The sequence below is a fragment of the Pseudonocardia sp. OZ21 genome (assembly GCF_059359135.1).
This window is the reverse complement of the sequence record NZ_JCADBN010000005.1, coordinates 1-57,254: the sequence shown is the minus strand read 5'-3', so window position 1 is coordinate 57,254 and position 57,254 is coordinate 1. Positions and strand designations below refer to the sequence as shown.

Annotated in this window: 51 protein-coding genes, 2 tRNA genes and 1 pseudogene (1 of these 54 running past the window's edge); 37 read left to right on the top strand and 17 right to left on the bottom strand. The window is 71.4% G+C overall.

The window, feature by feature from the left end; genetic code table 11:
- Positions 1-464, top strand: the final stretch of a protein-coding gene (locus tag AC5L35_RS13270; protein WP_495059912.1) for a 3-isopropylmalate dehydrogenase. The gene continues 580 nt to the left of window position 1, outside the view; 464 of the gene's 1,044 nt are visible here — the last part of the coding sequence; its start codon lies beyond the left edge, outside the window; the stop codon is at positions 462-464.
- Between the two features lie 46 nt (positions 465-510).
- Here AC5L35_RS13270 and AC5L35_RS13265 read toward each other — a convergent pair whose 3' ends face one another.
- Positions 511-1,527 (bottom strand): hypothetical protein, encoded by a 1,017-nt coding sequence (locus AC5L35_RS13265; RefSeq protein WP_495059911.1) that lies wholly within the window; start codon positions 1,525-1,527, stop codon positions 511-513.
- 320 nt (positions 1,528-1,847) lie between these two features.
- Between AC5L35_RS13265 and cimA the strand changes: the two genes are divergently transcribed.
- Both cimA and AC5L35_RS13255 read left to right on the top strand, forming a co-directional pair.
- Complete coding sequence (gene cimA / locus AC5L35_RS13260; protein ID WP_495059910.1) at positions 1,848-3,488, top strand: citramalate synthase; 1,641 nt, start codon at positions 1,848-1,850, stop codon at positions 3,486-3,488.
- 21 nt (positions 3,489-3,509) lie between these two features.
- A complete protein-coding gene (locus AC5L35_RS13255; protein WP_495059909.1) occupies positions 3,510-4,280 on the top strand; it encodes a GNAT family N-acetyltransferase in 771 nt (256 codons plus the stop codon).
- Positions 4,281-4,284: 4 nt separating this feature from the next.
- On the opposite strand, the gene AC5L35_RS13250 is transcribed toward AC5L35_RS13255, so the two are convergent.
- A complete protein-coding gene (locus tag AC5L35_RS13250) occupies positions 4,285-4,743 on the bottom strand; it encodes an Lrp/AsnC family transcriptional regulator (protein ID WP_495059908.1) in 459 nt (152 codons plus the stop codon).
- A 90-nt stretch (positions 4,744-4,833) separates the two neighbouring features.
- Between AC5L35_RS13250 and AC5L35_RS13245 the strand changes: the two genes are divergently transcribed.
- The gene (locus tag AC5L35_RS13245; protein ID WP_495059907.1) at positions 4,834-5,577 is read left to right on the top strand and encodes an MFS transporter; all 744 of its coding nucleotides are present in this window, start codon (positions 4,834-4,836) and stop codon (positions 5,575-5,577) included.
- 80 nt (positions 5,578-5,657) lie between these two features.
- Positions 5,658-5,984 carry a hypothetical protein gene (locus AC5L35_RS13240; protein WP_495059906.1) on the top strand — a complete coding sequence of 109 codons (327 nt, stop codon included), beginning with the start codon at positions 5,658-5,660 and terminating at the stop codon, positions 5,982-5,984.
- 28 nt (positions 5,985-6,012) lie between these two features.
- On the opposite strand, the gene AC5L35_RS13235 is transcribed toward AC5L35_RS13240, so the two are convergent.
- Entirely contained in the window at positions 6,013-7,344 is a 1,332-nt protein-coding gene (locus AC5L35_RS13235) for an FAD-dependent oxidoreductase (RefSeq protein WP_495059905.1), read from the bottom strand.
- 65 nt (positions 7,345-7,409) lie between these two features.
- On the opposite strand from AC5L35_RS13235, the gene gltX reads away from it, so the two are divergent.
- The 3 genes from gltX (at position 7,410) to AC5L35_RS13220 (ending at position 9,197) form a co-directional block, all read left to right on the top strand.
- Positions 7,410-8,936, top strand: coding sequence for a glutamate--tRNA ligase (gene gltX / locus AC5L35_RS13230; RefSeq protein ID WP_495059904.1), 1,527 nt, complete (start codon positions 7,410-7,412; stop codon positions 8,934-8,936).
- Between the two features lie 69 nt (positions 8,937-9,005).
- Positions 9,006-9,077, top strand: a tRNA-Gln gene (locus tag AC5L35_RS13225).
- Positions 9,078-9,124: 47 nt separating this feature from the next.
- A tRNA-Glu gene (locus AC5L35_RS13220) sits at positions 9,125-9,197 on the top strand.
- 135 nt (positions 9,198-9,332) lie between these two features.
- Here AC5L35_RS13220 and AC5L35_RS13215 read toward each other — a convergent pair.
- Together AC5L35_RS13215 and AC5L35_RS13210 are read right to left on the bottom strand one after the other, a co-directional pair.
- Positions 9,333-11,186, bottom strand: coding sequence for an Hsp70 family protein (locus tag AC5L35_RS13215; protein WP_495059903.1), 1,854 nt, complete (start codon positions 11,184-11,186; stop codon positions 9,333-9,335).
- 133 nt (positions 11,187-11,319) lie between these two features.
- Positions 11,320-12,021, bottom strand: coding sequence for an IclR family transcriptional regulator (locus AC5L35_RS13210; protein WP_495059902.1), 702 nt, complete (start codon positions 12,019-12,021; stop codon positions 11,320-11,322).
- Between the two features lie 54 nt (positions 12,022-12,075).
- Between AC5L35_RS13210 and leuC the strand changes: the two genes are divergently transcribed.
- The 3 genes from leuC to AC5L35_RS13195 are packed head-to-tail and all read left to right on the top strand — an operon-like array spanning position 12,076 to position 14,634.
- The gene (gene leuC, locus AC5L35_RS13205) at positions 12,076-13,488 is read left to right on the top strand and encodes a 3-isopropylmalate dehydratase large subunit (protein WP_495060377.1); all 1,413 of its coding nucleotides are present in this window, start codon (positions 12,076-12,078) and stop codon (positions 13,486-13,488) included.
- A complete protein-coding gene (leuD, locus tag AC5L35_RS13200; RefSeq protein ID WP_495059901.1) occupies positions 13,488-14,081 on the top strand; it encodes a 3-isopropylmalate dehydratase small subunit in 594 nt (197 codons plus the stop codon). The genes leuC and leuD overlap by 1 nt, the downstream gene beginning before the upstream one ends.
- A 58-nt stretch (positions 14,082-14,139) precedes the next feature.
- On the top strand, positions 14,140-14,634 hold the full coding sequence (locus tag AC5L35_RS13195) for an HU family DNA-binding protein (protein ID WP_495059900.1): 495 nt from the start codon (positions 14,140-14,142) through the stop codon (positions 14,632-14,634).
- A 6-nt stretch (positions 14,635-14,640) separates the two neighbouring features.
- Here the strand turns inward: AC5L35_RS13195 and AC5L35_RS13190 are convergent, their stop codons facing one another.
- From AC5L35_RS13190 to AC5L35_RS13180, 3 genes are all read right to left on the bottom strand, one after another.
- Positions 14,641-15,570, bottom strand: coding sequence for an NUDIX hydrolase (locus AC5L35_RS13190; RefSeq protein ID WP_495059899.1), 930 nt, complete (start codon positions 15,568-15,570; stop codon positions 14,641-14,643).
- Complete coding sequence (locus AC5L35_RS13185) at positions 15,567-17,972, bottom strand: RNA degradosome polyphosphate kinase (protein ID WP_495059898.1); 2,406 nt, start codon at positions 17,970-17,972, stop codon at positions 15,567-15,569. The genes AC5L35_RS13190 and AC5L35_RS13185 overlap by 4 nt, the downstream gene beginning before the upstream one ends.
- Positions 17,973-18,095: 123 nt before the next feature.
- Positions 18,096-19,535 (bottom strand): pyridoxal phosphate-dependent decarboxylase family protein, encoded by a 1,440-nt coding sequence (locus AC5L35_RS13180; RefSeq protein WP_495059897.1) that lies wholly within the window; start codon positions 19,533-19,535, stop codon positions 18,096-18,098.
- Positions 19,536-19,591: 56 nt separating this feature from the next.
- Between AC5L35_RS13180 and AC5L35_RS13175 the strand changes: the two genes are divergently transcribed.
- Entirely contained in the window at positions 19,592-20,851 is a 1,260-nt protein-coding gene (locus AC5L35_RS13175) for a PucR family transcriptional regulator (protein ID WP_495059896.1), read from the top strand.
- Between the two features lies 1 nt (position 20,852).
- Here AC5L35_RS13175 and cofC read toward each other — a convergent pair whose 3' ends face one another.
- On the bottom strand, positions 20,853-21,521 hold the full coding sequence (gene cofC, locus AC5L35_RS13170; RefSeq protein ID WP_495059895.1) for a 2-phospho-L-lactate guanylyltransferase: 669 nt from the start codon (positions 21,519-21,521) through the stop codon (positions 20,853-20,855).
- A gap of 97 nt (positions 21,522-21,618) precedes the next feature.
- On the opposite strand from cofC, the gene AC5L35_RS13165 reads away from it, so the two are divergent.
- The 5 genes from AC5L35_RS13165 to AC5L35_RS13145 all read left to right on the top strand — a co-directional run bounded on the left by AC5L35_RS13165 (position 21,619) and on the right by AC5L35_RS13145 (position 25,876).
- A complete protein-coding gene (locus AC5L35_RS13165) occupies positions 21,619-22,326 on the top strand; it encodes a lysophospholipid acyltransferase family protein (protein WP_495059894.1) in 708 nt (235 codons plus the stop codon).
- The gene (locus AC5L35_RS13160; protein ID WP_495059893.1) at positions 22,323-23,339 is read left to right on the top strand and encodes an NAD(P)H-dependent glycerol-3-phosphate dehydrogenase; all 1,017 of its coding nucleotides are present in this window, start codon (positions 22,323-22,325) and stop codon (positions 23,337-23,339) included. The genes AC5L35_RS13165 and AC5L35_RS13160 overlap by 4 nt, the downstream gene beginning before the upstream one ends.
- On the top strand, positions 23,336-24,451 hold the full coding sequence (locus AC5L35_RS13155) for a cystathionine gamma-lyase (protein ID WP_495059892.1): 1,116 nt from the start codon (positions 23,336-23,338) through the stop codon (positions 24,449-24,451). Before AC5L35_RS13160 ends, AC5L35_RS13155 begins: the two co-directional genes overlap by 4 nt.
- A 90-nt stretch (positions 24,452-24,541) precedes the next feature.
- The gene (locus AC5L35_RS13150; RefSeq protein WP_495059891.1) at positions 24,542-25,135 is read left to right on the top strand and encodes an HNH endonuclease; all 594 of its coding nucleotides are present in this window, start codon (positions 24,542-24,544) and stop codon (positions 25,133-25,135) included.
- Positions 25,136-25,249: 114 nt separating this feature from the next.
- Positions 25,250-25,876, top strand: a complete 627-nt coding sequence (locus tag AC5L35_RS13145; RefSeq protein WP_495059890.1) for a response regulator transcription factor — start codon at positions 25,250-25,252, stop codon at positions 25,874-25,876.
- A 61-nt stretch (positions 25,877-25,937) separates the two neighbouring features.
- Here the strand turns inward: AC5L35_RS13145 and AC5L35_RS13140 are convergent, their stop codons facing one another.
- Positions 25,938-26,120: a helix-turn-helix domain-containing protein gene (locus tag AC5L35_RS13140; protein ID WP_495059889.1), complete on the bottom strand. Its 183-nt coding sequence runs from the start codon at positions 26,118-26,120 to the stop codon at positions 25,938-25,940.
- Between the two features lie 210 nt (positions 26,121-26,330).
- Positions 26,331-27,536 carry a cytochrome P450 gene (locus tag AC5L35_RS13135; RefSeq protein ID WP_495059888.1) on the bottom strand — a complete coding sequence of 402 codons (1,206 nt, stop codon included), beginning with the start codon at positions 27,534-27,536 and terminating at the stop codon, positions 26,331-26,333.
- Between the two features lie 103 nt (positions 27,537-27,639).
- Here AC5L35_RS13135 and AC5L35_RS13130 point away from each other — a divergent pair, with 103 nt between their 5' ends.
- Entirely contained in the window at positions 27,640-28,302 is a 663-nt protein-coding gene (locus AC5L35_RS13130; RefSeq protein WP_495059887.1) for a TetR/AcrR family transcriptional regulator, read from the top strand.
- 320 nt (positions 28,303-28,622) lie between these two features.
- A complete protein-coding gene (locus AC5L35_RS13125; RefSeq protein WP_495059886.1) occupies positions 28,623-29,900 on the top strand; it encodes an HNH endonuclease signature motif containing protein in 1,278 nt (425 codons plus the stop codon).
- 135 nt (positions 29,901-30,035) lie between these two features.
- Here the strand turns inward: AC5L35_RS13125 and AC5L35_RS13120 are convergent, their stop codons facing one another.
- Positions 30,036-30,767 (bottom strand): TioE family transcriptional regulator, encoded by a 732-nt coding sequence (locus AC5L35_RS13120; RefSeq protein ID WP_495059885.1) that lies wholly within the window; start codon positions 30,765-30,767, stop codon positions 30,036-30,038.
- Between the two features lie 59 nt (positions 30,768-30,826).
- On the opposite strand from AC5L35_RS13120, the gene AC5L35_RS13115 reads away from it, so the two are divergent.
- Complete coding sequence (locus AC5L35_RS13115) at positions 30,827-32,029, top strand: erythromycin esterase family protein (protein ID WP_495059884.1); 1,203 nt, start codon at positions 30,827-30,829, stop codon at positions 32,027-32,029.
- Positions 32,030-32,079: 50 nt separating this feature from the next.
- Complete coding sequence (locus tag AC5L35_RS13110) at positions 32,080-32,937, top strand: CBS domain-containing protein (protein WP_495059883.1); 858 nt, start codon at positions 32,080-32,082, stop codon at positions 32,935-32,937.
- Positions 32,938-32,962: 25 nt separating this feature from the next.
- Here the strand turns inward: AC5L35_RS13110 and AC5L35_RS13105 are convergent, their stop codons facing one another.
- From AC5L35_RS13105 to AC5L35_RS13095, 3 genes are read right to left on the bottom strand one after another with little or no spacing between them, the layout of a single operon-like run.
- The gene (locus tag AC5L35_RS13105) at positions 32,963-34,033 is read right to left on the bottom strand and encodes an ABC transporter substrate-binding protein (protein ID WP_495059882.1); all 1,071 of its coding nucleotides are present in this window, start codon (positions 34,031-34,033) and stop codon (positions 32,963-32,965) included.
- A gap of 32 nt (positions 34,034-34,065) precedes the next feature.
- Positions 34,066-34,959, bottom strand: coding sequence for an ABC transporter permease (locus AC5L35_RS13100; protein ID WP_495059881.1), 894 nt, complete (start codon positions 34,957-34,959; stop codon positions 34,066-34,068).
- The gene (locus AC5L35_RS13095; protein ID WP_495059880.1) at positions 34,949-35,749 is read right to left on the bottom strand and encodes an ABC transporter ATP-binding protein; all 801 of its coding nucleotides are present in this window, start codon (positions 35,747-35,749) and stop codon (positions 34,949-34,951) included. The genes AC5L35_RS13100 and AC5L35_RS13095 overlap by 11 nt, the downstream gene beginning before the upstream one ends.
- A gap of 163 nt (positions 35,750-35,912) precedes the next feature.
- On the opposite strand from AC5L35_RS13095, the gene AC5L35_RS13090 reads away from it, so the two are divergent.
- From AC5L35_RS13090 to AC5L35_RS13080, 3 genes are read left to right on the top strand one after another with little or no spacing between them, the layout of a single operon-like run.
- Entirely contained in the window at positions 35,913-37,541 is a 1,629-nt protein-coding gene (locus AC5L35_RS13090; RefSeq protein ID WP_495059879.1) for a sensor histidine kinase, read from the top strand.
- Positions 37,538-38,206, top strand: a complete 669-nt coding sequence (locus tag AC5L35_RS13085; RefSeq protein ID WP_495059878.1) for a response regulator — start codon at positions 37,538-37,540, stop codon at positions 38,204-38,206. The genes AC5L35_RS13090 and AC5L35_RS13085 overlap by 4 nt, the downstream gene beginning before the upstream one ends.
- Positions 38,207-38,231: 25 nt before the next feature.
- Entirely contained in the window at positions 38,232-38,789 is a 558-nt protein-coding gene (locus AC5L35_RS13080; protein WP_495059877.1) for an NAD-dependent epimerase/dehydratase family protein, read from the top strand.
- On the opposite strand, the gene AC5L35_RS13075 is transcribed toward AC5L35_RS13080, so the two are convergent.
- The gene (locus AC5L35_RS13075) at positions 38,782-39,129 is read right to left on the bottom strand and encodes a nuclear transport factor 2 family protein (protein ID WP_495059876.1); all 348 of its coding nucleotides are present in this window, start codon (positions 39,127-39,129) and stop codon (positions 38,782-38,784) included. The two genes, AC5L35_RS13080 and AC5L35_RS13075, sit on opposite strands and share 8 nt — an antisense overlap.
- 324 nt (positions 39,130-39,453) lie before the next feature.
- On the opposite strand from AC5L35_RS13075, the gene AC5L35_RS13070 reads away from it, so the two are divergent.
- The 3 genes from AC5L35_RS13070 to AC5L35_RS13060 all read left to right on the top strand — a co-directional run bounded on the left by AC5L35_RS13070 (position 39,454) and on the right by AC5L35_RS13060 (position 41,613).
- Positions 39,454-40,065 carry a 3'-5' exonuclease gene (locus tag AC5L35_RS13070; protein ID WP_495059875.1) on the top strand — a complete coding sequence of 204 codons (612 nt, stop codon included), beginning with the start codon at positions 39,454-39,456 and terminating at the stop codon, positions 40,063-40,065.
- Between the two features lie 142 nt (positions 40,066-40,207).
- Positions 40,208-40,570, top strand: a complete 363-nt coding sequence (locus AC5L35_RS13065) for an effector-associated constant component EACC1 (protein WP_495059874.1) — start codon at positions 40,208-40,210, stop codon at positions 40,568-40,570.
- Between the two features lie 83 nt (positions 40,571-40,653).
- Entirely contained in the window at positions 40,654-41,613 is a 960-nt protein-coding gene (locus AC5L35_RS13060; protein ID WP_495059873.1) for an endonuclease/exonuclease/phosphatase family protein, read from the top strand.
- Positions 41,614-41,617: 4 nt separating this feature from the next.
- Here AC5L35_RS13060 and AC5L35_RS13055 read toward each other — a convergent pair whose 3' ends face one another.
- Positions 41,618-42,952, bottom strand: coding sequence for a glutamate-1-semialdehyde 2,1-aminomutase (locus tag AC5L35_RS13055; protein WP_495059872.1), 1,335 nt, complete (start codon positions 42,950-42,952; stop codon positions 41,618-41,620).
- A 205-nt stretch (positions 42,953-43,157) separates the two neighbouring features.
- On the opposite strand from AC5L35_RS13055, the gene AC5L35_RS13050 reads away from it, so the two are divergent.
- From AC5L35_RS13050 to AC5L35_RS13005, 10 genes and pseudogenes are all read left to right on the top strand, one after another.
- Positions 43,158-44,282 carry a class I SAM-dependent methyltransferase gene (locus tag AC5L35_RS13050; RefSeq protein WP_495059871.1) on the top strand — a complete coding sequence of 375 codons (1,125 nt, stop codon included), beginning with the start codon at positions 43,158-43,160 and terminating at the stop codon, positions 44,280-44,282.
- The gene (locus AC5L35_RS13045; RefSeq protein ID WP_495059870.1) at positions 44,279-45,724 is read left to right on the top strand and encodes an amidase; all 1,446 of its coding nucleotides are present in this window, start codon (positions 44,279-44,281) and stop codon (positions 45,722-45,724) included. Before AC5L35_RS13050 ends, AC5L35_RS13045 begins: the two co-directional genes overlap by 4 nt.
- 15 nt (positions 45,725-45,739) lie before the next feature.
- Positions 45,740-46,012: an aa3-type cytochrome oxidase subunit CtaJ gene (gene ctaJ / locus AC5L35_RS13040; RefSeq protein WP_495059869.1), complete on the top strand. Its 273-nt coding sequence runs from the start codon at positions 45,740-45,742 to the stop codon at positions 46,010-46,012.
- Positions 45,999-46,529, top strand: coding sequence for a DUF5130 family protein (locus AC5L35_RS13035; protein ID WP_495059868.1), 531 nt, complete (start codon positions 45,999-46,001; stop codon positions 46,527-46,529). Before ctaJ ends, AC5L35_RS13035 begins: the two co-directional genes overlap by 14 nt.
- A gap of 267 nt (positions 46,530-46,796) precedes the next feature.
- On the top strand, positions 46,797-47,066 hold the full coding sequence (locus AC5L35_RS13030) for a hypothetical protein (protein WP_495059867.1): 270 nt from the start codon (positions 46,797-46,799) through the stop codon (positions 47,064-47,066).
- A gap of 559 nt (positions 47,067-47,625) precedes the next feature.
- Positions 47,626-47,790: a hypothetical protein gene (locus tag AC5L35_RS13025; RefSeq protein WP_495059866.1), complete on the top strand. Its 165-nt coding sequence runs from the start codon at positions 47,626-47,628 to the stop codon at positions 47,788-47,790.
- Complete coding sequence (locus AC5L35_RS13020; RefSeq protein WP_495059865.1) at positions 47,790-49,010, top strand: aspartate kinase; 1,221 nt, start codon at positions 47,790-47,792, stop codon at positions 49,008-49,010. Before AC5L35_RS13025 ends, AC5L35_RS13020 begins: the two co-directional genes overlap by 1 nt.
- Positions 48,988-53,574 carry a Pls/PosA family non-ribosomal peptide synthetase gene (locus tag AC5L35_RS13015; protein WP_495059864.1) on the top strand — a complete coding sequence of 1,529 codons (4,587 nt, stop codon included), beginning with the start codon at positions 48,988-48,990 and terminating at the stop codon, positions 53,572-53,574. Before AC5L35_RS13020 ends, AC5L35_RS13015 begins: the two co-directional genes overlap by 23 nt.
- Before the next feature lie 572 nt (positions 53,575-54,146).
- The gene (locus tag AC5L35_RS13010; RefSeq protein ID WP_495059863.1) at positions 54,147-56,729 is read left to right on the top strand and encodes a Pls/PosA family non-ribosomal peptide synthetase; all 2,583 of its coding nucleotides are present in this window, start codon (positions 54,147-54,149) and stop codon (positions 56,727-56,729) included.
- A gap of 49 nt (positions 56,730-56,778) precedes the next feature.
- A pseudogene (locus AC5L35_RS13005) lies at positions 56,779-57,254 on the top strand (non-ribosomal peptide synthetase); the annotation flags it as partial.

Genomic DNA, 57,254 nt, shown 5'->3' with positions numbered 1-57,254 from the left:
TGGAGGAGGTGTCGCTCGAGCACCCCGAGGTGAGCGTGGCGTACCAGCACATCGACGCCACCACGATCCACCTGGTGACCGACCCCGGCCGGTTCGACGTGATCGTCACCGACAACCTCTTCGGCGACATCCTCACCGATCTCGCCGCCGCCGTCACCGGTGGCATCGGCCTCGCGGCCAGCGGCAACCTCGACGTGAGCCGGCGCAACCCGAGCATGTTCGAGCCGGTGCACGGCAGCGCACCCGACATCGCGGGGCAGGGCATCGCCGACCCCACGGCCGCGGTGCTCTCGGTGGCCCTGCTGCTCGACCACCTCGGCAACCGCGACGCGGCCCGCCGCATCGAGGCCGCCGTGGCGTTCGACCTCGCCACGAGGGACCACAGCGCCACGGGCCACACCCAGAGCATCGGCGACCGCCTCGCCGCCCTGGTGAGCGCGCACGCCACAACCCCCGCCCCGTAAGAGCCCCCCGGGGCGGAACCCCACCCCAGCTGCAGCAAAGCCACTTTCATGCAATCTCGTTGCGTGAACGTGGCTTTGCTGCAAGGTCGGACGGGAGTGCCGCCCGCAGCTTCGGTCGCGGTCGGGCAGCCGCCTGGGCGTACGTGGCTCGGAGCATCCGGATCACGCCGGCGCGATCGTTCGTGATCTTCTTCGGCTTGGAAGCCGTGTAGACCGCCCCGGCTGCGACGAACTCGCCCGACCTCTCGATGGTGCGGTCGTGGTCCTCCGGGCTGAGGTGCCATTCCGTCGACTCGATCTCCCAGACCATCGCGACGTCGTCGAGCCAACAGTCGGCGATGCCCAGGAACGTGCCGTGCTCGGTGCGTACCTCCACGTTCCACATCGGTTCGGGCAGCCCGGTGGCGGACCAGAGCTTCTTCGCAGCGAGTTCGGCCGCCGAGCGCACACCGTCCGCCACCTCACGAAGCACCCGGCGTGGAAGGGCGGTGCCGCGCCGTGAGCCGGCATCGAGCTCGTGGCAGAGCGCGGCAGGTGTGCAGAGCTTTCGCTGAACGGCATCGGAGAGAAGCTCCGCGATCTCACCGGCCGTGCGCAGCCGGCGTGCCGCGTCGGTGGCCGCCCGGGTCGGGGGCGCGAGCGGCACCCCGTCCCGTAGCACCGGAGCGGGAAGGCGTCCCGTGCGTTCCACGTGCACGTACCCGACGGAGCGCACCTGGCGCCGCTCAGGCACGAGCAGGTGGACCTCCTCGAGGGCGGCGCGTTCCCCGGGCCGGCCGGCAGGACCGCGGCGGATGCCATGACGCCGGCACGCTTCGACCCCCGTGACCAGGGCGTCCGGACCGCCGAGCAGGACGGCGGCGAGCACCGACTGGCGGCGGTCGGGCCTGCCGGTGAAGAGGAACACCACCCCCGGCAGCGGGCTCTGCCACGGTCCGCCCTCCAGGCAGCGGTGATAGACCGTCCGCACGGGCACTCCGGCCGCCACCAGCTGCTTCGCTGTTGCGACGCCCTCGGGAAACGCGGCCCGCAGGTCGCGCAGGGACGGGGATCCGGAGCTCACGAACTCATGGTCGGTGCAGAGAACCCCATCCCGTGGGCGTTCGCGAGGACCCGTTGCAGCAAAGCCACTTTCATGCAACGACGTTGCATGAAAGTGGCTTTGCTGCAATCCCCCGGGGTGCCCTGCGGGGGGTGGGTGGCGGGGGCGGGGTGGCGCGTGGCATGCTCGGACGCGTGCAGCACCTCTTCGTGATCATTATCGACAGGCGCGTCGGCTAACCAGCACCACAGCCGACGCGCAGACCTCTCGCATTCGCGGGGGGTCTTTTTTGTTGCCCGAGAACCCCCGATCACGTCCGACCCACCTCCAGGAGCCCCCGGATGTCCCGCACAGAACCGGCCGGAACCCCGCTCGGAGACGCGTTCCACGTCTACGACACGACGCTGCGCGACGGCGCGCAGCGCGAGGGCATCAGCTACTCCGTCGCCGACAAGCTCGCTGTGGCCCGGCACCTGGACGCGCTGGGGGTCGGGTTCATCGAGGGCGGGTGGCCGGGGGCGATGCCGAAGGACACCGAGTTCTTCGCCCGTGCCGCGAGCGGGGAGTTGGAGTTGCGGCACGCGGTGCTGGTGGCGTTCGGGGCGACCCGCCGGGCGGGGACGACGGCGGCGGCCGATCCGCAGGTGCGGGCGTTGCTGGAGAGCCGGGCGCCTGCGGTCACGCTCGTCGCGAAGTCCGACCGTCGTCACATCGAGCGGGCCCTGCGCACCGACGTGGCGGAGAACTGCGCGATGGTGGCCGACACGGTGGCGTTCCTGCGGGGGGAGGGCCGGCGGGTGTTCCTCGACGCCGAGCACTTCTTCGACGGCTACCGGTTCGACCCGGACACGGCGCTGCGGGTGCTGGACGCCGCGGTGTCGGCGGGGGCGGACGTCGCGGTGCTGTGCGACACGAACGGCGGCATGCTCCCGCTGGGCATCGCCGAGGTGGTGGCCGAGGTGGCCGGGCGTACCGGTTTCCGGCTCGGCATCCACTGCCAGGACGACACGGGCGCTGCGGTGGCCAACTCGGTCACCGCGGTGCAGGCCGGCGCGACGCACGTGCAGTGCACCGCGAACGGCTACGGCGAACGGACCGGCAACGCCGACCTGTTCGCCGTCGTCGGGAACCTGGTGACCAAGCTGGACATGCCCGTCCTACCGGACGGCGCGTTCGGCGAGCTGACCCGCACCTCGCACGCGTTGGCGGAGATCGCCAACATCGCTCCCGACACCCACCAGGCTTATGTCGGGACGTCAGCGTTCGCCCACAAGGCGGGCCTGCACGCGAGTGCGATCAAGGTGGACCCTGAGCTGTACAACCACATGGACCCTGTGGTCGTCGGCAACGGGCAGCGGGTGCTGGTCACCGAGATGGCCGGCCGGGCGAGTGTCGAGCTGAAGGGGACGGAGCTCGGCCTGGACCTGGCCGGCCAATCCGACGCGGTGTCGTCGCTGGTCGCCACGGTGAAGGAGCGCGAGGCGGAGGGCTGGTCGTTCGAGGCGGCAGACGCGTCGCTGGAGCTGCTGATGCGCTCGGCCATGGGTGAGGCGGACCGGGTGCCGTTCGCCCTCGAGTCCTACCGCGTGATCGTCGAGCACAGCGCCGACGCGGACGTGCTCGCCGAAGCGACCGTCCGGGTCGTACTCGGCGACGGGGAGCGGCGGATCGCCACGGCGGAGGGGAACGGCCCGGTCAACGCGCTGGACGCGGCGTTGCGGGCGGCGCTGACGCCGTCGTGCCCGTGGTTGTCGGACGTGGAGCTGTCGGACTACAAGGTCCGCATCCTCACCACCGGTCGCTCGCAGACCTACGGCACGGACGCCGTCACGCGGGTGCTGCTGGAGTCCACCGGCAGTTCGGGGTCGTGGACCACTGTGGGCGTGCACAGCAACGTCGTGGAGGCGTCCTGGCTGGCACTGGTCGACGCGCTGGCGTTCGCGGCGCTGCGTGCGCCCGTCCCGGTGCAGGCGGCGAGCTGACGCAGGGCAGGATCTGCGCCCGTGGACGACGTGCTGCGGCAAATCGATCTGTTCTGCGACGCGGTCCCGCGGCAGTGGGCGAGCGCGACGGACGACGGCCCGCTGCGGCTGTTCGTCCGCGACCGGCCCGGCTATCCGTTCTACGCACGCCCGATCCCGGACGGTCCGCCGGTCACCGCGCAGGACGTCGAGCGGGTTCGGGTCCGCCAGCGGGCGCTGGGGGTGCCGGAGGCGTTCGAGTGGGTCGTGAGCGAGAGCCCGTCGATGGCGGACGCCGTCGGCGCGACGGGGTTGCCGGTCAAGGTGTGCCCGCTGCTCGTGCTCGACGGCGAGCCGGCGACCATCGAGTTCCCGCCCGGCTTCTCGGCGCGCCTGCTCGGGCCGGCCGACGGGGATCTGCAGGCCGCGGTGCACTCGGTGTTGTCCGTGGCCGCCGGGGCTTTCGGCGCGCCGCCTCCCCGCCCGCCCGTGGGTGCGGCGCTCGCCGAGCTGCGGGCCGACCTCGCGGCGGGCGCGATCGCGCGAGCGCTGGTCACGGGACCGGACGGGCCGGTGGCGGCGGGGTCGGCGCAGCGCTCGGGTGACGTGGTCGAGCTGGTCGGGATCGGCACGGCCGCCGCGGCGCGCGGGCGCGGGCTGGGTGCGGCGCTGACGGCGCTGCTGGCCGGGGCGGCCCGGGCCGCGGGCGCCGAGGTGGTGTTCCTCGCCGCGGGCGACGACACCGCCACCCGCGTCTACGAGCGGGTGGGCTTCCGCCGGGTCGGTGAGTGCGGCATCGCCGAGGCCCACTGACCGGTCAGCCGGCCGGAGGTGGCGCGCCCACACCGACGCCCCGCTCGAAGCCCCGCCGCAGCACCATGATCGTCCGGCTGCGCTGCACGCCCTCGATCCGGTAGAGGCCGTGCAGGACGTCCTCCAGCTCGTTGGGGTCGCCGACGCGCACCTTGAGCAGGAAGTTGCTGTTCCCGGCCACCGAGTGCGCCTCCTCGATCCGCGGGTCCTGCCGCGCTGCGGTGAAGAGCTCGTCCTTGACCCACCCCTCGGTGTCGACGAGGACGAACGCCAGTACCGGCCGGCCGATCGCGTCGGGGTCGACCTCCACCGTGGTGCGACGGACGTGCCCAGACGCCCGCAGCCGCCGCACCCGCTCGTGGACGGCGGCGGGGGACAGGGACACCTCCCGACCCAGCTGCGCGTAGGTGCGACCCGCGTCCTCGATGAGCAGGCCGATGATTTTCCGGTCGACGACGTCCACGGACCCATACTGACATTCCTCCGGCTGAACGCGGTACGGAGTTGACGGTCGACGGTGGACCGGCCGGATTCGCTGACACATCTTCGGTGCATGACCGATATTCAGCATCGCTTCCGCCTACTCGTCCCCGCCGTGCTCACCGCTGGGATCGTGGTGATCGGGGCACAGGCCTTCGTCCTCGCCCCGTTGCTGTCCGACATCGCGACCGGACTGGCCACAGGTACGACCGAGGTCGGCCTCGCGCTCTCGGCCTACGGCATCGGGGTCGTCGCGTCGGCGCTACTGCTCGGCCACCGGCTCGACGCCGTGGCGCGCCGCACCGTCCTGTTCGCCGGTATGGGGGCCCTCGCCATCGCCGCGGCGGGGTCCGCCGTCGCTCCGCACTGGACTGTGCTCGCGCTGGCGCAGCTCGTCGGCGGGGCCGGAGTCGGTGTGCTCCTGCCGGCGACCTACTCGCTGGCTGCGGAGCTCGCGCCCCCGGGCGCTGCCGCCCGGGCGACGGGACGCGTGCTGACGGGCTGGTCGATCGCGCTCGTGGCAGGGGTGCCGCTGGCCACCGTGCTCGGCGACACAGTGGGCTGGCGGGCGGCGTTCGGCGCGCTGGCGGGGCTGTGCGCGCTGCAGATGGCGCTCTATGCGCTGCTCCCTGCGGTCCCACCTGCCGGAACGGGCCGGGCCGCCCTCGGCGCCGCCTTCCGCGCGCCCGGCGTGGCGCCCCTGCTTGCCGGCGTGCTCGCGTCCATGGCGGCGTTCTACGGGGTGTTCGCGTTCGCGGGCGTCGGGTCCGGGCCCTGCACGGCGGTGGCGCCACGACGGCCGGCCTCGTCGCCCTGAGCCACGGGCTCGGCTTCGGGCTCGCCGCGTGCGCCGACCGCCTGCTGGACCGGTGGGGCTCCGCCCGCCTCGTCGCGCCGGTGCTCGCGCTGCTCGCCGTGGTCTACGTGGCGCTGGCCGTGACGGTCGGCGAGCTGCCGGCGTTCCTCGCCGCGGCGGCGGCGTGGGGGCTGATCAACCACATCGGGCTGACGCTGCTGGTGAGCAGGCTTGCCGGCGCCGACGCACACCTCCGTAGCGCGGTGCTCGCCCTCAATACCGCGGCGACGTACGGCGGCGCGGCAGTCGCCGGGCTGCTGGCAGGCCCCCTCTACGAGGTGGCCGGCTTCGGGTGGCTCGCCGTGGCCGCAGCCGGGCTACTCGCGGCGGTGGTCCCCGTGACCGCCCGAAGCGGGCTCGGGCGATGACGTACGCCGCCCGCGTCGGGACGGGCGCTCAGGCCCGGGTCACCGGCTGCTCCGCCCGCCGAGCCCACTCCGGCGCGTGCTCGGGCAGCGGACCGATCGCGATGAGCCGTGCCGGGATGCCCTGCAGAACCGGGAACCTTGACAGCAAGCTCAACGGGAACGGCACCGTGCCGGTGGCGGCCGTGTCGGCACTCGGGGTGTCGAACATGCCGGGCGCGGCCGTGTCCGGGGGCCCGGCGGGCACGTCCACCGGGCCGGGGTCGGCGGCCTTGTCACCGAGGATCCTGCGGTGGGCGAGGCGCTGTCCACCCTGGATCAGTGCGGTGGGCCACCAGCGTCGCAGCTGGACGCGGCGCAGCAGGCCGAGCGGCACGATCCCACCGGACCGCAACGCCGGGGTGAGCAGCCGCGCGGTGGCCACGGCGTCGGCCACGGCGAGGTTGATGCCGACCCCGCCGACCGGTGACATCGCGTGCGCCGCGTCGCCGATGAGCAGGAGGCCGTCGCGGTACCAGCGGCGCAGCCGTTCCAGCCGGACGTCGAGCAGCTTCACGTCGTCGAAGGACGTCAGCGCGTCCATCCGGTCTCCCAGCCAGGGCAACAGCCGGGTGATCCGCTGGCGGAACCGGGTGATGCCCGCGGCACGCATCTCCGCGTCGGAGCCCTTGCTGATGAGGTAGGCGCACTGCCAGTAGTCCCCGCGGTCGATCATCACGAGGAACCCGCCGCTGCCGACGCGGCCCACACCGCCCACGGGGTCCCCCGCGTGGCGGGGCAGGCGGAACCACCACACGTCCATCGGCACGCCGAAGGAGCGCGTCTTCAGTCCGGCCGCTTTGCGCACCGCGGACTCGCGCCCGTCGCAGGCCACGGTGAGACCGGCGCGCAGCTCGTGCTCGGTGCCGTCGGTGCGGTCGCGGTAGCGCACGCCTGCCACCCGGCCGCCGTCGTGCAGCAGGGCCACGGCCTCGGCGCTGCGGCGCAGCGTGAAGGTGGGCTCGGCCTCGGCCGCGTCGGCGACGAGGTCGAGGAAGTCCCACTGGGGGACCATCGCGATGTGCTGGTGAGCGCCGGGGAGCCTGCGCAGGTCGGCCATCTGGAAGGTGCCGGTGTCCAGCTGTACCTGGGCGCGGTCGAGCCGCCGCTGGGGCAGCGCGGCGAACCGCTCGCCCAACCCCAGCTCGTCGAGCAGGGTGAGGGTGGATGCGTGCACGGTGTCGCCGCGGAAGTCACGCAGGAAGTCAGGGTGCTTCTCCAGCACCGTCACATCGACCCCGCCGCGGGCCATGAGCAGCCCGAGTACCAGTCCGGCAGGGCCACCGCCGACGACGAGGCAGGTTGTGCGCTCGTTAATCAACATATGTTGAATTCTAGGCGCCTCGGGGACGGAGGGCCACCCCACAGGCTCGATAGGCTGGCGGCATCATGAGCGAGCTTGCGAGCGAATCCCGGCCTACGGCCGGCGTCCGGGTGCGCTTCTGCCCGTCCCCGACGGGCACGCCCCACGTCGGTCTCATCCGCACCGCGCTGTTCAACTGGGCCCATGCCCGCCACCACGGCGGCACCTTCGTGTTCCGGATCGAGGACACCGACGCGAGCCGCGACTCCGCCGAGTCGTACGCCGCGTTGCTCGATGCGCTGCGCTGGCTCGGCCTGGACTGGGACGAAGGCCCCGAGGTCGGCGGCCCGAACGGCCCGTACCGGCAGAGCGAGCGCGGGGCGGTGTACGCCGACGCGCTGCAGCGGCTGATCGACGCGGACGAGGTCTACGAGTCGTACTCGCGGGCCGACGAGATCGAGGCCCGTCACCGCGCCGCCGGCCGTGACCCGAAGCTCGGATACGACAACGCCGACCGCCACCTCACCGAGGAGCAGCGCGCCGCGTTCCGGGCGGAGGGTCGCGCGCCGGTGTACCGGCTGCGGATGCCGGACCGGGACATCTCCTTCACCGACCTCGTGCGGGGCGAGGTGACGTTCCGGGTCGGCACCGTGCCCGACTTCGTGCTCGCCCGTGGCGACGGCACCCCGCTCTACCCCCTCACCAACCCGGTCGACGACGCGCTCATGGGCATCACCGACGTACTGCGCGGCGAGGATCTGCTCTCCTCCACCCCGCGCCAGATCGCGCTGCTCGAGGCGCTCGCGCGGGTGGGAATCGGCACCGGGCCGTTCCGCTACGGGCATCTCCCGCTCGTCACCGGGGAGGGCAGCCGCAAGCTCTCCAAGCGCGATCCCGAGTCCAACCTCTTCCTGTACCGCGAGCGCGGTTTCCTTCCGGAAGGCCTGCTCAATTACCTGGCGTTGCTCGGCTGGGCGATCGCCGAGGACCGGGACGTCTTCACGATGGACGAGATGGTCGCGGCCTTCGACATATCCCGGGTATCGCGCAACGCGGCGCGGTTCGACCTGAAAAAGGCCGAGGCCATCAATGCCGCCCATCTGCGTGCGCTGCCCGTCGAGGAGTTCGCGCGGCGGGTCGAGCCCTACCTCGTGGCCGAAGGTGTGATCACCGGCACTGGCGGCGGTTCGATCACCGAGGAGCAGCGCGCGCTGCTGGCCGCGGCGGCTCCGCTCGTGCAGGAGCGCAGTGTCGTGCTGTCGGATGCTGCGCGGATGCTGCGCTTCCTGTTCGTGTCCGAGGAGGGCTTCGCTCCCGAGGCCGACGCCGCCGAGAAGAATCTCGGCGCCGACGCCGCCCCGGTGCTGGAAGCCGCTCTGACCGGCCTGGATGGGCTTCCGGAGTGGTCGACGGAGCGCATCGAGAACGCGCTCAAGGCGGCGCTGATCGACGGGCTCGGGCTCAAGCCGCGCAAGGCGTTCGCGCCCGTGCGGGTGGCCGTGAGCGGCCGTACGGTGTCCCCGCCGCTGTACGAATCGATGGAGCTGCTGGGTCGCGAACGGTCGCTCGCGCGACTCAGGGCCGGTTTGGAGCGCGCCGGAGGGCTCGGCTAGAGTGTTCGACGCAGGGCAGGGGACACCGGGCTCCACCACCACATGGAGCCCCGGATGATCCTGAACCCTTGGGGTATGGTGTAATTGGCAGCACGACTGATTCTGGTTCAGTTAGTCTAGGTTCGAGTCCTGGTACCCCAGCGGAAACGCACCAGAAGCGGTCTGATAACCTCATACAGCGTTTCCACGGCCCCGTCGTCTAGCGGCCTAGGACGCCGCCCTCTCAAGGCGGTAGCGCGGGTTCAAATCCCGTCGGGGCTACACCGAATAGGGCCCGTTCCGGTTATCCGGAACGGGCCCTATTCGTATTTGCCTGAGATCGCCGGGCACAACGAACACCGCCGGCCGGGAACGGGCTCGCCCGGAGGCGAACGGTTCCCGGCCGGCGGCGTTGGATCAGACCCGAGGCGCCGACTGCCCGGACGGCACTCCCGTCCCGCTGGCATTCGGCGGCCCTCCTGAGGGAGGCGGCTGGGTCGTCGGCGGCGGCTCAGTCGTGGGGGGGTTGGTCGTCGGCCGCGGGGTCGTGGTGGGCGGATTCTGCGTCGGTGTGGGGTTCGTGGTGGGCTCGGGACGAGTGGACCGGGTCGGGTCCTCCGAGGTGACCGGCGGCGGCTGAGTGGGTCTCCCCGGCGGGGGAGGCGGGACGGGACGCCCGTGCGTCGGTTCCTCCTCGACAGGCGGGCTCTCGGTGTCAGGCGCAGCGGTGGGGCCGGGATCCGTGACCGCCGAGGCGGGCGGGACGGCGCCCGTGGAGTTGGAGTCGACCGGAACCGGTTGCCCGGTGGGCCACAGGAACATGGCCGCGACCACGGCGACGGCGGCGACGGCGCCGCCGATGCTCACCAGGCGTACCGGGCTCGGCCCCCGGCTGTGCTCGGCGTACTCGAACTCGGGCGGGTCGTCCTGGTCGACCCGTGGGCGTTCCGGGTAGGGGGCAGGCATGTGCGCGGCCGGCGGAGCCACCGGGCCACTGCCGGAGCCGGACATCCACTGGGTGGGCGCAGCTGCCGTGCCCGCTGCCGCGGCGGCCGCGCCGTAGCCGGGACGAGGCGGGTACTGCCCCCCGACGGGCGGGGTGGCCCCGGTGCCGGCGGGGGGTGCTGCCGCGGAGCCGATGGGCTGCCGGGCGTGCGAGCCGGTGCGGGACGCGGGCACCTGCGACATCGCTCCGGTGCCCGACGCGGGCACCATCGACAGCACGGCGCCCATGGCGATGGCGTTCTTCGGGTCGGCGTCGACCGCGACCGGGCGCCCGAGCTGCTCGGACACGAGCTGGCCCACGAGCGGGATGCGGGAGGACCCGCCGACCAGCAGCACGGCCGAGAGCTGGGCAGGCGCCAACCCGGCCGAGCTCACGGCGCGGCGCAGCGCGTCGACGCTCTCCTCGACGCGGGGCCGGATCATGGCCTCGAACTCGCTGCGGTGCAGCCGCACCGAGCCCTGCCCGGCCGGCGTCATCACCGGGATCGCGACCTCGGTGTCGCTGCTGAGCGCTTCCTTGGCCTCGGTGCACTCCCGGCGGACGGCCGCGACGGCCGACAGCACCGCCGGGTCGTTGTCGTCGAGCCCCTCGAACGCCTCGGGCAGCCCCTGGCGGACGTGCTCGAAGACGACCTCGTCGAAGTCGATGCCGCCGAGGCGCTCGAGGCCTTCCGGGCGCCCGAGGAGGGTGAAGCCGTGGCCGTCCTTGTGCACGACGGCGGCGTCGAACGTGCCACCGCCGAGGTCGTACACCGCGATGGTGGAGCCGGGTTCGACCCGCTCGCCCGCCGCATAGTGCAGGGCCGCGGCCTGTGGCTCGGCGATGAACGTGACGGGCAGGCCCTGGCCGGCGAGCGCGCCGCCCAGCCGATCCTTCTTGTGGGCGCCCCACGACGCGGGGTGGGTGACGGCGACGCGAACGGCCGGCCCGCCCTCGCGCTGTGCCGCCCGGTCGACGACCCAGCGCACCAGCCGGGCCGACAGCTCCTCCGGGGCCCACGGCCTGCCCGCGACGAGGATCGGGGTGGGGTCGCCGATGCGGCGCTTGAACTCGCGCACCACGTGGTCGGGATGGCTGACCGCCCGCCGTTCGGCGGCCTCGCCGACGACGACGGTGCCGTCGTCGCCGATGTAGAGGACGGAGGGCACGGCGCTGGAGCGGTCGCCGAGGTTGACGATCTCGGTATCACCGTGGCGGCCACCCGAGCGGCCGATTGCGGCTGCGGTGCGGGTGGTGCCCACATCGATGCCGAGCAGATAACTCATCGTCACCCGTCTTCGTGTCCGTACGACTCTGTGTGTCCATCGAGCAGAGTGCAGGTCACGTTAGCGGCCCGGTCCGACACCCGACCGGCGGGTATCGACGCGTATGCGACATCCAGCCGTTACACGCCGATTGCTACAAGCGGTGTTGCAGCGCCTCGGCCGCCGCGAGCAGATCCGCCGCCCAGCGCACGCCGGGGCGCCTCCCGATCCGGTCGACGGGTCCGGATACCGAGACCGCCGCGACAACCTGGCCGGAGCCGTCGCGGACGGGGGCCGAGACGCTCGCCACTCCCGACTCGCGCTCGGCCACGCTCTGGGCCCAGCCCCGCCTGCGGACGTCGACGAGCACCCGCTCGCCGAACGTGGCGTCGGCCAGTACCGCGCGTTGCACGGTGGGCTCCGCCCATGCGGCGAGCACCTTGGCCCCGGAGCCTGCGGTCATCGGCAGCCTGGTGCCGACGGGGACGGTGTCGCGCAGCCCGCTGGCCGGCTCCGCGGTGGCCACGCAGACGCGCTGCGTGCCGTCGCGGCGGTAGAGCTGCACGCTCTCACCGGTGATGTCGCGCAGCCGGGGCAGGATGGCGGCGGCCGCCTCGAGCAGCGGGTCGACCCCACCCGCCGAGAGCTCGGCGAGCGTGGGGCCGGGCCGCCAGCGCCCGTCGGCACCGCGGTGCAGCAGTCCGTGCACCTCGAGCCCGACGGCGAGGCGGTGGGCGGTGGCGCGGGGCAGACCGGTCCGTTCGCAGAGTTCTGCCAGCCCACACGGCTCGGCCGCCGCGGCCCGAAGTACACCCACGGCCTTGTCCAGAACGCCGACGCCGCTAAGCTGTCTCACGGGACGATATTAGCGTCCCGATATATGGGACGTCCAGCGAGGATTGGGATGGATATGGGACGCACGCTGGCGGAGAAGGTCTGGGACCAACATCTGGTTCGGCGCGGCGAGGGCAACGAGCCCGACCTGCTCTACATCGACCTGCACCTGGTGCACGAGGTCACGAGCCCCCAGGCGTTCGACGGTCTCCGGCTCGCCAGCCGCGGGGTGCGGCGTCCTGACCTCACCGTGGCCACCGAGGACCACAACGTGCCCACCATCGGCGTCGATCTGCCGATCGCCGACCCGGTGTCGCGCACCCAGGTGGAGACCCTCCGCAAGAACTGCGCGGAGTTCGGCGTGCCGCTCTACCCGATGAACCATGCCGAGCAGGGCATCGTGCACGTCGTGGGCCCGCAGCTCGGCCTCACCCAGCCGGGCACCACCGTCGTGTGCGGCGACAGCCACACCTCCACCCACGGCGCGTTCGGGGCGCTGGCCTTCGGGATCGGCACGTCCGAGGTGGAGCACGTCCTGGCCACCCAGACCCTGCCGCTCAAGCGGTTCCGGACCATGGCGATCAACGTCAACTCGGCCGACGGGCGGCTGGGCGAGGGCGTCACCAGCAAGGACGTGGTGCTGGCGATGATCGCGCAGATCGGCACCGGCGGCGGCCAGGGCTACGTGCTCGAGTACCGGGGCAACGTCATCGAGAACCTCTCGATGGAGGCCCGGATGACGATCTGCAACATGTCGATCGAGGCGGGCGCGCGGGCCGGCATGATCGCCCCGGACGAGACCACGTTCGCCTACCTGGAGGGTCGCGACCGCGCCCCGCAGGGTGAGCAGTGGGACGAGGCCGTGGCGGCGTGGCGCGAGCTGCGCACCGACGACGACGCCACGTTCGACGCCGAGGTGGACATCGATGCCGACGCGCTCACGCCCTTCGTCACGTGGGGGACCAACCCGGGCCAGGGGTTGCCGCTGTCCGAGAGCGTGCCCGACCCGTCCCGCATCGTGGACGAGAACGAGCGCATCTCCGCGGAGAAGGCGCTCACGTACATGGGCCTGGAGGCAGGCACCCCGCTACGCGAGGTGGCCGTCGACACCGTGTTCGTCGGGTCCTGCACCAACGGCCGCATCGAGGACCTGCGCGCCGCCGCGGCGGTGATGCGGGGCCGGAAGGTGGCCGACGGCGTCCGGATGCTGGTCGTGCCGGGGTCGATGCGGGTGCGGTTCCAGGCCGAGGACGAAGGTCTCAACGAGATCTTCACCACCGCGGGCGCCGAGTGGCGCTCCGCGGGCTGCTCGATGTGCCTCGGGATGAACCCCGACCAGCTCGCGCCGGGTGAGCGCAGCGCGTCCACGTCGAACCGCAACTTCGAGGGCCGCCAGGGCAAGGGCGGCCGTACCCACCTGGTGTCCCCGCTCGTGGCCGCGGCCACCGCAGTGCGCGGCACCCTGAGCTCTCCGGAGGACCTGGACTGATGGAACCGTTCAGCACCCACACGGGCATCGGCGTCCCGCTGCGCCGGGCCAACATCGACACCGACCAGATCATCCCCGCGGTGCACCTCAAGAGCGTCAAGCGCACGGGGTTCGAGAACGGCCTGTTCGAGGCGTGGCGCCAGCAGCCGGACTTCATCCTGAACATCGAGCCGTTCTCGCGCGGGACCGTGCTCGTCGCCGGGCAGGACTTCGGCACCGGTTCGTCGCGGGAGCACGCCGTCTGGGCGCTCATGGACTACGGCTTCCGCGTGGTCATCTCCTCCCGGTTCGGCGACATCTTCCGCGGAAACTCGGCCAAGGCGGGTCTCGTGGCCGCGCAGGTGGCGCAGCCGGACGTCGAGCTGCTGTGGAAGCTGCTGGAGAACGCCCCTGGCACCGAGGTCACGGTCGACCTGACGGACAACACGGTTCGGGCGGCCGAGCTCGTCGTGCCGTTCGAGATCGACGACTACATCCGCTGGCGGCTGCTCGAAGGGCTCGACGACATCGGTCTGACGCTCCGCCACGCCGACGACATCACCGCTTTCGAGGCGGCCCGGCCGGCGCGGCTGCCCACCACGGCCTTCGTGTAGGGGGTCGGTCCGGCCACGTCACGCGCGTATGGCGGGCCGGGCGTTCTACGGTTGGACCATGAACAAGACGCAGCTCGTGGACGCGCTGGCGGCGCGGCTCGGCGACCGGCGAAACGCGGCCACCGCGGTGGACGGCCTGCTGGAGACCATCGTGGAGACCGTCGGGTCGGGCGACTCCGTGTCACTTCCCGGCTTCGGCGTGTTCGAGGCCCGAGCCCGCGCTGCCCGCCTGGCCCGTAATCCCCGCACGGGGGAGACGATCGACGTCCCGGCCACCACGGTGCCGACGTTCCGGCCGGGGTTGGCGTTCCGTTCGGCGGTCAGCGGTGCCGCCGTAGCGGCGCCTGCCCGTGCGGTGGCGGTCTCCGCCCGGACCGCCACGGCCACCGCCGTCGCGGAGCCCGAGGCGCCCGTACAGGTCGAGGAGGCCGCCGGGAAGCCCGCCCGCAAGCAGGCGAAGGTGAAGGCCGCGAAGTCGGCGGGCCGGTCGAAGCCGACGGCCAAGCCGGCGAAGGCGAAGGACGACAAGCCCAAGAAGGGCAAGAAGAAGTAGCTCCGCTCAGCCCTTCGGGCGCGGATAGTAGTCCGCTGTGCAGAGCCGGCCATCGGTGCCGAAGGTCAGCGTCCAGGTGCTCGCCTTGTTCGCCTGCACCTGGTCGGGAGCCACCCCTGGCAGGCCCGAGCCGGTGGCGATCGTGCCGACGAGGTGCGGGATCACGCCGCCCTGGCTGCACGCCACGGTGACGCCCGGCTCGGCGGCCAGCTCCCGGAACCGGGCGAGCCCTGCCTCGGGCTCCTTCTCGTAGTCGTCCTCGCCGAGCAGCCGCACGTCGAGGATCGGGATGCCGAGCGCCTCGGCCAGCGGGGCCACCGTGTCGCGGCAGCGCACCGGAGAGGCGCTGGCGATGCGATCCGGGCCGAAGAGCGCCAGCAGGCGGGCCAGGCGCCGGGCCTGCTCGTGGCCGGTGCCCGAGAGCGGCCGCAGCGCGTCGTCGGCGTCCCACTGGTTGCGGTTGCCCGCCTTGGCGTGCCGCACGAGCAGCACCGTGGACGCCGGTGTCCCGACCGCGGCGAACCGTCGCAGGACGTCGATGTCGTGCCGGTAGGACAACATCTCGGCGGCGTGGGGCACGTCGACCCAGCGCAGCTCGTCGGTCTCGTCGTTGGTCACGAAGTCGCCGCCGCACGCCTCGGCGGCCCAGTACCGCACCAGCTTGTCGCCCTCGGGCACCCGGTAGTGCACGTCGCCGAGCACCGGGCCGAGACGGACGCGCTGGCCGGTCTCCTCGGTGACCTCGCGGGCCGCGGCGAAGGGCAGCGTCTCGTCCCGATCGAGCTTGCCCTTCGGGAACGACCAGTCGTCGTAGCTCGGCCGGTGCACGAGCCCCAGTTCGACGCCGTGGGTGCCGTGCCGCCAGAGCACGGCACCGGCGGCCAGCACGTCGAACCTGGCCTTGTCGGTGGTGCTGGTGCGGTCTGCCGCGCTCATTCGTGGTCGGCGACGGCCACGGCGCCTGCCGCGTGCCGCAGCATCATCTCGGCCTGGTGGTCCCGCACCGGGGACACGCCGGACCCCGGCGGCGGCGACGGCTCCCACGACCCGTCGGCGTGCAGCGTCCAGCACCGGGTGGCGGGGTCGAGGCAGGAGTCGAGCATCTCGCCGAGCTTGTCCGCGAGGCTCTGGTCGGCCACGCGCAACAGCACCTCGACCCGCCGGTCCAGGTTGCGGTGCATCATGTCGGCGCTGCCGATCCAGTACTCGTCGGCCGCGCCGAAGTGGAACACCCGGGAGTGCTCGAGGAACCGGCCGAGGATCGAGCGGACGTGGATGTTCTCCGACAGCCCCGCCCGGCCGGGGCGGATCGCGCAGATGCCCCGCACCACCACGTCCACCGGCACGCCGGCCTGTGACGCGCGGTAGAGCGCGTCGATCACCTGTTCGTCGACCAGCGAGTTGGCCTTGAACCGGATGCGCGCGGCCGGGTTTCCCGCGCGGTGGGCCTCGATCTCGTCCTCGATCCGCCGGACGATGCCGCGGCGGACGCCGTAGGGCGCCACGAGCAGGCTGCGGTAGGAGGTCTGGCGGGAGTAGCCGGTGAGGGAGTTGAACAGGTCGGTGAGGTCGGCGCCGATCGTCGGGTCGGCGGTGAGCACCCCGAGGTCCTCGTAGAGGCGCGCGGTCTTCGGGTTGTAGTTGCCGGTGCCGATGTGGCAGTAGCGCCGGATCGTCGAGCCCTCCTGGCGCACCACGAGCGACGTCTTGCAGTGCGTCTTCAGGCCGACCAGCCCGTACACGACGTGCACGCCCGCCTTCTCCAGCTCACGGGCCCAGCGGATGTTCGCCTGCTCGTCGAACCGCGCCTTGATCTCCACCAGCGCCACGACCTGCTTGCCCGCCGCGGCGGCGTCGATGAGGGCGTCGACGATGGGCGAGTCGCCGGACGTGCGGTAGAGCGTCTGCTTGATGGCGAGCACGTTCGGGTCGGACGCGGCCTGCTCGATGAACCGCTGCACGCTGGTGGAGAACGAGTCGTAGGGGTGGTGCACGAGCACGTCCCCCTCCCGCAGGGTGGCGAACACGCTGCGGGGGGTCTCCCGGTCGGCGAACGCCGGGTGCGTGGCCGGGACGAACGGCTCGTCCTTCAGGTCGGGCCGGTCGACGCCGTGCACGGCCCACAGCGAGGTGAGATCGAGCAGGCCCGGCACGGTGACCACGTCGCCGGGGTGGACGTCGAGCTCGCGCAGCAGCAGTTCCAGCACGTGCTCGCTCATCGTGTCGGTGACCTCGAGGCGCACCGGGGGGCCGAACCGGCGGCGGGCCAGCTCGCGCTCCAGCGACTGCAGCAGGTCCTCGTCGCGGTCCTCCTCGACCTCCACGTCGGCGTTGCGGGTGACCCGGAAGGCGTGCACCTCCGCGAGCTCCATGCCGGTGAACAGCTCACCGAGGTGCGCGGAGATGAGGTCCTCGATGGGCAGGAACGTGATCGTGTCGTCGTCGGTGTTGACCCGCACCAGCCGGGGCACGTTGTTGGGCACCTTGACCCGCGCGAACCGTTCCGTGCGGCCCTCGGGGTCGCGCACCGTGACGGCGAGGTTCAGCGAGAGCCCGGAGATGTAGGGGAACGGGTGGGCCGGGTCCACCGCCAGCGGGGTGAGCACCGGGAACACCTGGGCGGAGAAGTAGGCCGACAGCCGCGCCCGCTGGTCGTCGGAGAGGTCGCCCCAGCGCAGGATGCAGATTCCCTCCGCCTCGAGCTCAGGGCGTACGTGGTCGAGGAACACCCGCGCGTGGGCCTCGGAGATCGCCTGGGTGCGCGTCGCGATCCTCGCCAGCTGTTCGCGGGGGGACAGGCCGTCGGCGCTGCGGACGGCGAGCCCCGTCTCGTCGCGGCGCTTCAGCCCGGCCACCCGCACCATGTAGAACTCGTCGAGGTTGGACGCGAAGATCGCCAGGAACTTGGCGCGTTCCAGCAACGGCTGGCTGGGGTCCTCGGCGAGCGCCAGCACCCTGGCGTTGAAGTCCAGCCACGACAGCTCGCGGTTGAGGTAGCGGTCGTCGGGAAGCTCGGAGACCGGAGCCAGCGTGCGTGCCGGCGGGCTGACGGGCACCGCTGCGGCCGAGATAGACGGGGCGGGCGGGTTTGCAGCGTTTGCGGCGTTGGCCCCGGTGGGGGCGGCGGTGGGTCCGGGCTGCCGTCCCCGGTGGCTGCGCTGGTCGGTGGTCGGCTCCTCGTCGCGCACCGGTACCGCGGCGCTGCTCACCGGGCGGCTCGCGGCGTGTACCCGCCGGGTGGACGGCCGCGGGGACCGCCGCCCGCGCGTGCCCCGCGCGGGCGTCTGGTCCTCGGGGCCGGGCTCCGGGACTGCAGAACTGCTCACGTCGTCACCCACGCTGGTGATTCTGTCCCACCTGAGGCCTGCCTGCCCTGCCCGCGGACGGTCGACTGGGTGAACTCTGCGACAGGCCGGACAGTTTCCCAGCTCAGCGCCATGTGCCGGTCGTAAGCGAGCTGGTCACATGGAGGAACGGGACTGCGCCGGGTGACCCCCCGCCACCCGGCTGCGGCCCGTTCGGTGCCCGGGCGCCGCTCGCCCGGTCGCCGCGATCCGGTCGAGAAGCGCCCTCAGCGTCCGGTCGTCCGTGGCGGGCGCCATGACCGTGACCCTGAGATGGCGCACCTCATCGATCTCGGTGGAGCTGAGGTGGAAGCTGCCCTCGGCCATCAGCTGCTCGCGGAGCGCGGCCTGATCCGCCGTGCCGTACCGGAAGCAGACGATGTTGCTCTCCGGCTCGTAGGGACACTCGAACCCGGGACGGTCGACGGCCAGCTCCCAGAAACGGTGGGCCGTGGCGTACTGCGCGGCGACGTAGTCGCCCATGCCGCGTTCCCCACGCCAGGCCAGGTTGAGGAACGCCTTGAGGCCCAGCTCGGCCTTGGTGCCCTCGACGGTCCTGCTGAGCTGGTCGAAGCCCTGGTCGCCGTAGAAGAGGTACGCCGCCTCCTGCTGGAACGCCGCGTCCAGGTCGGCCTCGTGCCGGGTGAGCACCGCGGCCACGACCCCGGAGGTCCGCAGCATCTTGTGCGCGTCCCAGACCACCGAGTCGGCCAGCTCGATCCCGTCCAGCAGGCTCCGGTGGTCCTCCGACAGCAGGGCCGACGCCCCGTGCGTGCCGTCGACGTGGAACCAGATCCGGTGCGCGGCGCAGAACTCCCCGATCCCGCGCAGGTCGTCGTACAGCCCCGTGCCCGTGGCGCAAGCGTCGGCCACCAGCGCGATCGGACGCCGTCCCGGGTCGAGGACCTCGGGAAGCCGTGCCACGTCGATCCGCCCGAGCCCGTCGACCGGGAGCGGGACCACCTTGCTCGCGCCCAGACCGAGGATGCCGGCGGCGCGGGTGAGGGAGTAGTGCGCCGACGGTGGGGCGAGCAGGACGAGGTCCGGCGGCACCCCGTCGGTCCACGCCTCCGGCGCCGTCCGGGCCCGCGCCGCCAGCAGCGCGGTGAGGTTGGCCAGCGACCCACCGTGCGTGAGCACCCCGCCGCCGCCCGCGCCGAAGCCCACCTCGCCGAGCATCCAGCGGATCACCTCGAACTCGACCGTCGCCGCGGAAGCGCCCATCTCGTAGATCGACATCACGTTGTTGGTGGCCCCGTGGACGAAGTCGGCCAGTGCCGAGGGGAAGTCGGGCGGAGCGACCTGATGCGCCAGGTAGGCCGGGTGGTGCAGCCGCGTCCCCTCGGAGAGGTAGTCATAGAGGAAATCGCGGTAGCTGTCCGGCGTCATGCCCCCCGTGCGGATCCAGTCGCGGAGCCCCAGCCGTTCCGCCAGCTCAGCAGGCGGAGTGCGGCGCAGAACCGGCGCCAGCGCCCGCTGGGACTCGTCGACGTAGCCCGCCAGCTCGTCGATGGTCACCGCGCCGGCCTTGACGAATTCATCGATATCCCAGGTCATGCTCACGACGGTCCCCCTTCGCTGATGTTGGCGAGTTTGGCAAGGAACAGTCGGAGATGCTTCCCGCGTATCACCAATTCTCGGGGAATCATCCTGTGGAAACCACAGGTACCGTGGCTGGGGTGGGGAGCAGAGATCCTTCCGAAAACGACATCTCGGACGGCGACTGGCAGTTCGTCAGAGCACTCTGCGAGAGCGCCGAAAAGGATATTTCGGCGGTCGTGCGGGGTGTCGTCAGAAATATCCGGGAGGATCTTCCCACGTATGCGGTCGTGCCCTGGCCGGATCACGAGGCGATGGTGCGCGAACACGTCCGCAGACTGCTCGCCGGGCTCGCCGCGCGGCGGTTGCCTGCCGAGGCCGATGCCGACCACGGGCGTGCGATGGGACGCAGGCGCGCCCAGCAGGGCGTCGCCGTGGAGGAGGTGCTCTCCGCCTACCACCTCGGGTACCGCGACGTGTGGAACACGCTGCTGTGCCGTGCCCACTCCGAGGACCCGCAGCAGGCGGCCCGCCTGCTGGGGCTGGTGAACCTGGTGTGGGCGTGGCTCCGCGTGATCACGATCGCGGTGGCCGACGGGCACGCCGAGACCACCCGCGCCCGGGAGGAGAACCGGATCGGCGTGGGCCACGAGTTCCTGGACGCCCTCTACGCGGGCCGCATCACCGCCGAGTCCACGGAACTGCTGGCGCACGCGCTCGGATTCGATCCGCAGGGAGACTTCCAGGTGGTCTGCTGCTCGGCCGAGCCCTGGCCGACGTCGAACCTCGACCTGCTGCGCAGGCGGCTGCGGGCCGAGCCGGGCACGTCGAGCGCGATCATCCGCGGGTCCGTCCTGGTGATCGTCTTTCAGCGGACCTCCGCGGAACGGATCCTCGACCTGCTGAGCTGCGACAGCTCGCCGGTGGCCGGGGTCGGCCTGGTGCGGCCCGGCCTCGCAGGCGCCGCGGCGGCCGTTGTCGACGCCGAGCGCTCGCTCGCGGTGGCCCAGCGCAACGGCGGCGGCATCGTCGACTTCGGCTCCGAGTGGCTGGCCGCCACGCTGCTGCCGCACATGGACCGGCTCCGGCCGTTGACGGACACGACGGCCGCGGTCGAGCAACCCCACCTGTGTGACGCCGTCCGGGCCTATGCCGACAACGGGTTCTCGGTCACCGCGAGCGCCAGGGCGCTCCACGTGCACCCCAATACCGTGAAGTACCGGCTCGACCGGTGGAAGGAGCACACCGGTTGGGACCCCCGCACCCTGGACGGCCTGCAGCGCTCCCTGCTGGGCATCGCCTTCTCCTCCGTGCCAGATGCCGGGAGGCAGTAGGTCAGCAGCCCGCGCTGGGCATGAGGACGCACCTCGTGTGGACGCCGAGACCGAGGTCGGCGGCGTCGCGCAGGTCGTCGGCGGTGTCGACGTCGCGGCGCAGGCCGGGCCAGTCGCCGCGCAGCGGGCCGGCGCCCGAGTCCTCGTGCCGCCGCGCCGAGCCCTCGCCGAACCGCGGATCGAGCGCGGCGCCCGCCGCGGCGAGCAGGAGTGTGGTGCCGGTGCCCTCGGCGTCGGAGGAGAAGGCGCGGCCGATCCGGCCCCCACCGAACAGGGAGAGAGCCGCGGCGATCGCGTCGTCGAGCTCGGCGGGGCGCAGGGCCGGCAGGTCGGCCTGCAGTGCGCCGATCGCGGCAGCCGGGTCGCCGTCGCGCAGCAGTGCCGCCCCGCGCTCGTAGGCGGGGTTGAGCCCGGAGATCGGGCCGTCCGGGACCACCTCGACGCCCACGGCTCCGAACTCGGCGGCCACCACCGGATCCGAGCTGATCACGAGCAGCCGGCGTACGCGGGTGGCAGCCCGCACCGCTGCCACCGTGTCGTGCGCCAGCGCGAGCGCCAGCCGCGCATGGGCGCCGGCATCGCCGATTCCCCGGTCGGCGGCGCCGCGCAGCCGGGACTTGGCTGCGCCCAGGTGCTTGACCGGTACCACCAGGTCCACGGTCGACATCATCGAGCCCACCCCTCCATGGTGCACCGGACCCGGAGGTGGACCCCGAGCGCCCGGCCAGGAAGACTCTCGCCAGTCAGCCAGGATCGGAGGTTCGTGCGTGAGGCGTGAGAAGGGCGGCTTCTGGATCGCGTTCTGCGCGGTGTTCTTCTATCCGATCGGCTGGCTGGTGGCCCGTTCCCGTTTCGAGGGCAAGGACCACATCCCGGCCGCCGGCGGCGCGCTCATGGTGGCCAACCACATCTCGCACCTCGACCCGATATTCAGCGGGCTGGTGGTGCACCGGGCGCGGCGGGTGCCGCGGTTCCTCGCGAAGAACAGCCTCTGGAGCGCGCCGGTGCTGGGGCGGGCCATGAAGGGCAGCGGCCAGATCCCGGTGTACCGCGAGTCGGCCGACGCGCAGCACAGCCTGCGTGAGGGCACCAGGGCGTTGCAGGAGGGCAAGGTCGTGGTGATATATCCGGAAGGAACGATCACCCGCGACCCGGAAGGCTGGCCGATGCTCGCCCGCACGGGGGTTGCCAGGCTGGCGCTCTCGGCCGACGTCCCCGTCGTGCCCTTCGTGCACTGGGGCACGCGCGACGTGTTCGACGGCTACAACAAGAAGTTTCGGCCGCTTCCCCGCAAGCCGATCACCGTGCGGTGCGGCGAACCTGTCGATCTCTCGGCGTACCGCGGGCAACCGCTCGACGCCACGGTCCTCCGCGAGGTCACCGATCTCATCATGACAAGGGTGAGTGAGCTGCTGGCCGAGGTGCGCCAGGAGAAGGCGCCGGCGCAGTTCTTCCGTCCCGGAGGCGGGTCGTGAGCGGTGCCCGTGAGGTCCGCCGGGTCGCCGTCCTGGGTGCGGGCTCGTGGGGCACGGCGTTCGCGAAGGTCATGGCCGACGCCGGACGCGAGGTGCGGCTGTGGGCGCGCCGCGACGAGGTGGCCGCCGCCGTCAACGAGCGGCACAGCAATCCGGACTACCTCGCCGGGATCGTGCTGCCCTCGTTGCTCACGGCCACCACCGAACCCGGCGCGGCGCTCGAGGGCGCCGACACCGTGGTTTTCGCCGTGCCGTCGCAGACGCTGCGCGCGAACCTCGCGGTGTGGCGCGACCTGCTGCCTCCGGCCAGCACGCTGGTGAGCCTCGCGAAGGGTGTGGAGCTCGGCACGCTGCTGCGGATGAGCGAGGTGATCTGCGAGATGGCGCGCGTTCCGCCCCACCGGGTGGCCGTCGTCTCCGGGCCCAACCTGGCGCGCGAGATCGCGGCGGAGGAACCCACCGCCACCGTGATCGCGTGCTCCGACCACGACCGCGCGGTGGCACTGCAGCACGCGTGCACCACCGGCTACTTCCGCGCCTACACCAACACCGACGTCGTCGGTTGCGAGCTGGGCGGCGCGGGCAAGAACGTCATCGCACTCGCCTGTGGAATCGCGGCGGGGATGGGGTTCGGCGACAACACGAGGGCGTCGCTGATCACCCGCGGTCTCGCGGAGACCGCGCGGCTGGGCGTCGCGCTGGGTGCCGACCCCCTGACGTTCGCCGGCCTGGCCGGGCTCGGAGACCTCGTCGCCACGTGCTCGTCCCCGCTGTCCCGGAACCGGACGTTCGGCGAGCACCTGGGGCGCGGCGAGTCGCTCGCGCTGGCGGAGGCGGCCAACCACGGGCAGGTGGCCGAGGGCGTGAAGTCGTGTCTGTCGATCTGCGAGCTGGCCGGCCGGCACGGGGTGGAGGTCCCGATCGCCGACGCCGTCCGGCGCGTCTGTCATGAAGGGTTGTCCGCCGCGGAGATGGGCAAGGAACTGATCAGCAGAACCCCACGTCCGGAATGACCGTTATCGGAGACGGAACGCGCTGTGTGCACGGTGGCGTGCACGACCACGGCCTGGGGGAGCCCCTGCACCCCGGGCCGGTACTGGCCTCGACGTTCCACCTCGGCCTGCCCGACGACCCACTGCCCAGGGATTTCTACGGCCGCGCGGGCAACCCCACCTGGCGGTCGCTCGAGACCGCCATCGGGGATCTCGACGGCGGCGAGTGCGTGCTGTTCGCGTCGGGGATGGCCGCGATCGCGGCGGTGCTGCGGCTGGCGGGTCGCGACGGCGCGCTGGTCGTGCCGTCGGACGGGTACTACCTGGCGCGCTCGCTCGCCCACGAGGAGCTCGGCCCGCTCGGGGTGCAGGTGCGCGAGGTGCCGACGGTGGGCGAGTGGCCTGCCGGAGTGCTCGACGGGGCCGCGCTCGTGCTGCTGGAGACGCCCTCCAACCCGGGTCTCGACGTGGCCGACATCGCGGCAGCCGCAGCCGCCGCCCACGCCGCCGGGGCGCTGCTCGCCGTCGACAACACCACGGCGACACCGCTCGGGCAGCAGCCGCTCGCCCTCGGTGCGGACATCACGATCGCGAGCGACACGAAGGGGCTCGCCGGGCACGGTGACGTCCTGCTGGGCCACGTGAGCGTCCGGGATCCCACGCTCGCGGTGCGGCTGCGGGAGGCGCGCACGCGCGGTGGCGCCGTGCCAGGGCCGATGGAGGTGTGGCTCGCCCACCGCGGGCTGGGCACCCTCGACCTCCGGCTCGCCCGGCAGGCGTCCAACGCTGCCGCGGTGGCCGCCGCGGTCGCGGAGCACCCGCTGGTGTCCGACGTCCGGTGGCCGGGGCTGCCGCACGATCCCGCCCACGCCGTGGCGGTGCGGCAGATGCGGCGCTGGAACGGTGTACTGAGGTTCACATTGCCCGGCGAGGCCGCGGTGGGGCAGTTCCTGGCCGCGTCGAAGCTCGTGGCGTCGGCCACCAGCTTCGGTGGGCTGCGCAGCACCGCCGACCGCCGGCAGCGCTGGGGCGATGACGTGGCCGCGGGGCTGGTGCGCTTCTCCGCCGGGTGCGAGGACGAGCGCGATCTGGTGGCAGACGTGCGCCGGGCGCTGGACGCGGTTACAGGCTGACACTTCTACTCATCCAAACGGGATGGGGACCCATATCACACGTGCGAAACCACCTCCCGCTATGGTCTGATCTGCCTCGGAGGTGGTCGCGTGAAGCATCGACAACCCGACCCCAACGGTGCCGACCCCGATCCAGGGGAGGTGCCGGGGATCACGCCGCACCCGAGCGTGGTCCCGACGGGGTCCCGGGTCCTGCTTCTCAACGCGACTTTCGAGCCGCTCGCAGTGGTCACTGCGAAACGTGCCGTCGTCCTGATGCTCACCGGCAAGGCCGAGTGTGTGGAGGCCGCCCTCGACGGGGTCTTCCACTCCGAGAACCTCAGCGTGCCCGCTCCGGTGGTGATGCGCCTGTCCCGCTACGTCCGCGTGCCCTACCGTCGCGCCGTCCCCATGACGAGGGCGGGCGTCCTGCGTCGAGACGGCCGCCGCTGCGGCTACTGCGGCAAGCGCGCCGACACGATCGACCACGTCGTTCCCCGCAGCCGCGGTGGCACCCACACCTGGGACAACTGCGTCGCGGCGTGCCGCCTCTGCAACTCCCGCAAGGCCGACAGGCTGCTCGTCGAGCTCGGCTGGAGCCTCGAGTTCGTGCCACGGGCACCCGACCGGGCCGCCGGGGGGATCCTCGTGCTCGCGGTGGAGCCGCTCCCCGCATGGGAGCCGTGGCTGGGTGTCGCCGCCTGATCACCAAAACGTGATGTACGGGCGATAACGATCTCCGTCGCTCCGACGACCCTTCTCTCGACATTGGCATTGCGAACGTTCGGGGGGCTCGGATCGATGTCGACCGTTGTTCCCGTGCTCGTTGTCGGCCCACCCGACCTGGTCACCACCTCCGTCGTCAGCGCGCTGCAGGCCAACGGGCTCGCCGCGGAGAGGCGCGAGGTCAACGGGAGCGGCTCGGGTTTCCCCCGGCCGTCCCGGGGTGGCGGGGTCGTCGTGGTGAACCTGGACTTCCCGGAGAGCGTCGGGTTGGTCGCGGAGGCGGTGACGTCGGGCTGGCCGACTCTGGTGGTGGGCCGCCAGACCGACCGGGAGCGCACGGCCGCCGCCGTCGCCGCCGGGGCCGCGGCCTACGTCCCCGGCAGCTGCCCGCTGGAGGTGCTGGTCCACACCGTGCTGCAGGTGTCGGCGGGGCGCGCGGTGATGATGACCAAGGAACGCCTGGCCTGGCTGGAGCTGCACCGGGTGGCGCGGGCCGAGGTCGACACGCGCAGGCGGCGGCTGGACCTGCTGACCGACCGCGAGTTCGAGGTGCTCCGACGGCTGGAGCGCGGGCAGAAGGCCGCCGACATCGCCGTCGACGCCGTACTGGCGATGAGCACGGTGCGCACGCACATCCGGTCGATCCTCGTGAAGCTCGAGGTCAACTCGCAGCAGCACGCGATCGCGATCTACCGCGAGACCCGCCGCCACGGCGAGTAGCCGGGGGCGCCGCCACCCGGTGACGGGCGGGCCGTGCTCGGCTCGACGCGCGGGTGGAAGGTCACTCGAAGCGCTTGCGTAGCTCCCGGCGAACCTTGTCCACGTCGAACCGGTAGTGGCCGCCCGGGGTCCGATGCTCAGGGGTGATCGTCCCGTCCCGGATGTACCGCTGCACCGACCGCAGAGAGACCCCGAGAGCCTTGGCCAGCTCCGAGGTCGTCACCAGCTCCGGATAGTCGGGCACCACCTCACGCTAGGTAGACATGCCCAGCCCGCGACGCGATCGGCGCTGTATGTCGTAGTTTGTCGTATTCGCAGCGTGTCGCTGTTTGTCGTAGGAGGACGCGTGGCCCTGTGGATGGCGGAGACCCCGGGTGGTCGGACCGTGATCGGTGAGGCACCCGGCGAGGCGGAGGCACTGACCTTGATCGCGGCGGTGATCCCCGTGCTCCACCTACCAGGTGACGGGCAGCTCGTGCAGGCCGAAGAGCAACCCCCCGTGCTTGTAGGGCAGCTCGTCCACCGGCACGGCGACCCGCAGGGTGGGGATGCGCGCAAACAGGGTGGAGAACACGATCTCCAGCTCCAGCCGGGCGAGGTGCTGCCCGAGGCACTGGTGCACGCCGTAGCCGAAGGCGACGTGGTGCCGGTTGCCGCGGTGGACGTCGAGCCGTTCGGGCTCGGGGAACACCCCGGGGTCCCAGTCGGCCGCGGCCAGCAGGGCGATCACCCCCTCGCCCGCGCGGATCGCCGTGCCGCTGAGCTCGGTGTCCTCGGCGGCGATCCGGGTGGTGATGAGGTCGGCGATGCTGAGGTGACGCAGCAGCTCCTCGACGGTGTCAGGAAGCAGCGTGGGGTCCGACCGCAGCGCGGCGAGCTGGTCGGGGTGCTCCAGCAGCGCCAAGGCGCCGAGCGAGATCATGTTCGCCGTGGTCTCGTGCCCCGCGCTGAGCAGCATCAGGCACATCATCAGCAGCTCATCCCGGCGCAGCTCGCCGGCCGGCTCCAGCTGTTCGGTGGTCAGCTTGCTCAGCAGGTCGTCCCCAGGCTCCTGCTGCTTGCGGGTGATCAGCCCGTCCATGTAGGCGCGTAGCCCACCCAACGCGGCCGCGGACTGCTCCGCGCTCGCCCCTGACAAGACGACCTGGCTCCTGCTCTGGAAGAACTCGTGGTCGGCGTAGGGCACGCCGAGGAGCTGGCAGATCACCAGCGACGGCACGGGCAGCGCGAACGCCTCGACCAGGTCCACCGGCGGGGTCCGGGCGAGCAGGTCGTCCAACAGCCGGTCCACGGTGGCCTGGATGCCGGGCCGCATCGTCTTGATGCGTTTGACGGTGAAGTCCTGGATGAGCATGCGCCGGTAGAAGCTGTGCTGCGGCGGGTCCATCCGGATGAACGGCGGGCGCTGAAGAATCTGCTCGAACCCCGGGAGAGGCGCGGGGAAGCCGGGGCGGGTGCCGTCGGCGCTGAACGCCGGGCTGCTCAGCACGGTCCGGACGTCGTCGTACCGGGTCACCAGCCAGGCGGTGCCGCCGGTGAGCAGTTGCACCCTGGAAACGGGTTCCTCGGCGCGCAGCCGGTCGTACTCGGGCGGCGGCGCGAACGGGCATTGCCGTCGGAGCGGAAAGCTCCGGCTGTCAGGGGTCGTGGTCCGGGACATCAACCTCTCCCTAGTAAGTGAAGGACAACCCTGCGTTTACTGCTGAGGGTAAGCTAGCACAAACGAAGGGGTCCCCTTCACATCTTGAGGAGATGGGTGCCGGTTGGCCGAGAGCACGACCCGGCTGCGCGCGGACGCCCGCCGCAACCGCGAGCAGATCATCATCGCGGCCCGCGAGGTCTTCCTCGAGCAGGGCATCCAGGCGTCGCTGGAGGAGATCGCGCGCCGCGCCGGCGTCAACATCGCCACTCTCTACCGCCGGTTTCCCGAACGTCACACGCTCGTCCAGCACGTCGCCCTGGAGAACATGGCACTGGTCGGTGAAGAGCTGGACCGCGCCACCGTCGAGCAACCGGGCGCCTGGGGCGCGCTGGCGCAGCTCATACGCCGCATGGTGGATCTTCGGGTCGGCGTCTTCATGCCGGTGCTGGCCTCCGGTCTGGAGGAGGACATGCGCGGCGAGGGTGGAGTGCTGAAGGTGAGGCGCAACCAGCTCTTCGAGCGGATGGAGCAGCTCGTCCGCGCCGCCCAGCAGGAGGGGCAGCTCCGCCAGGGCGTCACCCCTATCGACATCATGCTCGGCGTCATCAAGCTGTCCCGCCCACTGCCCGTCATCGGCGCCGAGCTGAACGAGCTGATGATCAACCAGCAACTGGAGCTGTTCCTCGGCGGTCTCCACGCGGTGGCGCTGGACGCCTCCGAGCCGCTCCGTCGGCAGCGGCTGACTCTCGACGAGCTGGACCGCTACCTCAAGAAGGCGGAGTAGCCGGCGCCGTTCTCCTCCGCTCTGCCGGCCATTCACGGACCGGGCGCGGATCGGGGACCGGCGCCGCTCGGCGACCCTGAGCGCACCGACCGCCTGGTATCGCGAACCGCGGCCGGGTGGGTCTGCCGTCGTGGTCCGAGGTCGACGATGCTGCTCAACGGCAACCGCCTACGACCCCGCACGGCGCCGGCGCCGGCGCCGCACCCGAACCTCGTGCCGCTGGCACGGCTGCGGTTCGACGCAGCCATGAGGTCGCCGAACGGCCGTTGACCTGCGGCGAAGCGCATCTGTTCGAACATTTGTTCGAGTATGATGGTGGGGTGTCGGACAGCCCGCTCACCACCGCGCATCGCCTCCTGGTCGAGGCGATCGACGCGCTGTCCGCGGCCACAGACGCTGGCGCTACCGATGACGACCTGCTGTCGGTGCTCACCCTGTGCGAGGGCACGAGTAGGCGGCTGGACCGGGTCGTCGTGGCCACCGTGTCGGCTCTGGAGCGCCGCGGGACGTTCGCGGAGCGGGGCTACAAGTCCACTCCGGCCGCGTTGGGGGATCTGCTCGGGTGGGAGCGGTTCGAGGCCCGTCACCGGGTGGTCGCCGCCGAGCAGGTGTGTCCGCGGGTGAGCCTCGACGGCACCGTGCTGCCCGCGAAGCTGCCCGCCACCGCGCAGGTCTTCGCCGCCGGCGCCGCCGGCCTACGGCACGTCGCGGTGATCGCCCGGGTGCTCGCCACCCCGGCCGCGGCGCGGCTCCCACCGCAGGTGTGGGCCGGTGCCGAAGCCCAACTCGCCGAGAAAGCGGCCGTCTACACCCCCTCGGAGCTGCAGACCTCGGGTACTGCGCTCGTGAAGGCGCTCGACGAGGACGGCGCCGAACCCGATGACCGCCCACCCGCCGCGGTCAACGAACTGCACCTGTTCCGCCACCGCGGCAAGCCCGGCGGCACTCTCAAGGGCCGGTTCGACGACGCGGCCATGTTCGACGCCATCGCCACCGTCATCGACGCCCACGCCCGACCCGTCAGCGCCGACGAGCAGCGCAGCGCCGCTCAACGCCAGGCCGAAGCACTCGCCGACATGTGCGGGTACGTGCTCGACCACGGCGACGTCCCCGAGTGCGGCGGGCGCCGCCCACACCTGAGCGTGCTGATCCGGCTCGAAGACCTGGAAAACCGGGCCCGCGCCGCCTGCCTCGACTTCGGCGGCACGCTGTCGCCGGAGTCGCTGCGGATGCTGGCCTGTGATGCCGCCGTCGTCCCTGTCGTGCTCAACGGGACGGGTCAGCCCCTCGACGTCGGGCGGGTCACCCGGACCATTCCCGACGGGCTGCGCCGGGCGATCGCCGCCCGCGACCGTGGCTGCGCCGGCTGCGGGCGGCCACCGTCGTGGTGCGAGGTCCACCACATCAAGGCCTGGCAGGACGGCGGTGACACGGCCCTGCACAACTGCGTGATGCTCTGCCGGGCGTGTCACCGCCTGCAGCATCACTCCGAGTGGGAAGTACGCATCCGCGACGGGCTCCCCGAGCTGATCCCACCGGCCTGGATCGACCCGCAGCGAAGACCACGCCGACAACCACTCCTCCACCTCGCCGCATGAATGCGCACCGCACTCCGCCCCTGCGCGACCTACTGGGCGGGGCCTGGCGGCCGAAGAACACGGCGCACCACTCCAGTGCCGTGGCCCGGTCGCTCACGCACATGACGCTGTACAGGTCCACCCGGCCTACCCCTCTCACCGCGACCGAGAGTCATCGGACCCGGTCGCGGCGAAGTAGGCGTCCAGTGCGGCAGCGCCGCTGAGCATCGCGCGGCTCCTCGCCGAGAGGCGAGCATGCCAGTCGCCCAGCATGGACTCGAGCGGCGCGACGCCGCCGGCGGAACGGACCTGGGCGATCAGTGGGGCGATCTGCTCCAGCAGGTAGCCACCCCGCCTGAGCTGGTGAGCCAGGAGGGCGTCACGCACGTCGGCGGCGCTGTAGACCCGATAGCCCGTCTGCCGGTCACGGCGCGGCGCCACCACGCCGGCGCGTTCCCACTTGCGCAGGGTGGCCGGGCGGATGCCGAGCCTTCTCGCCAGCGGACCGACGAACATCTCGCCGCGTTCCTGCGGGAGGGGTTCGAGGTCACCGACAGCGGCTTCGACGGCCTGGAGGGTCCGGCGGTCGTCGAGAAGCTGGGCGTGACTCTCGTCGATGAGCCGGAACGCGTCCTCGGTGGCGTTCCGGTTGACCGCATCCATGATCGACGTAGCCGTCTGGTGGCCGTGGCCGGGCACGAGAGCGAGAAACGCGCGCAGCGCCTGCGCGTGCAGCGGCGTGTAGGTGCGGTAGCCGTGCGAGGTGCGTTCGGCGGCCGGAAGGATGCCGGCCGCCTCGTAGTTCCGGACCGCCTGTGTGGACAGACCGTGCGTTCGCGCCAGGTCAACCGGCCTGAGGTGCCTGCTGCTTTGAAGGTTCTGCGCCATCGCTCTGCGGGAATCGTTGGGAAGTTTCAACCGGTGGTTCAACGATACCGTTTACCGGTATGACTGCTGGTATCACCGACGCCGCCTATGCCGTCGACCCTGCTACGGCGATGGGGTTGCTCCCGGCCCGGCCGCGGCTGCTCGCGCTGGGCGAGCCCACCCACGGCGAGGACGATCTGCTCGACGTGCGAAACGATCTCTTCCGCCAACTCGTCGAGCAGGAGCGCTACCGCACGATCGCGATCGAGAGCGACTGCATGATGGGCCTGGTCGTGGACGACTACGTCACCTCGGGCACCGGAACCCTCGACGACGTCATGGGGCGCGGCTTCAGCCACGGGTTCGGCGCGTCAGCGGCCAACCGCGAACTGGTGCGCTGGATGCGCGCGTACAACGACGGCCGGCCCGCGTCGGAGCACGTGCGCTTCGCCGGTTTCGACGGCCCACTGGAGATCACCGGCGCCGCGAGCCCGCGGCAGGCCCTCACCGCACTCCACGCCTACCTCGCCACCAGGCTCGACGCCGACCTGCTGCCCTGCACCGCGGGAACGCTCGACCGCCTGCTCGGCGCCGACGGCAGGTGGACCGAGCCCGCCGCGATGATGGACCCGTCCCGGTCCGGGGGGCAGACGACCGACGCCGAACAGCTGCGCCTGCTCGCCGATGATCTGGTTGTCCTGCTCGACGCGCAGACGCCGCACCTGATCGCGGCGTCCTCACGGGAGGACTGGCACCGGGCACGCCTGTACGGCCGCACCGCAACCGGGCTGCTGAGCTACCACTTCTGGATGGCCGACACGTCACCGGGCCGCATGGCGAGGCTGCTGGGCCTGCGGGCCTCGATGATGGCCGCCAACCTGCTCGCCATCACCGGACGGGGGCCTGCGCTGGTGTACGCCCACAACGCGCATCTGCAGCGGGAGAAGAGCTCGATGCGGCTGGGCGGCCTGCCGGTCGAATGGTGGAGTGCAGGCGCGATCGTCAGCGCCCACCTCGGCGAGGGATACGCCTTCCTCGCCACAGCCCTCGGCACCATTCGTCACCACGGGGTGGACGCGCCGCCTCCGGACACCATCGAGGGGCTGCTGTACGCGCTCCCGGAGGAGCGGTACCTCGTCGACGCCCGCCGGCTGGCCTTCGCCCTCGCCGACGTGACGCCTGCTGCCCGGGTGTCGCCCTGGTTCGGGTACGCCCCGCTCGATCCGGCCCACGTGGCCGGCACCGACGCGATCGTGTTCGTCAAGGACTCCCGGCGGAGCTAGGCCACTGATTCGTCGCGCTACGGCGGGTTCGGAGCCGCTACCGTTGATCAATGGCGCCGCTCGTTCGAGACCTCATGACATCCCGCGTCGTCACGGTGCGTTCCGACGAACCCCTGTCGGCGGTGGTCGAACGCATGACGCGGTTCGGTTTCAGCGCGTTGCCGGTGGTCAGCGCGGGCTTCCGGCTGGTCGGCATGGTGAGCCTGCTCGACGTCCTGCGCTTTCGCGAGGAGCACGATGCCGAGGGGGCGGAGGCCGACGGGCGGGTGCGCGTCGAGGAGATCATGAGCCCCGACGTGCTGGCGATGTCGCCCACCGCCAACGTGTCGGTGGTGGCGCAGCGCCTGCGCAGCCACGGCGAGCTGCGGGTGATGCCGGTCGTGCAGGGCGGCAAGCTGGTCGGTGTGGTCACCCGCGGCGACCTGCTGCGACACCTCGACCTGGGCAGCTTGCGCACCGGCCAGCGCCGCCTCTTCGGTGGCCGCGACAAGCCGGAGGACGCCCTGTTCGCCCTGGAGCAGCGGCGTCGCACCGGACCGCCGCCGGTTGCCGCCACGCCGGTGCAGGAGGTGATGACGCGCGAGGTGATCACCGTCCGCTCGGCGGAACGTGTCGCGGTGGCCGCGGAGGTGATGCTGCACCACCGACACTCCGCGCTGCCGGTGGTCGACGGTGAGAACCGGCTGGTCGGCATCATCAGCGAGGCGGACATCCTGGCCGACCCGATGGCCGGCCGGTCCGCGCACACCACGGTGAACGCCGTCATGACGAGGGCGCCGATCACCGTCGACGTCGGCGCCACCGTCGGTGAGGCGAGGGCGCTGGTCGCCGACCGGGGTATGCGCACGGTGCCCGTTGTCGACGGCGACCGGCTGGCGGGGGTGCTCAGCCGCAGCGATCTGCTGTGACCGGGCGGACCCCGTCGGACTCAGGTCAGCTGCGCGCCACCTTCGTGGTGAAGTCGGTGGTGTAGGTCTTCGTCAGGTCGACGCTGTCGGCCTTGCCCTTGACGTTCGGGTTGAACTGGCTGAGCACCTGCAGCACGTTCTTCGCGCCATCGGCGTCCATCACGCCCGTGGAGTTGAACATGCCCTTGCTGGCGTCGATGGCGGCGGCGTAGCTGGGCACGCCCCCGCTGCCCGCGGCGTAGTCGGCGGGCATCTGCGCGGCGATCTCCGCTCCGGAGTGGGAGTTGATGTAGCCGAGCGTCTTGACGAAGGCGTTGGCCAGCTTCTGCACGGTGCCCGGGTGGGCGTCGACGTAGCTGCAGTCCATGTACATCGAGCTCGCGGGGTAGAGGCCGCCCAGCGCCGCCCGCGTGCCGTCCTCGGTCCGCATGTCGAGCAGGATCTTCCCGGTGCCCTTCTCCTTGATCTGCTGGGCCGTCGGGTCGGTCGTCATGCCGGCGTCGATGCCGCCGTTCTCGAGGGCGGCGATGAACGTGGCCCCCGCTCCCGCCGTGACGGTCGTGTAGGCGTCGGTGGTGGCGCCGGCCTTGCCCGCGAGGTACTGGGTGAGGAAGTCGGTCGACGACCCGGGGCTGGTGATGCCGAGCTTTTTGCCCGTGAGGTCGGCGGTGCTGCCGATCCCCGCGTTGTTGCCCACGATCTCGACCTCGCCGGGCACGTTGGCGAACTGGACGACGGAGCGGATGCACTTGCCCTTCGTCTGCAAATCGATGGCGTGGTCGTAGAAGCCGACCACCCCGTCGACCTGACCGGCGACCAGCGCGGTCTCGGCGTTGGCCCCGGACGGCTGCGACTGGAGGTCGACGGTGAGGCCCTGCTCCGTGAAGTACCCGAGCCGCTCGGTGAGCTCGGCGGGCAGGTAGATCACCTTGTCCAGGCCGCCGACCATGATCGAGACGCTGGTGGGGTCGGCCCCGCCGGACGACGAGCTCGGCAGGGTCTGGCAGCCGGTCAGTACAGACACCGCGACGGCGGCGACGGCGGCCGCAGCGGCAGCGCTTCTCGAAGTGCGGGGCATGCGGAAAGTACGGGACATGATCTCGTGCTCCTTCGGAGGCGGTGGGGGAGTCAGACGCCGGCGGTGGTGGTCGCCTGGGACGGCGGGCGCCAGCGCAGGAGCCGCTTCTCGGCGCCGCCGAGGATCACCTCGGCGAGCAGGGCCAGCACGGTCGACAAGATCATTCCGGCGTAGATGCCTGCGGAGTCGAAGGTGCCCTGGGCGGTGGAGATGAGCAGGCCGATGCCCTTGGAGGCGCCGGCGTACTCGCCGACGATGGCGCCGATGAGAGCGAAGCCGAACGCGGTGTGCAGCGACGCGAGGATCCACGACGTGGCGCTGGGCACCACGATCGACCACAGGATCTGCACGCGGCTCGCCCCGAGGATGCGGGCGTTGTCCACGAAGTTGCGGTCGACCTCGCGCGCGCCCTGGAAGGCGTTGAAGAAGACCGGGAAGAAGACGAGCACCAGTGCCGTGGCGACCTTCGACTCCATGCCGAGGCCGAACCAGATGATGAACAGCGCGGCGAGCACGATGCGCGGCACGGCGTTGAGGGCCTGGATGAACGGCTGGAGGACCTCGGCGAGCAGGCGGGCCCGGCCGAGCAGGATGCCCAGGACCACCCCGAGGATGGCGCCCAGCACGAAGCCGTAGACCGCCTCCTGCAGGGTGACGCTGATGTTCGACCAGATCGACCCCTTCGAGGTGCCGACGGTGAACCACTCGAACAGCCGGGCGACGATCAGGCTGGGCTTGGAGTAGTAGAAGGGGTCGAGGACGTAGGTCGCCAGCACCTCCCACGCCCCGAAGACGGCCACGAGCACGACGAGCCGCAGGGACCAGACCACGCCTGTGTGCCTGCGGCGCGCTCGGTGCACGGCACTCAGGTCGTCGCCGGGGTCCTGGTCGGAGCGGGGCCCGTCGGGTCCGCTGTGGAGGACGGCGGAGGTGTCAAGCGACACGGGAGGGCACCTTCCTGGCGATGTCGACCTCGGCCGAGAGCGAGGACCAGATGCTGCGGTAGACGTCGATGAACTCGGTGGTGATCCGGAGCTCCTCGACGTCACGCGGGCGGGGCAGGCCGACGTCGTAGACGGCCTTGATGCGGGCGGGCGACGCGGTCATGACGACGACCCGGTCGGCGAGCACGATCGCCTCTTCGAGGTCGTGGGTCACGAAGACCACCGCCGCGTTCGTGCCGGCCCACAGGCGCAGCAGCTCCTGCTGCATCAGCGCCCGGGTCTGGACGTCGAGCGCGGAGAAGGGCTCGTCCATCAGCAGGATCGACGGCTCGTTGACCAGCGTCTGCGCCAGCGCCACGCGCTTGCGCATGCCGCCGGACAGCTGGTGCATGTAGTAGCCCTCGAAGCCCTCCAGGCCGACGCGGGCGATCCAGTCGCGGGCGCGGTCCCTGGCCTCGGACTTCTCGACGCCCCGCCAGATCGGGCCGGCGGCCACGTTGGCCAGCACGCTGCGCCACGGCAGCATCGCGTCGGCCTGGAACATGTAGCCGACGCCGTCGGGCACGCCGTCGACGTCCTTGCCGTTGACCTTCACCGTGCCCACCGACGGCGGCTGCAGGCCGGAGATCAGGGACAGGGTGGTGGACTTGCCGCAGCCGGTGGGTCCGACGACCGCCACGAACTGCCCCGGTTCGACGGTGAGGGTCACGTCGCGGATGGCGGTGTGGATGCCACCCTTCCCGTTCGGGAACCTCTTGGTGGCGTTCGCCAGTTCTATGAGATGTTCCATGCGCGTCTCGCCTTCGAGATGTCCGGCCCTGCTCGTCGGCGCCGGTGCGTGCCAGGAACGTAGGAAGCGCCGTGGGGCACGTCACGCTTGTGACGGTTACCCGCGCTCTGCGCATAGCCGCGGTTTTGCGCGTTTCGCTCACCAGGGGTCGTAGGCTCGTCCGGTGGTCGCAGCGCAGCAACCGTCCCGGACGCCCCGTCGTCGTCGCGTGCTGCCCTTCACCCGGCAGATGCTGCTGCTCCAGGTGGGAGTGCTGCTCGCCGTGGTCGGCCTCGGGTTCGGCCTCGAGGCCTGGCAGCTCGACCAGAGCCTGGAGCAACGCTTCGAGCAGCGCGCCCTCGACGTGGCCCACACCCTCGCCGTCCAACCCGGGCTGGCCGACGCCGTCGTCCGCCGCGACCAGCAGGCCGTCCAGGAGCGGGCCCTCGCCGCGCAAGCGGCAACGGGTGCGCTGTTCGTGGTGATCACCGACGACAACGGGATCCGCCTCGCACACCCGGCCCCGGACCAGATCGGCAAGACCGTGAGCACCAGCCCCGCCGAGGTGTTGCAGGGGCGCGAGGTGGCCAACATCGAGCAGGGCACCCTCGGCCTGTCGGCGCGGGGGAAGGTGCCGCTGCGCACCGCCGACCACGTGATCGTCGGTGAGATCAGCGTCGGCTTCGACGCCAGCGACATCGCCACCGCCCTGGGCAGCCTGCTGTCGCGGACGGCGCTGTTCCTGGGGGCGGCCCTGTTGACGGGCGTCGGCGCCACCCTGCTCCTGACCCGCCTGCTGAAACGCCGCACCTTCGGCCTGGAGCCGTCCGACCTGGCCGAGCTCGTCCGGGAGCGGGAGGCCGTCCTGTTCGGGGTGTCCGACGGCGTCGTCGCCCTCGACCCGGACGGGGTGGTGACGATGGCCAACTCCGAGGCGCTCCGGCTGGTCGACCCGCGGCTGGAGCGCGGCAGGCGACTCCTCGACCTGGAGCTGCCCGGTCCGCTGCGCCGGGTCCTCGACGACCGCACCGGCGAGACCGCGGTGGCCACCGTCGGCGATCGCGTCCTGGTGGTCACCCACCGGCCGGTGCAGCACGGCGAACGACCTCTCGGCTCGGTGATCACGGTCTTCGACCGCACCGAGGTGGAGAGCCTCACCGGCGAGCTGACCGCCGTCCGGCTGATGACCCAGGCCCTGCGCGCGCAGCGGCACGAGTTCGCCAACCGCCTCCACACGGTGCACGGTCTGCTGCACACCGCCGAGCCCGCCGACGCCGTCGAGTACGTGGACGCGCTCCTGGGAGCGCCGGACGTCCGCATCGCCGACGACAGCGACGCCATCGCCCCCGCGACGATCCGTGCGTTCCTCGCCGGGAAGATGTCCGAGGCCGCCGAGCTCGGCGTGGACCTGGTGCTGGCCGAGGACAGCTGGGTCCCGCGGAAGCTGACAGCACCTGTGGAGGTCGTCACCGTGCTCGGCAACCTCGTGAACAACGCGCTGGAAGCGGCGCACGAGGCAGGCGAGCGACCGGCCAAGGTGGTGATCGACCTGCTCTCCCACGACGACGACCTCGTGATCTCCGTCGCCAACACCGGCGACGGGATCCCCCCGGACCGCCGCGCCGGGATCTTCACCGACGGCGTGACGAGCCGTGGCCCTGGCCGCGGCCTCGGGTTGGCGATCGTCCGCAGCACCGCTGCCGGCCTCGGTGGCAGCGTCGAGATCACCCATCCCGGCGGGGACGGTGCGATGACCGTGTTCGTCGCGCAGCTACCGCACGTGCTCCAGCCGCGGGAGGTGGTCGCGCCGTGACGTTCGGGGTGGTCGTGGTCGACGACGACTTCCGGGTGGCGGACCTGCATGCGCGCTTCGTCGCGACGGTCCCGGGGTTCGCCGTGCTGGGAACGGCGCACACGGCCGCGCAGGCGCTCGCGCTGGTGGCCGGATCGGCGCCGGACCTGGTGCTGCTCGACAACCATCTCCCGGACCGGCCGGGACTGTCCGTCGCCTCGGAGCTCTCGTGCGACGTCATGATCGTCAGCGCCGACGCCTCCCCGGCGACGGTCCGGGGAGCGTTCGCCGCCGGGGCCGTCAACTTCATCGTCAAGCCGTTCACCGCCGGCCTGCTCGCGGCGCGACTGGGCGCCTACGCGAAGTACCGGCAGGTGCTGTCCCCCGGTGCGGGCGACCTCGGCCAGCACGGGGTCGACCGCGCGCTCGCCGCCCTCCGGCAGGGCGACCGGCCGCCCACCCCCAAGGGGCAGTCACCAGTCACCGCCCGCCTCGTCGCCGATCGGCTCCGCACCGCCGACCAACCGGCCACCGCGGCCGAGGTCGCCACCGATCTCGGCATCTCCCGTGCCACCGCTCAGCGGTACCTCGCCACGCTCGCCGAGGAGGGCCGCGCCGACGTGGCCATGAGGTACGGAAGCACCGGGCGGCCCGAGCACCGGTACAGCTGGAAGGCCACTCCGTAGTACGGCTCGCGGGTATGGTCCCGCGATGCCTCGTGCGTTGATCATCGGTGGGACCGGTCTCATCGGGCAGGCCGCCGCCCGTCGCCTGCTGGCCGCCGGCTGGGAGGTCGATCTCACCGGGCGCGACCCGGCCCACCTCCCGGCCGGGGTCGCCGCCGACGGCGCCCGGTTCGTCGCGGCGGAACGCGACGACCCCGCCCAGCTGGCCGCCGCTCTCGGCACCGGCGCCGACCTGCTCAGCGGACATCCCGTCACCGTGGTCCGGCCCTCAAAGATCCACGGTGCCGGCGCGTTGCGGGCGCTGCTCGACGACGACGCCGACGAGGCACTGGGCCGGCATCCCTGGGAGGCCCGCCATCCGATCGTGCTCGACATGACCGCGGCCGCCGACCTCGGGTACACGCCGGCCGGTGACTACGAGGCCACCGTGGCCGAGGAGGTCGAGTGGCTCGTGGCCGTGGCGAGCGGTGCGCAGCCGGGCGTCCTCCCCGGGGCCGACGACGACTTCTTCGGGCCGTTGCTCGACTACACGGCCGAGGATCGGTACCTGGCTGCGAGCGCCGTCGGCGGTGGCGTCAGGTAGTGCTCTCGAGGGTGTACCGCACCGTCTGCACGCGGATCAGCTCGCCGTCGAAGACGAAGGTGTCGGCGCCGTCCCGGGCCCGCCGGGAACCGGACACCGCGCTCCAGGCGAGGAACAGGACGTCCTTCTCGAAGAACGCGGCCTGAATGTCCCACTCCGCGTCCGGGAGATCGGTGAGGAGCTCGGTGATGCCCTCGCGGACGCCGTCCTTCCCGTGCCGGACGGCGCGGGGGGTGATGAAGACGGCGTCGTCGGTGTAGTCGGCGACGAGCCGGTCGATGTCGCCCGCGCCCAGAGCGGCGCCGTGCTGCTCGAAGATCTCCTGCGGAGTCCTTGCCATGTCTGCCCCCTGGCTCGTGAAGTACGAGTCAGCGTGCCATCCGGATCTTGGGCGGAGCGGCGATGGTGAGGGGGCTGACAGACAGACCTGACGTGCCGACCATAGCGACGCGAAGGTGACCCGAAAGTGAAAGGGGTACATCGAAGCGTGGTCAGGCGGTCACGCAATGATCCAGGAGCACCGAACGCGCCGTCGTCGCCGCGGGCCTCGACGAGCCGCCGAGCCAGCCGGGCACCCACCGGGGCCGCGAGGTGCACGAACGTCAGCGACCACCGGCGCCCTCATGGTTCCGGCCACGGTCGGACCCCATCGGAGATCTTTCGCGTGTACCTGAGCACTCCCACCGCTCTGGCTGATCAGCAGCTCGCCGTCGTCGATGTGCAGGGCAACGGGCAGCAACCGCCGGAGATCGTGGACATCGCCGTACTGCCCATCGAGCCCGCCGCCACCGTGCGGCACGGAAGCATGCGGGTCTGGCTGGTCCGCCCGACCCGACCGATCACGCCGCGCGTCACCGACGACGTCCACGGCATCCGCAACAGCGACGTCCTCGCCTGCCCGAGCTGGGCACGGGTCGCCGACGACGTCCACGCGTCGATCAGGGGACGCGTACTCGTGGCGCACAACGCGGCGGTCGAACTGCGGCTCATCGCCGCCCATCTGCCCGCATGGCGCCCGTCGCTCGTCCTGGACACCGCGCGGCTCGCCAGGCTGGTCTGGCCGGGGCTGCCCGGCGGCTACGGCCTGAGCCGGCTCGCCACGCACGCGGGACTCCATCCGCCCCACATCCAGCCGGGTGAGCGACGACACCGTGCCGGATATGAGACCTGGATGACCGGTCAGCTCCTGTTCGCACTGGCCCTGAGCAGCGGCTTGACATGGGAGCAGCTCGTCGACGCCGCCCGCGTGCCGGATCACGACCTGGAGAGCCACTAACTCCGGTAACAGATCGTCGCGGCCGGAGGACTATCTAGTGATCACCTTCGAGCATCGAGGAGCGCAGTGCGGACTCACCACATCCATCACCGGGCCGTGCGCCCGGTGCACCGGCAGGTTCTCGTCGAGCCGATGTGCGCACATGCGTGACGCGCCGCTGGCGGCGATCCGGCTGGCCGACGAGCCGGATGCCTGTGCGCTCAGCGCCTGGCTCAACCGGGCAGGCCACTTCCGCGGCCTCGTCGACGTCACACCGAACCCCGACGGGGCGAGCGCGGTTGCCGACACGGTGGTCGTCGCGGTCGGCAGCGACACCCTCGCCCTGCTGGTCAGCAAGATCCACGACTGGATGGAGCTGGTCGGCCGCGGGGGAACCCTGACGGCGATCTACACCCGACCCGACGCCGCTCCGCTGGAGATCGAGGTGGCCCGTTCGTCCGACCGGGCACAGCTGATCGACCGCGTCCGCCGGATGGTCGAGCCGGACACGCGCGAGAGCGCCTGACCGGCACCACCCGGGGTTCTCCAGGAACCAGCGCATCGGCCCGTCCGTTCCCCCGATGCCGACATCGGGAAGGATCGCCAGACATGCTCGTAGGACACGGACTCCGCACCGGCACCGCGGTGGCACTGGCCGGTGCGGCGGCGAGCGTGATCCTCCCCGACCGGCTCCGGCTCGACCACCGGTTTCCCTTCGTCGACTTCGCCGCGTTCCGTCCGCACGTCTCCGCCTCGGCGCTGGCCGTTGCCGGCCTGCTGGCCACGCGCCGGCGTTCGCGTCCGGCGGCGGCGCTGCTCGGTGCGGTGGCACTGGCCGGTGCCGGTTCCGTCGCCGGACGTGCGGTGCGCCGACCGGCACCGCCGACCGGACCGGACGACCTCACGATCCTGTCCTTCAACGTGCTCAGGGGTCAGGCCGACACCGGCCAACTGGCCACTCTCATCGCGCAGCGGGCCCCGGATTTCGTCGTGCTCCCGGAGGCGGGCGCGGACTTCCGCGACAAGCTGATGCCGCAGGTGGAGATGCTGGGCTACCGCTCATGGGTGTCCACCGCGGTGGGCACGAAGGACGCACAGGGCGTCACGGTGCTGGCCGCTCCGACGGCCGGTGACGTGCAGGTCCGGTCCGGGTCGGGGATGCGGTTGCGGCACCTCGAGGCCACAGGTGGCGTCCTGGGCCGGCGCAGCCTCTTCGCGGTCCACACCACCGCGCCGATGGGCCGGCGGCGCGCCGCCCGGTGGCAGCGGGACCTCGCGCTGGTCGAGCAGTGGTGCCACGGCCCTGTGGAGCCGATCGTGGTGGGCGACTTCAACGCCACACTCGACCACGCACCGCTCCGGGCCGCGGTGGGAGGGTGCCGCAGCGCCGCGGCCGGCACCGGGAAGGGCCTGGTCGGCACCTACCCCGCTTCGGGCGCACGGTGGCGCGGCATCCAGATCGACCACGTCTTCGTCCCCGCCGCCGCGGTCACCACCGGCTTCGAGGTGATCGACATCGAGGGCAGCGACCACCGCGCCGTCCTCGCGCGCGTACGTCTGCCCACCTGATCGGTCAGACGAGGCGGCGGAACACCGGCTTCACCGGACGGCCGCCCATCCACGGCGAGGGATCACCGGCGTCGAGCGCCTTGCGATACACCGCGCACGCCTGCGACACCACGTCGACGGTGCGGTCGATGTCGTCGTCGGTGAGGGCACTGCTCACCACGAACGACGGCCCGACGACGCCGCCGGCGATCAGTTGGCGCAGGAACAGGGTGCGGTAGGGTTGCGACGGCCTCAGATCCTCGTCGAGGGTGGCGAAGACGAGGTTGCTCGCCCGGCCGCGGACGACCAGGTGGTCGGCCACGCCCATCCCGGCCGCCGCCGCCCGCACGCCGGCGGCGAGCCGCTCGCCGAGCGCGTGCAGCCGCGCCGCCGTGCCCTCGCGGGTGTAGGTGTCCATCACGGCCATGGCTGCCGCGAGCGAGTGCGTCTCCGCCCCGTGGGTGGTGGAGAGGAGGAACACGCGGTCGCGGTCGTGGCGCAGCCCGCCCCACTCCATGACGTCCCGCCTGCCGGCGAGCGCCGAGACGGCGAACCCGTTGCCCAGCGCCTTGCCGAACGTCGACAGGTCGGGCACCACGCCGTACACGCCCTGGGCGCCCGCCTCCGACCAGCGGAAGCCCGTGATGATCTCGTCGAAGACGAGAAGGGCGCCGTGCCGGTCGGCGAGAGCGCGCATGCCCTCCAGGTAGCCGGGTGGCGGCTCCTGCTGGGTGGCCGCCTCGAGGATCAGGCACGCCACCTGGCCGTCGTGCTGCTCGAGCAGTGCTGCGGTGGCGTCGAGGTCGCCGTACGGGAACGACAGGGTGCGCTGCTCGGGGATGCCCGCCGACATCGCGGTGGTGCCGATGAACCAGTCGTCGGTGGAGAAGAACGGCTGGTCACGGCAGATGGCCACCAGCGAGCGGCCGGTGACGGCACGCGCCAGCCGGACGGCGGCGGTGGTGGCGTCGGACCCGTTCTTGGCGAACTTCACCATCTCCGCGGTCGGGACGGTGGCGAGGAACCGCTCCGCCGCTTCCAGCTCGACGACGCTCGGCCGCACGAAGTTGGTGCCGCGGTCGAGCTCCCGGCGCACGGCCTCCACCACGCGGGGGTGGGCGTGCCCGAGGCTGACCGAACGCAGCCCGGAGCCGTACTCGATGTACTCGTTGCCGTCGACGTCCCAGACGTGGGCGCCGCGGCCGTGGGACATGATCGGGGCCAGGTCCTCGGGGAACTGGTCGTCGCCCTTGGCGTAGGTGTGCGCCCCGCCGGGGACCAGGGCGTGCAACTGCATGTTGAGGTGGTTGGAGACCGGAAGTGCCAGGTCGGTGAGCGCGGGAACCGGGACTGCTCGCAACGGATCCTCCTCCGGGCAGGACGAACCACAGGACGGGCCGGCCGTATCGCGGCATCGGGGGGGCAACCGGACGAACCGAACGAATCGACGGGGCGGCCACGCTACCGGGCCACGCCGGCGGCGTGCCCCCCGACCCGCGCCGATGGGTGCGGAGGTCCACCGGTAGCGTCGGAGCCCGGGCCGACGTCGAGGTGGTTCACAGGCCATGAAGGTCGTGCAGGACGAGCACAGCTGCCGGTTCTGCCGCTCCCACCGCGGGACCGTCGTCATGGACCTCGGGCCTCAACCACCCAGTGAGCTCTTCCCGCCGTTCGACGCCCCGGGGCCCGATCCCGTCTTCCCGTTGCGGCTGTGGCTGTGTGCCGGGTGCGGCCTCGCCCAGCTGGCCGACGACATGGACGTGCCGGAGGACCCGCAGGGCGTCCAGCCCGACGCGCTCACCCGCCAGGCCGCCGACGCCGTTGCGCAGCTCGCCGTGGCCGAGGTCCTGCCCCACGCCGGGACGGTCGCCGAGTTCCCCAGCCCGCACGGGGGCAGCTGGCTGCCGCTGCTGCACGAGCAGGGACTTCGGCCGGCGCCGGCAGGCGAGCCCGCCGACGTGGTGGTCGACTGCTGTTTCGGGCTCATGCACGCCGCCGACCAGGCGGCCGCGATGCGGGCACGTGCCGCGGCAGTGGCTCCCGGCGGCCTGTTGCTCGTCCAGTTCCAGTCGCTGGCGGGGATCCTGGAGCACGGCCAGTGGAACGCCGTCCGGCACGGCCACTTCGCCTACTACTCGGTGCCGGTGATGCGCAGGATGCTGGCGGAGGTGGGGCTCCCGGCCTGTGCGGCGTTCCGGTTCCCGCTCTACGGCGGCACCGTGCTCATGGCGGGTCGCGCCGGTTCGGGGCCACCGGTGCAGCTCGAGACCGTGACGGACCACGAGGTCGCCACCGGGGTGCTCGACCCGGCCGCGGTCGCCGCGCTCGGGGAGGCGGTACGGGTCGGCGGCGCGCGGCTCCGCGACTGGCTCGTGGCCGAGCGGCGCCGTGGCCGCCGGGTCTACGGGTACAGCGCCGCGTCGCGGTCGGTGCCGCTGCTGCACAGCGCGGGCGTCCGCCGGGAACTGCTCGCCGGTGTCGCCGACGCGTCGCAGGCCAAGCAGGGCAGCCGCATCCCGGGCTCGGACATCCCGGTGATCGGCCCGAGCGACCTGGTGGCCGCCGAGCCCGACTCCGTGGTCGTGTTCGTGCCGGACCTCCTCGACGAGGTCAGGGCGGCGCTGCCTGCCATCGAGTCGGCAGGCGGCCGCTGGGTCAGTGCCGACGAGATCGTGGTGCCCGCGCTGTGACTCCCGCATCCCAGCCGCCCGCATCCCAGCCGCACGATCTGACGGCGCTGGAGCAGGCCGCGGCGCTGCGGCGCGGCGAGCTGTCCGCCGTCGAACTGGTGGAGCACCACCTGCGCCGCATCGAGGCGCTCGACGACGTTCTCGGCGCCTTCGTCACCGTCACCCCGGACGTGGCGCTCGCGCAGGCCGAGGAGGCGGACCGCGCGCTGCGCGACGGCGACGAGCGCCCGCTCCTCGGCGTCCCCACGGCGATCAAGGACCTGGTGGTGACGGCAGGGGTCCGCACGACGTTCGGTTCGGTCGTGTACGCCGACTACGTCCCCGAGGTCGACGACGACTCGGCCCGGCTGCTGCGGGCGGCGGGCACGATCAGCCTGGGCAAGACCGCCACTCCGGAGTTCGGGCTGCCGCCCTACACGGAGCCTGCGGGACGACCGCCTGCCGTCACGCCGTGGGACACCTCCCGGCTGGCGGGCGGGTCGTCGGGTGGGGCGGCCGCGGCCACGGCCGGGGGGCTCGTCCCGTTCGCCCACGGCACGGACGGCGGTGGCTCGATCCGGATCCCGGCCGCCGCGTGCGGCCTCGTCGGGCTCAAGACCACGCGCGGGCTGGTGTCCCGGGGCCCGGTGGGTGGCGACCCGCTCGGCATGTCGGTGTCCGGACCGCTGGCGCGCACGGTGGCGGACGCCGCTGCCATGCTCGACGTGCTCGCCGAACCCGTCCCCGGCGAGACCTACCTGTTGGGGACCCCGGTCGGCAGCCATCTCACCGCGGTGGGACGGCCGCCGTCACGGCTGCGGGTCGGCCGCTACGCCAGCCCGCCGGTGGCGGGCGTCGCGGTCGACGCGGCCTGCCTGGCCGCCTACGAGCAGGCGTCGGCACTGCTGGCCGAGCTGGGTCACGAGGTCGTGGAGCTCGACCCGGGCATCCCCGGCGACCTCCTGCCCGTCTTCGAGGTGCTGTGGGCGGTGCTGGCGCACGGACAGCCCGTGCCGCCGGCGGCCGAGCCGCTCCTGGCCCCGTTGACCCGGTGGTGGCGTGATCGTGGCAACACGATCAGCGGCCCGCAGTACCTGGCCGCCACGCAGAGAGTGATCGACGTGACCCGCCGGGTAGTGGCCGCGCAGGCGTCCGTCGACGTCGTGCTCACGCCGATGCTCGCGCAGCTGCCCCGCCCGGTCGGTTGGTTCACCGCAGGTGGCGACCCCGCGGAGGACTTCGCGCGGCAGACGCACTTCACGCCGTTCACCGCGATCTACAACCTCACCGGGCAACCCGCGCTGAGCCTGCCCGTGGCGTGGGGGCGGGACGGCGCAGGGCCGGAGCTGCCGGTCTCCGTGCAACTCGTCGGGGGCCGGGGTGACGACGCGCTCCTGCTGGCGCTCGGCGCGCAGGTGCACCTGGCGGCCGGGTGGGGGAGTCGCCGCCCCTCCCTGTGGTGAGCTAGGTTTTCCCTCGTGAGCGTGCTGCAGACGATTCTGTACCTCGTGGTGCCGCCGGTCGGGTTGTACCTGATCATCGTCCTGCTGGTCGTCGGTCCGCGGATGGCTCGCCGCCCCCGGTACCGGTCGGGCCAGCCCTGGCCGCACGAGCCGATGTGGTGGACGGCCAACCCGGAGGGTGCGCAGCTGCCGCCGGTGGACGACGACCACCAGGCGGCACCCCAAGCGCACGGCGTCGGTCCAGCGCGTAGCAGTCTCGAACGAGGAGGTGCCCGTGGCAGCTGGTGAGAACACCCATCCGGGCGGCACGACCGACCACGGTGGCACGGGTACGGCCGTGGCCGTCCCCCAGAGCGAGGAACTGCCCCTCGGCGCCGTCGTCACGGCGTCGGGCCGGGTGTCGGCCGCCGAGGTCCATCGTGAGCCGTCCCGCTCCGACCAGCCGTTCAACCCCGTCCAGCTCACCCGTCTCGACGAGGCGCTGACCCTGGCCAGCCGCGAGACCGGGCTGCGGTTCAGCGTCTATCTCGGCGACCTCGGTGCGAACCCGACGGCGCGGGTCGCGGAGCTGCACGACCATCTCGAGGGCTCCAACGACGCCGTGCTGGTGGCCGTCAGCCCGGGACAGCGCGTCGTCGAGGTGCTGAGCGGCGCCGGAGCGCGCATGCGGCTCCCCGACCGCGGTGCCAAGCTCGCGGTGATGAGCATGCTGGCCTCCTTCCGGGAGAGCGACCTGCTGGGCGGTCTGCTGAGTGGGCTGCGCATGCTCGCCGACCAGGCGGGCGGCCGACCTCGGGTCCACTGAGCGGGGGTCCGACCGCTGTACTCCGTTCACCGCACTGACTAACCGGTCACCGACGGCTCCGTAACCTTCCCTCGTTCACTAGAGTTGGTAGTGCCCGGGCGGGCGCCCTCGTCGCATACAGTGCGAGGCCAGCCCCTCGGGGTCATCTATTGACGAAGGGCAGGCACCCTCATGGGGGATTCGGCAACGGGCCGTCCGACCAGCGGCAGCGCGCGGCGCGACCGGCGACACTCTGCCGGCTCGTCCGTGTTGACCCCTCCCACGGGCATGCCGACGGTCCCGGACCTCGGCACGGCGATCCCGGCACAGCGCCACGAGTCGCCGACGGCACCGGACGCGCCTCCGGTCACGCCGCCTGCCCCGCCGGTGCAGCGCACCGTCGTGGAGCCGTGCGCGTGTGGTCACGCGAAGGCGACACACGACCACTACCGGGTGGGCACCGACTGCGGCGCATGTGGCGCAACCGGGTGCTCCTCCTACCGCCCACTCGGCGGCCCGGTCCGCCGCGCGCTGCGGAGGCTCGGCCTCATCGGCTGAGTCCACACCTCCCGGTCCACTCACCTGCGCCCGGTCGTCCCGTTGGGACGACCGGGCGTTCTCGTGTGCCGAGTGACGCTTTCCCGGTGTTTATTCGGGTGAACGAAGCAATCCTTATGGGGCATTACCGGTGCCTGTTCCGCTCGATCTCCCGGCCGCCGGCTCCGCGTTCGCTACTGCGTGAGTGCGCGGCGTACACCCGTTTGTCCTAGCGCGCCGGTCCGCTCTCGTCCGATCGTCCGGCGTTTCCTCCCTCCGTTGGGCCATCCGTACCCCGTGCGCCCATCCGGGCTTTCAAACGTCCCCGCTCGGGGGACGGGGGGCGAAAAGCTGAATCGGGTCGAAACGTTGCGTCTCCGGTGCACGATGAATCGGGCACCTGGTCCAGTTGTCCGGATGGTTCGGAGATGCCATTCGACGCAACTGGAGATGGCATATGCCGCGTTGATCTCGGGGGTCGGGCCACGACGCGGTTCGCACTGTCCGCCGGCCCACGCTAGGAGGATTGATCAGCTTGCTCGAGCATGGTGGGTTTGCGCGGCCCTGCGTGAGAGGGGACGTGCCGGGCCCGCGATCCGTGGAGCGGTTGTTGCCGCCGTTGAGCGTGACCGCCGAGGTCGTCGACATGGCGTGCACGATCCTGCTCGACGCCATCGAGGAATGCACCCCGGCATCGGGACGGGTGCTGAATCTCGTCACCGCCCCGGTCAGGGCGCGGGGCTGATGATGCAGTCGACCCTGGTGTGGAAGTTCGGTGGAAGCTCGGTGGCCGATCCGCCGCGTCTGCGCGCGGCCGCCGAACGGATGGTCGCCGCGGCGCGAGCCGGCCATCGAGTGGTGGCGGTGCTGTCCGCCATGGGCAGTTCGACCGACAAGCTGACTGCGATGGCCTACGCGATGTCGGCCCGGCCACAGCGTCGCGAGCTCGACGCATTGTTGTCGATCGGCGAATCCGTCTCCTGCACACTCGCCGCCTTGGCCGTGCATGACCTGGGATTCCGCGCGGTGTCGCTCAACGGTGCGCAGGCCGGAATCCACACCGACGACCAGTACGGCAATGCACGCCTGCACGACATCCGGCCACAACGGATCATCGACGCCCTCGACAGCGGCGCCATCGTGCTGGTCACCGGGTACCAGGGAGTCTCCCCGGGCGGAGACGTCACCACGCTGGGGCGAGGCGGATCGGACGCCTCGGCGGTGGCGGTCGCCGCCGCTCTCGGGGTGAGCGAGTGCGAGATCTTCACCGACGTCGAGGGCGTGTTCTCGGCGGACCCGCGGGTCGTGCCCGACGCGCGGCTGCTCCCCGCGATCAGCCGCGAGGAGATGGTGCAGCTGGCCGCGGCTGGTGCGGCGGTACTGCAGCCACGCGCGGTGGAGCTGGCCGTGGCCCATCACATCGACATTCACGTCCGGTCGAGCTTCACGACGGCTCCCGGCACCCGCCTGCAGGAGGAAACCGTGTTCGAGGTTGCCGAGATCACCGGCGTCGCCCATCGAGAGCGGGAGAGCCTCTACACCGTGCGCGGAGCGTCCCCGGCGAGGATCACCGCGGCACTCGCGGGGCGGGGGGTGGCGATCGGCTCGATCGTCCGCCTCGGCGCCGAGGTGTACCTCACCGCGCCCGGTGTGGAGGAGCCGGAGGTCACCGCTGCCCTGTCCACGGCGGGCGCTCGCATCATGCTCCGGGAGGAGCTCGGAACGGTGAGCGTGGTCGGCACGGGCATCGGCAGGCGTCCCGACGTGACCGCACGTGCGTTGCTCTCCCTCGAAGCCGAGGGGATCGAGCCCCAGCTGGTCACCAGCACCCCGAGCCGGATCTGTTTCCACCTCCCGGAGCGGGCCGTCCACGACGCGGTCCGGCTGCTCCACGCCGCATTCGGGCTTCACCAGGACATCGGATCCGATCGGAGGTTCGACCATGTTGCGCGATCGGCATCCTGACGCCGGGCTCTACCGGGGACTGTCCGACCTGGTCCTCGTCGACGACAGGTACTCCCAGGACGTCCGGTGGCACCCCGGTCAACGCCTGGAGCATCTGTTCGAGGAGCGCTGCGACGACCTCCACGACGTCGGCCGCTTCGGCCACCTGGCGGTGGACGTGGCGGACGCGGCACTGACTTACTCAGAGCTGGACGCACGTGCCAACCGGCTGGCCCGCTACCTGCGTGACCTCGGTGTCGGTGCCGGCGAGCGGGTGGCGTTGCTGCTCGACGAGGCGGTGCACGGGTACGTGGGAATGCTGGCGGTACTCAAGTCCGGTGCGGCCTACGTGCCGCTGGACGTTGGGTCCCCGGCGGACCGGACCGCGTACATCGTGTCCGACGCGACTGTGCGCGTGGTGCTCTCGCTGGAGCACCTGCGCTCGCGACTCGACGGCGTGAACGTCGAGGTGGTGTGCGTCGACGCCGTTGCGGCGGAGATCGACGCGCAGGACGGGAGCCGCCTGCCCGTCGACACAGGTTTCGTGGACGGCCCGGCGTACATCAGTTACCCGTCGGGGTCGACCGGTGACCCCACGGGCGTCGCCGTGTCACATTCCAGCATCTGCAACTTCGTGCGAGTGGCGGGGGCGGTATACGGCTACCGGCCGGATGATCGGGTGTACCAGGGCTCGACCATGGCGGTCGACTTCTCGGTCCAGGAGATCTGGGTGCCGTGGATGGTCGGTGCCACGCTGGTTCCGGCGCCGACGGGCTCGGGACCGACGGGTGCGGACCTGCGCGGGTTCCTCATCCGGCGGCGGGTCACGGCGATGTGCTGCATGCCCACGCTGCTGGCCACGATCGACGACGCCCTGCCGGCGCTGCGGTTCCTGCTGGTGTCGGGGGAGGCGTGTCCGCCTGCCCTGATCGTGCGGTGGTCGCGGCCGGGGCGGCGGTTCCTGAACGTCTACGGGCCGACCGAGACGACGGTGGCGGCGACGTGGACCGTGGTGGATCCGGATCGTCGGAAGACGATGGGGGTCCCGCTGCCCACGTACGCGACGGTGATCCTGGATCCGGAGGACCCAGGGCGGGCGCTGGGCCGTGGCGAGGCCGGGGAGATCGGCATCGCCGGGATCGGCCTGGCCACCGGTTACGTCAACCGTGACGACCTGACCGACGAGCAGTTCGTCCCCGACTTCCTGGGGATCTCGCACAACCCGTCGGGCCGGATCTACCGGACCGGTGATCTGGGACGGGTGAACGCGGACGGGGAGATCGAGTACCGGGGGCGGATCGAACGGCAGGAGAAGGCCGAGATCGAACCGGCGCCCAGCGGCTACGTCGCTCCCTCGAGCCCGGCGGAGCGTCAGCTGGCCGAGCTCTTCGCGGAGATCCTGGGCGTGGAGCGGGTGTCGGTGGACAGCCACTTCTTCGACGACCTCGGGGCCAACTCGCTGGTGCTCGCGAAGTTCTGTGCGCGTGTCCGGTCGAGGACCGACCTGCCCCCGATCTCGATCCGCGACGCCTACCTCCGTCCGACCATCGCCGAGATCGCCGCCGCCCTGCCGTCCGAAGCGCCCGAGACGTCCCCGTCTCCGGTGCAGCCGGTCCCGGTGGTGGCCGGCGTCCCGGGGAGCACCCCGCGGTACCTGCTGTGCGGCACGCTGCAGTTCCTGGCGTTCATCGCATCGCTCTACCTCGGCGCGGCCCTGCTGGAGACAGGTTTCCTCTGGGTCTCGGAGGCCACCGAGTGGCGCGGCGCCTACCTGCGATCGCTGGCGTACGGAGCGGCGGTCTTCCTCGGCACGTGCCTGCTGCCGATCGTGGCGAAATGGGTGTTGATCGGGCGCTGGAAGGCGACGGAGTTCCCGATCTGGAGCATGCGCTACTTCCGGTTCTGGCTGGTCCGGCTGATCATCCGCGCGAACCCGATGGCTCTCTTCGCCGGTTCGCCGCTCTATGTGCTCTGGCTGCGCGCGCTGGGCGCGAAGATCGGCCCGGGGGTCACCATCTTCTCGAAGTCGGTCCCGGTCGGCACCGACCTGCTCACGATCGGCGCCGGCACGGTGATCCGGGGCAGCGCGGTCCTCCCCGGCTACCGGGCGGAGGCCGGCATGATCGAGATCGGCCCCGTCACGATCGGCGAGGACGTGCTGGTCGGTGAGAAGACCGTGCTCGAGATCGGCAGCTCCATCGGCGACGGTGGCCAGATCGGCCACTGCTCGTCGCTCCAGCCGGGCCGGCACGTGCCGGCGGGGGAGACCTGGCACGGGTCGCCCGCCCAGCCCACTGACGTCGACTACCGGGTGGTCGCCCCGGCCCGGTGCGGCACCGGCCGACGGTTCTGGTTCAGCTTCCTGCAGCTGTTCAACGTGCTGCTCATCGGCCCGGTGGGACTGGCGATCGTGGTCGAGCTGGTGTCGATCATCCCGTGGACCGCGGAGCTGCTGGACGTCGGCCACGCCGGCGTCACCGACTGGCTCTTCTACCTCGAGGTGCTCGGGATCTCACTCGTCGTCTTCTACGGCGGGTCCCTGACGGGGCTCGTGGCGGTGGTGACCCTGCCCCGACTGCTCAACCGGCTGGTGGTGCCCGGGAAGGCACACGCGCTGTACGGCTACCACTACTACATCCACCGGCTTGTCCGGCGGATGACGAACATCCAGTTCTTCCACGGCGTGTTCGGCGACAGCTCCTACATCGTGAACTACCTGACGGCCGTCGGGTACGCCTTCCCGCGGGTGCAGCAGACGGGATCGAACTTCGGCAACCAGCTCGCGCACGACTCGCCCTTCCTCACCACGATCGGCAGCGGGACGATGGTCTCCGACGGGCTCACGGTGATGAACGCCGACTACTCGAGCACGTCGTTCCAGGTAGCACAGGTGGCGCTCGGGGAGCGCAACTTCCTGGGCAACAACATCGTCTACCCGGCGGGCGCGAAGGTCGGCGAGAACGTCCTGCTGGCCACCAAGGCGATGATCCCGATCGACGGGCCGGTCCGCCGCGACGTCGGCCTGCTCGGGTCACCGAGCTTCGAGATCCCCAGGACCGTGCTGCGCGACAGCGACCTCCACAAGAACCCGGAGGAGCTCGCACAGGGCCTCGCCGGGAAGAACCGCTACAACCGGCGCACGATCGGCATCCTCCTGCAGGTGCGCTGGTTCCAGATGTTCCTGCTGCTGCTCGTCACCACGGCCGCGGGCGACCTCTACCACACGCTGGGCACCTGGGCGGTCGCGGCGGCGTTCCTGCTGATCCTCGCGCTCGGCACGGGCTACGGCATCCTGGTCGAGCGGCTCAGCACGAGGTTCCGCGACCTGCAACCTCGGACGTGTTCCATCTACGACCCGTACTTCTGGTGGCACGAGCGCCACTGGAAGATGCTCAGCCCCGCGCTCTTCTCCGGAACCCCGTTCAGGCCATGGATCCTGCGGCTGCTCGGCGTCAAGATGGGCCGCCGGGTGTTCGACAACGGCTGCGCCATCCCGGAGAAGACCCTCGTCACGATCGGGGACGACGCCACTCTGAACGAGGGCGTGGTCATCCAGTGCCACTCGATGGAGGACGGCGCCTTCAAGTCCGACCGCACGGTCATCGGCGCCCGCGTCACCCTCGGCATCCAGGCGTTCGTCCATTACGGCGTCACGATGGCCCCGGACTCGGTGCTGGAGGCCGACTCCTTCCTCATGAAGGGCGGGGCCGTCGGTGCGGGGGAGCGGTGGCGGGGCAACCCGGCCGTCGAGACCGACGAGGGCGCGCTGCGCACCGTGATCCCGGCGCCCTCGATCCCGGAACCCACGCCGGTCCCGGCGTCCGAAGTGATCCCGGCGCTCCCGATCCCGGATCCCTCACCGGTCCCGGCGCTCGAAGTGATCCCGGTGCCCCCGTCGAGCCCGGCGCTTCCGGAGCCCGCGCAGCCGCGGCGGCGGCCGAGGCTGCTCCCGGTCGGGGTGGCGGTCGCGGTCTCGATGGTGCTGTCGCTGTCGATCGCGGTGACGGTGGCGATGGCGGGCCAGTCGCTCCAGGTGGGACAGCCTGCCGCGGTGGCGCCGCCGGCTCTGCCCGAACTGGCCCCGGCCCCGCCCGTGCCCGCGGCGGCGCCGGTGCCGGAGGCGGAACCGCAGCAGTCAGCGGCCGAACCGGCGGTGCTCGACTCGCCGGTAGCCGCCCAGGAGCCCGTCCAGACGCGCCGCAACAACCCGCCTGCCGAGGTGCCGGCGCCCGGGACGCGGGTCGAGACGCCGCCCGCGCCGCCCGCGGTGCGGCGACCGGCTCAGGCACCACCGTCTGCTCCGGCTCCGGCTCCGGCTCCGGCTCCGGCTCCGAGGCCGACGGCCGAGGGCGCGCCGGATCCGACTGCGGCACCCACGACCCGGCCGACCACACCCCGCCCGACCTCCGGCCGGCCGTCCGCGACCCGGCCGGCGCCGAGCAGACCGACCTCGTCCCCGGAGTCGTCGTCGAGCCCGCCGACCTCGAGTTCGACGCGGCCTCCGCGCCGGACCGGTGAGCCGACGTCAGGGCCGGCACGGACGTCACGGAGCACGCCCTCGGCCACGACGAGCAGTCGGGGATGACCGATACGTCGGGCGCTCATGTCGTGGCCGGTTGCGAAGCGGACCCGGGCTCGGAGGCCAGACGGGTGATTCCGCCGCATCGATATGTGGACGGTATCCCCGCGGTTGCACACCGAACGGGACGGAACGGTCAGGCCGGGTACTCCGGCAGGACGACGGCTCGCAGCAGTGTGCCCGGTTGCGTGGTTGGACGTTCACCGAATCAGCGGCACACGTTGGCGGGCGGCCCGCACATCTGGTGTTCGTCGCCGCGCATTCGGGTTCAGCCGGCCGCCCATGCATGGCGGCCGGGTGAACGGCGGGAACTCGCGAAACATTGGCTGCCGAATCAGCGATTTCCCGGATACCTGTCGCGGACGGCCCGGTTCTGGGGCTCGCCGGCCGGAAGTGCGGATCGAATCAGGCCGCGCTGGGATCAGGAGATCGCGCTGGGGGCGCGATACCGAACCTGATCAGTTGATGTCAGGAGGAGAAATGATCTTGCGTGAACATGGTGGGTTCTGTCCTGGAACGGCGGCCAGACCTTCTTGATGTTCCGTGCTTCTCCGCATCTGCTTCAAGGAGCCCAGGTAGTGGCGAAATCTGTCGATGTTCTGGCGGTCGACCCAGCTCAATCCCCCACCATCCAGTCGGTTTCCGCGGGCCCTGCCGCCGGGACCGACGAGCGCCTCGCCGCGGTGTTGGCGGAGGTCGTCGGGGTCGAGCACGTGCCGGTCGACAGCCACTTCTTCGACGATCTCGGCGCTGACTCGATGGTCATGGCCCGGTTCTGTGCCCGCGTCCGGAAGCGGCCGGATCTGCCGTCGGTTTCCATGAAGGACATCTACCGGTATCAGACGATCAGCAGCCTGGCTACGGCGCTGTCGTGTGAGGTCGCCGCTCCCGTCGAGGCCCCGGAACCAGGCCCCACCGATGGGGTGAAACCTGCCCGCGGGTGGGAGTACATCCTCTGCGGAGCGCTGCAGCTACTGATCTTCCTCACGTATACCTACCTTGCCGCAGAGGTCATGGAACGCGGATATGAATGGATCTCCGTCGCGCCCGGGCTGCTCGAGATCTATCTGCGTTCGGTTGTTTTCGGCGGTGCTGCCGTGCTGGCCCTGTGCATCGTTCCGATCGTTGCGAAATGGCTGATCATCGGTCGCTGGAAGCCTCGGCAGATCCGGGTGTGGAGCCTGGGGTATGTCCGCTTCTGGGTCGTGAAGGTGCTGGTTCGGTCGAACCCGTTGCTCCTGATGATCGGTATGCGGTCACGGACGAGTGCGTGCTCGCCGCTCTATGCGCTCTATCTGCGGGCGCTGGGGGCGAAGATCGGGCACGGCGTCACGATCTACTCCCGAAATGTGCCTTTGTGTACCGATCTGCTCACCATCGGCGACGGCACCGTGATCCGTAAGGACGCGTTCATCAACGGCTACCGGGCCCACAACGGGGTGATCCAGACGGGCCCGGTCACCCTCGGGAAGGAAGTGTTCGTCGGCGAGATGTCGGTGGTCGACATCGACACCTCGATGGGCGACCGGGCTCAACTGGGCCACACCTCCTCGCTGCACTCCGGACAGGCGGTACCCGCCCGCGAGATCTGGAGCGGGTCGCCGGCGCAGCGGACTCAGGGGAGCTACCGCATGGCGGGCCCCGTCCGTCTCACCGCTACGCGGCGGCGGGTCTACGGTCTCCTGCAACTGGTGAACGGGCTGTTCGTGTTCATGCCGCTGCTGATCAGTGGCCTGATCGTCCTGCTGGCCGAGGTCCCCCAGCTCAACGCGCTCCTGGATCCGGGGCCCATGGTCTTCACCAGCTGGGAGTTCTACCTCCACGCCCTGCTCATCTCCACGGCACTCTTCTTCGGCGGGACGCTCGTCGGCCTCGTGGTCGTGATGACCGTTCCCCGGGTGTTCAACCTCGCCATCCAGCCGGACAGGGACTATCGCCTGTACGGCTTCCGCTACGCGGCCCAACGGATGGTCGCGCGGCTGACCAACGCCAAGTTCTTCACGTTCCTTCTAGGGGACAGCTCCTACATCGTCAACTATCTGCACTGGCTCGGGTACAAGTTTCCTGCGGTCGTGCAGACCGGGTCGAACTTCGGGATGGACCTGAAGCACGAGAACCCATACCACAGCACCATCGGAAGCGGAACGATGGTCGCCGACGGGCTCTCGATCGTCAACGCGGACTTCTCGAGCACGTCGTTCCGCGTGTCCCCCGCGGCGATCGGTGCGCGGAACTTTCTCGGGAACTTCATCGTCTATCCGGCCCAGGGTCGGACGGGCGACAACTGCCTCCTCGCGACGAAGGTCATGGTGCCGCTCGGGGGAACGGCCCGCAACGATGTCGGACTGCTGGGATCTCCCAACTTCGAGATTCCGCGCACGGTCCAGCGGGACATGCGGTTCGATCACATGAAGACCGCGGAGGAGCTGCCCCGTCGGCTCGCCGCCAAGAATCGGTACAACATCGCGACCATGGGGGTCGTCCTGTTCGTGCGGTCGATCAACGTCTTCATGGTCACTCTGTTCACGCTGGCCGCCGCGGACCTCTATCCCCTGCTCGGCGGGGTGTCAATCGCCATGGGGGGCGTCCTCGCTCTCCTGTTCACCCTCTTCTACACCGTGCTGGTCGAACGTCTCGTCGCGGGGTTCAGGCATCTGCATCCCAAAGTCTGCTCGATCTACGATCCGTACTTCTGGTGGCACGAGCGCTACTGGAAGCTGAGCGCGCATCCGAAGATCCTCGACGGCACCCCGTTCAAGGCCCTGGCCTGGCGAATGCTGGGCGTCCGCATCGGAAAGCGTGTCTTCGATGACGGCTGCGGCATCGTCGAGAAGACGTTGGTCACCATCGGGGACGACTGCACGCTCAATGCGGGAAGCAAGATCCAGTGCCACTCGCAGGAGGACGGCGCATTCAAGTCCGATCACATCGTCATCGGCGCGGGCTGCACTCTGGGGGTCAGCTCGATGGTCCACTACGGAGTGACCATGGGTAACGGATCGGTACTCGCCGCCGATGCTTTCCTCATGAAGGGTGAAGAAATACCGAAGAACGCCCGGTGGGGGGGAAACCCGGCCCGGGAGATGCGGGAGGACCACGGACGGATGGCGTTGGCGGTGATTCCCCCGCAGCTGGTCGCACACCATGCACAATCGCATTAGCGGAAATTGCAGTGATCAACACCTTGGTCACGGTGAGTGGAGGTTGTCGATGGGATCGCTAGTGGAGGCCGGTCGGGAGTTCTGGCGCGGCGTGCTCGTCGCCGGTGGCTCCACCGCGATCCCACGCTGGAGGTCCGACGGCGTGGCGGGTGTCGCCGAGTACGAGGCGCCGGTTCCCGACGCGCTGGTGACGGCCGGGCACCGGTTGGCGGACGAGTTGGGGGTGCCGTTCAGTTCGGTGCTGCTGGCCGCCCACGCCACCGTGCTCGCGGCGCTGTCCGGTGAGCGTGACGTGGTCACCGGTTACGTCGCCGTCGCCGGCGGTCGGCCGTTGCCCTGCCGGCTGACGACCGAACCCGGGTCGTGGCGGGCGCTGTTGCTGGGCGCCGGCCGGGTCGAGTCGGATCTGCTGTCGCATCAGGATTTCCCGGTCGAGGACCTGCGGCGGGAGCTGGGTGTGGCCGGACCGTCCTTCGAGACCGTGCTCGACCCGACCGGCACCGCGGGTGCGCTCGCCGAGGGCAC

Coding starts and splice junctions, on each gene's coding strand:
- AC5L35_RS13135 (WP_495059888.1), bottom strand. CDS start 27,536: ATGTCCCGGACCACGACCCCTGACAGCCGGAGCTTTCCGCTCCGACGG.
- AC5L35_RS13015 (WP_495059864.1), top strand. CDS start 48,988: ATGTTGCGCGATCGGCATCCTGACGCCGGGCTCTACCGGGGACTGTCC.
- leuC (WP_495060377.1), top strand. CDS start 12,076: ATGGGACGCACGCTGGCGGAGAAGGTCTGGGACCAACATCTGGTTCGG.
- AC5L35_RS13155 (WP_495059892.1), top strand. CDS start 23,336: ATGACCGTTATCGGAGACGGAACGCGCTGTGTGCACGGTGGCGTGCAC.
- AC5L35_RS13080 (WP_495059877.1), top strand. CDS start 38,232: ATGCCTCGTGCGTTGATCATCGGTGGGACCGGTCTCATCGGGCAGGCC.
- AC5L35_RS13105 (WP_495059882.1), bottom strand. CDS start 34,033: ATGTCCCGTACTTTCCGCATGCCCCGCACTTCGAGAAGCGCTGCCGCT.
- AC5L35_RS13050 (WP_495059871.1), top strand. CDS start 43,158: ATGAAGGTCGTGCAGGACGAGCACAGCTGCCGGTTCTGCCGCTCCCAC.
- cofC (WP_495059895.1), bottom strand. CDS start 21,521: ATGATGTCGACCGTGGACCTGGTGGTACCGGTCAAGCACCTGGGCGCA.
- AC5L35_RS13060 (WP_495059873.1), top strand. CDS start 40,654: ATGCTCGTAGGACACGGACTCCGCACCGGCACCGCGGTGGCACTGGCC.
- AC5L35_RS13190 (WP_495059899.1), bottom strand. CDS start 15,570: ATGAGCGCGGCAGACCGCACCAGCACCACCGACAAGGCCAGGTTCGAC.
- cimA (WP_495059910.1), top strand. CDS start 1,848: ATGTCCCGCACAGAACCGGCCGGAACCCCGCTCGGAGACGCGTTCCAC.
- AC5L35_RS13020 (WP_495059865.1), top strand. CDS start 47,790: ATGATGCAGTCGACCCTGGTGTGGAAGTTCGGTGGAAGCTCGGTGGCC.
- leuD (WP_495059901.1), top strand. CDS start 13,488: ATGGAACCGTTCAGCACCCACACGGGCATCGGCGTCCCGCTGCGCCGG.
- AC5L35_RS13175 (WP_495059896.1), top strand. CDS start 19,592: ATGCTTCCCGCGTATCACCAATTCTCGGGGAATCATCCTGTGGAAACC.
- AC5L35_RS13115 (WP_495059884.1), top strand. CDS start 30,827: ATGACTGCTGGTATCACCGACGCCGCCTATGCCGTCGACCCTGCTACG.
- AC5L35_RS13095 (WP_495059880.1), bottom strand. CDS start 35,749: ATGGAACATCTCATAGAACTGGCGAACGCCACCAAGAGGTTCCCGAAC.
- AC5L35_RS13065 (WP_495059874.1), top strand. CDS start 40,208: ATGCGTGACGCGCCGCTGGCGGCGATCCGGCTGGCCGACGAGCCGGAT.
- AC5L35_RS13215 (WP_495059903.1), bottom strand. CDS start 11,186: ATGAGTTATCTGCTCGGCATCGATGTGGGCACCACCCGCACCGCAGCC.
- AC5L35_RS13075 (WP_495059876.1), bottom strand. CDS start 39,129: ATGGCAAGGACTCCGCAGGAGATCTTCGAGCAGCACGGCGCCGCTCTG.
- AC5L35_RS13120 (WP_495059885.1), bottom strand. CDS start 30,767: ATGGCGCAGAACCTTCAAAGCAGCAGGCACCTCAGGCCGGTTGACCTG.
- AC5L35_RS13195 (WP_495059900.1), top strand. CDS start 14,140: ATGAACAAGACGCAGCTCGTGGACGCGCTGGCGGCGCGGCTCGGCGAC.
- AC5L35_RS13245 (WP_495059907.1), top strand. CDS start 4,834: ATGACCGATATTCAGCATCGCTTCCGCCTACTCGTCCCCGCCGTGCTC.
- AC5L35_RS13030 (WP_495059867.1), top strand. CDS start 46,797: ATGCCGACGGTCCCGGACCTCGGCACGGCGATCCCGGCACAGCGCCAC.
- AC5L35_RS13110 (WP_495059883.1), top strand. CDS start 32,080: ATGGCGCCGCTCGTTCGAGACCTCATGACATCCCGCGTCGTCACGGTG.
- AC5L35_RS13235 (WP_495059905.1), bottom strand. CDS start 7,344: ATGTTGATTAACGAGCGCACAACCTGCCTCGTCGTCGGCGGTGGCCCT.
- gltX (WP_495059904.1), top strand. CDS start 7,410: ATGAGCGAGCTTGCGAGCGAATCCCGGCCTACGGCCGGCGTCCGGGTG.
- AC5L35_RS13180 (WP_495059897.1), bottom strand. CDS start 19,535: ATGACCTGGGATATCGATGAATTCGTCAAGGCCGGCGCGGTGACCATC.